Genomic DNA, 55,150 nt, shown 5'->3' with positions numbered 1-55,150 from the left:
GGGTGTGGAGCGGATTACCACAAAAAGAAACCCTGTGGGCGGGGGGGGTTTGCGCCGTTGGGGAGGCGAAGCGGCCCCAAAAAGCTTGCGGGCGCTGCGCACCCGAACGGGAGCAAGCTCCCTCGCCACAGAAGCATTCAAGACTTGAAGTTTTGAATGAGAAGAAGCCCCGAAACGTTTCAGCGTTTTCGGGGTTTTTTTGTTTTTGCCCATCGGGAACCAGACACCTCTTTTCCCTTCTAAGCTTCTGGCAGATACCCCAGCTGCTTTGTCTCTCCAGGAGCTTTTCCATGTCTTTACGCCGTCTCTCCCTGCTGGCTTTTTGCGTGCTGTTAGCCGCGTGCAGCAAGGTCAATCAAGAAAACTACGCGAAGCTGTCGGCTGGCATGGCCAAGGCCGAGGTGGAGTCGTTGCTGGGTAAGCCGACCGATTGTTCCGGTGCGCTGGGCATGTCCAGTTGCACGTGGGGCGATAAAAACAGCTTTATCAGCGTGCAGTACGCCGGTGACAAAGTTCTGATGTTTTCCGGGCAAGGCCTGAAGTAAACCGGGGCGCGAGCCTGCGGGAGAAGAAGAATGATGCGTTTTGTTTTGTTTCTTTGCGCCAGTCTGTTTTTGGCGGGCTGCGCCAGCCATTCTGGCGATGATCTGCAACCCAAGACCGCGAGCAACGTCAACCTCAAGCGTTACCAGGGCACCTGGTATGAGTTGGCCCGATTGCCGATGTACTTCCAGCGTAACTGCGCGCAGTCCGAGGCTCGCTACACCCTGCTGCCGGATGGCGATATGTCGGTGTTTAACCGCTGCCTGACCACAGAGTGGAAGTGGGAAGAAGCCAAGGGCACGGCCACGCCGCAAGTGCCGGGCAAGACCGACAAGCTCTGGGTGGAATTCAATAACTGGTTCACCGCGCTGCTGCCAGGCGTCGCCAAGGGCGATTATTGGGTGCTGTACGTGAGTGATGATTACAAGACCGCCATCGTCGGTAGCCCGAGCCGGCGTTATATGTGGATCTTGTCGCGCACACCGACGGTGAGCGCCGACACCCGCGAAGACCTGCTGAGCAGGGCGCGCCAGCAAGGGTATGACACGACGCGACTGATCTTCCGCACGTCGGACAAGCAGATGGCGAAGACCTCGCAGTAACCTGAGGTCACCCTCAATCTAATGTGGGAGCTGGCTTGAATTGGGAGCTGGCTTGTGTGGGAGCTGGCTTGCCTGCGATGCAGACACCTGGGTGTATCCGTTACACCCAGGTGATGCTATCGCAGGCAAGCCAGCTCCCACATTTGTTTTGTGTCGGCTGTTAGCCCAGCAAGTCTCTCAGAACGTGGGTGAACGCCCGGCTGCTTTCTTCTTCGCCAGCATGATGCCCATCGCGCACCACCCATTTGCCGTTGACCAGCACATCGCGCACTTGGCGATCACCACCGGCGAACAACCAACGGTTGAGAATGCCATCCTCGGTCGCCGTCGCCAGGTACGGGTCATTGCCATCCAGCACAATCCAATCTGCCCGCTTGCCGACTTCCAATCGACCAATCGGCTGCCCCAACGCTTGGGCGCCGCCGTCCAGCGCAGCATCGAACAATGTGCGGCCAACCATCGGTTGATCACTGCGATACAGGCGGTTGCGTCGCTGGTCCCGCAGGCGCTGGCCATATTCGAGCCAACGCAACTCCTCCACCACGCTCAGTGACACATGGCTGTCGGAACCGATACCCATACGCCCGCCTTGAGCGAGGAAATCCACCGCCGGGAAAATCCCGTCGCCCAGGTTGGCTTCGGTGGTCAGGCACAAGCCGGCGATTGCCCGGCTCTTGGCCATACGCGTGACTTCATCGGCGTCAGCATGGGTGGCGTGTACCAGGCACCAACGTTCATCCACTTCAACATTGTCATACAGCCATTGCAGCGGGCGTTTGCCGCTCCAGGCCAGGCAATCATCGACTTCTTTTTGCTGCTCGGCGATGTGGATGTGTACCGGGCATGCCTTGTCGCTGGCGGCCAGCACCTCATTGATCTGTTCGGGTGTGACGGCACGCAATGAGTGGAAACACAGGCCCAGTTGCTGCGCTGGCTGCGCCGCCAGAATGGGCTTCAGGCGTGCTTGCAGGTCCAGGTAATCTTCGGTGCTGTTGATAAAGCGCCGCTGGCCTTCATTCGGCGCCTGGCCACCAAAGCCGGAATGGGTGTAGAGCACTGGCAGCAATGTCAGGCCAATCCCACTGTTGGCGGCCGCCTGGCTGATCTGCCGCGACAGCTCCGTGCGATCGGCATACGCCTGGCCGCTGACGTCGTGGTGCACATAATGAAACTCGGCCACCGAGGTGTAACCGGCCTTGAGCATCTCGATATAAAGCTGGCGGGCGATGACCTGCAGTTGTTCCGGGGTGATCTTGCCGACCATGCGGTACATCAAGTCGCGCCAGGTCCAGAAGCTGTCATTCGGGTTGCCGGCCATTTCGGCCAACCCGGCCATGGCGCGCTGGAACGCATGGGAGTGCAGGTTGGGCATGCCCGCCAAAACCGGGCCTCTGAGCCGTTCGGCGTTGTCTGCGCTGGCATTGGGCTCAACCTGGGTCAGCACGCCATCGGCGCTGACTTCAAAGCGTACATCGTTGGCCCATCCATTAGGCAGCAGCGCGCGTTCGGCAAAGAAAGCGGACATGATCAAGGCACCCCGGTCGTGTGTTTATTTGTATATACATATACAGACGTTTGCCTGCTCGGTAAACTCCGGCAATCTATGCATCTTTTCCCCCTGCAAGGATTCCCTGTGCCGACTCCGCCCGCCAAGTCTTCGCTGGCTGCCCACATGGACGAAAGTCCGGCGCCCTTGTATGCCCGCGTCAAACAGATGATCAGCCAGCAGATTCTCAACGGCAACTGGCCGCCCCATTACCGCGTGCCGTCCGAGAGCGAACTGGTCAGCCAGTTAGGCTTCAGCCGCATGACCATCAACCGCGCCCTGCGTGAGCTCACCGCCGAAGGGTTGCTGGTGCGCATGCAGGGCGTTGGCACTTTCGTCGCCGAGCCCAAGAGCCAATCGGCGCTGTTTGAAGTGCACAACATTGCCGATGAGATCGCCTCCCGCGGTCATCGGCATACCTGCCAGGTTATTCACCTGGGCGAAGAGGCCGCCGGCTCCGAACGTGCTGTGGCCCTGGAAATGCGCGAAGGCGGCCGCGTGTTTCACTCGTTGATCGTGCACTTTGAAAACGACATTCCCGTACAAATCGAAGACCGCTTCGTCAACGCTCTGGTCGCGCCGGAATACTTGCAACAGGATTTCACCCAGCAAACGCCGTACGCCTACCTCAACCAGGTCGCACCACTGACCGAGGGCGAGCATGTGGTTGAAGCCATCCTCGCCGACGCTGCCGAGTGCAAGCTGTTGCAGATCGAGCCAAGCGAGCCTTGCCTGTTGATTCGCCGCCGCACCTGGTCCGGCCGCCAGCCGGTGACCGCCGCGCGTTTGATCCACCCCGGTTCCCGTCATAGCCTGGAAGGACGTTTCAGTAAATGAGTGAAGTGAAAGTCTGGCGCGCCGCCGACTACATCCGCATGCCATGGAAAAACGGCGGCGGCAGCACCGAAGAAATCACCCGTGACGCAGGCATTGGCCTGGATGGCTTTGGCTGGCGCTTGTCGATTGCCGATATAGCCGAATCGGGTGGGTTTTCTACCTTTGCCGGCTACCAGCGTGTGATCACCGTGATCAAAGGTGCGGGCATGGTTCTGACCGTGGATGGCGAGGAACAGCGCGGGCTGTTACCGCTGCAGCCGTTTGCGTTCAAGGGTGAAAGTGAAGTGTCCTGCCGCTTGATCACCGGGCCGATCCGCGATTTCAACCTGATTTATTCGCCCGAGCGTTACCACGCACGGTTGCAGTGGATGGATGGTGTGCAGCGGTTTTTCAGCACGGCGCACACGGTGTTGGTGTTCAGTGTGGCGGATGAAGTGAAGGTGCTGGGTGAAAAGCTCGGCCATCACGATTGCCTGCAAATCGACGGTAACAATGACCTGCTGGATATTTCTGTCACCGGCCGCTGCTGCGTAATCGAACTGACCGCACGCGGTTAAAAAACTGTGGGAGCAGGCAAGCCAGCTCCCACATTTGCTTTTCATTGCTCATAAGAGCTGTTTCCAGCCGCGCACCAATTTGTTACCGAACGCCCCAGCTTGGCGCGATGCCAGGCCGTCCTGAACAATGTCCTCGTCCGCAAACTCCCTCTGTAAGAAAATTCACCAAGCCTCAAAGCCTTAATTTCTGAGGCTTTCACGCACCTCCCAAAAAAATCTCACCCGCTCTCTCACCAAGTTGGCCGCTTGATTGCATATGCTTGTACATACAAGTAAAGATGTGTGCGTAAGACTCTCCTTCGCACCATCAATGTTCGCGCACCATGCCGAGGAGTCCAGCTGTGACCGATTTTTCGAAAGCTAAGCCTACAAAATACCGTGACGTCGAAATCCGTGCCGCCCGCGGTAACAAGCTCACCGCCAAAAGCTGGCTGACTGAAGCACCGCTGCGCATGCTGATGAACAACCTCGACCCGCAAGTGGCCGAGAACCCGAAAGAATTGGTGGTGTACGGCGGTATCGGCCGTGCGGCGCGCAACTGGGAGTGCTACGACCAGATCGTCGAGAGCCTCACCAACCTGAATGACGACGAGACCCTGCTGGTGCAATCCGGCAAGCCGGTCGGCGTGTTCAAGACCCACAGCAACGCCCCGCGCGTGCTGATCGCCAACTCCAACCTGGTGCCGCACTGGGCCAGTTGGGAACACTTCAACGAACTGGATGCCAAGGGCCTGGCCATGTACGGCCAGATGACCGCCGGCAGCTGGATCTACATCGGTAGCCAGGGCATCGTGCAGGGCACCTACGAAACCTTCGTAGAAGCCGGCCGCCAGCATTACAACAGCGACCTGACCGGCCGTTGGGTACTTACCGCCGGCCTCGGCGGCATGGGCGGCGCTCAGCCGTTGGCCGCGACGCTGGCTGGCGCCTGCTCGCTGAACATCGAGTGCCAGCAGGTCAGCATCGATTTCCGCCTGGCCAGCCGTTATGTCGACGAGCAAGCCACCGACCTCGACGATGCCCTGGCCCGCATCGCCAAATACACTAAGGAAGGCAAGGCCATCTCCATTGCCTTGCTGGGCAACGCGGCCGAAATCCTGCCGGAACTGATCAAGCGCGGCGTGCGCCCGGACATGGTCACCGACCAGACCAGCGCCCACGACCCACTCAATGGTTACCTGCCTGCCGGCTGGACCTGGGACGAATACCGCGCCCGCGCCAAAACCGAGCCGGCTGCCGTGATCAAGGCAGCCAAGCAGTCGATGGCCGTGCACGTCAAAGCCATGCTGGAACTCCAGAAACAAGGCATCCCGACTTTCGACTACGGCAACAATATCCGCCAGATGGCCCAGGAAGAAGGCGTAGAAAACGCCTTCGACTTCCCAGGCTTCGTACCGGCCTACATCCGCCCGCTGTTCTGCCGTGGCATCGGCCCGTTCCGCTGGGCTGCGCTGTCAGGTGACCCGCAAGACATCTACAAGACCGACGCCAAAGTCAAAGAGCTGATCCCGGACGACGCGCACCTGCACAACTGGCTGGACATGGCGCGCGAACGCATCAGCTTCCAGGGCCTGCCAGCACGTATCTGCTGGGTTGGCCTGGGCCAACGCGCCAAGCTCGGCCTGGCATTCAACGAAATGGTGCGCAGCGGTGAGCTGTCGGCACCCGTAGTGATCGGCCGTGACCACCTCGACTCCGGCTCGGTCGCAAGCCCGAACCGCGAAACCGAAGCCATGCAGGACGGCTCCGACGCCGTGTCCGACTGGCCACTGCTCAACGCCTTGCTCAACACCGCGAGCGGCGCGACCTGGGTTTCGCTGCACCACGGCGGCGGCGTGGGCATGGGCTTCTCCCAGCACTCGGGCATGGTGATCGTCTGCGACGGCACCGATGAAGCGGCTGAGCGGATCGCCCGCGTACTGCACAACGACCCGGCCACCGGGGTGATGCGTCACGCCGATGCCGGTTACCAGATCGCCATCGATTGCGCCAAGGAGCAGGGCCTGAACCTGCCGATGATCAAATAACGGCTGGCCTGGTTCCTGTGGGAGCTGGCTTGTGTGGGAGCTGGCTTGCCTGCGATGCGGGCGACTCGGTCTCTCGGCAGAACCGAGGGGATGCCATCGCAGGCAAGCCAGCTCCCACAGTAGAACCCGCAATCTGCACACCCAGAACAATCCATCAGAGGTTGACCAACATGGCTGCAAATGACACCACACCGTTGATCGAAAGGCGTTCGATCGACTACATCCCGGAAGCGGAAAGACACGGTCGTCTATTGAGCCAGTTCACCCTGTGGATGGGTGCCAACCTGCAAATCACCGCGATTGTCACCGGGGCCTTGGCCGTGGTGCTCGGCGGTGATGTGTTCTGGTCGTTGATCGGTCTGTTGATCGGCCAACTCATCGGCGGCGGCGTCATGGCGTTGCATGCGGCGCAAGGGCCAAAGCTTGGCCTGCCACAGATGATTTCCAGCCGTGTGCAGTTCGGCGTTTACGGTGCAGCCATCCCAATTGTGCTGGTCTGTCTGATGTACCTCGGTTTCACCGCGACCGGGACTGTGCTGTCGGGGCAGGCACTGGGCCAGTTGTTCGGGGTCAGCGACAGCGTCGGTATCCTGATTTTTGCCAGCGTCATCGTACTGGTCACCGTGCTGGGCTACCGGGTGATCCACTTTATTGGGCGGGTCGCCAGCGTCATTGGCGTGATTGCCTTTGTCTATCTGTTCAGTCGTTTGATGAGCCAGACCGACGTTGGCGCGCTTTTGCAGATCCGTCACTTCAGCTGGAGCAGCTTCCTGCTGGCGGTGTCGCTCGCGGCCTCCTGGCAGATCGCCTTCGGCCCTTACGTGGCGGACTATTCACGTTACCTGCCAAGCAAGACATCTTCGCTGAAAACCTTTTTCGCCGCCGGTGCAGGTTCGGTCATTGGCGCTCAGGTGGCGATGGTCCTTGGCGTGTTTGCCGCGGCCATGTCCAACGGGCAATTTGCCGGTCACGAAGTCGCCTACATCGTTGGGTTGAGTGGTACGGGCGCCACCGCTGCGCTGCTGTACTTCAGCATCGCGTTCGGCAAGGTCACCATCTCTACCCTGAACTCCTACGGCAGCTTCATGTGCATTGCGACCATCGTCAGCGGCTTCCGTGGTCGCCTTGAGGTCACCCGCCTGCAGCGTCTGGTGTTCGTGCTGGTGATTGTCGGCACTGCAACCCTGATCGCGTTGCTCGGCCAGCACTCGTTCCTCGGTGCGTTCAAGTCTTTCATCCTGTTTCTGCTGGCGTTCTTTACGCCGTGGAGTGCAATCAACCTGGTGGATTACTACTGCATCACCCGCGAGCGCTATGACGTCCCGGCTTTGGCCGACCCGAATGGCCGCTACGGTCGCTGGAACCTGCTCGGTATCAGCGTCTATGTGTTCGGCGTGCTGGTGCAGTTGCCGTTCATCTCTACCAAGTTCTACACCGGCCCCTTGGTTGCCGCGCTGGGTGATGTGGATATCTCCTGGATCATCGGCCTGGTACTGCCAGCGGCCTTGTATTACGTATGTGCGAAAAAATGGCACGGCACGGTGCCCGATCAACTGATCCTGCCAATAGAGCAGGGCGCTGCACCAACGACAAACGGGCTGGCTGCACAGGCCTGATGGGACGTGGACAGGGCAGGACGCCTACTGACTGCCGTAATCCATTTCAAGATTGGGAGCGTCACAACAATGAAGATGAATAAAACCTTGCTGGCCACCGTGTTATCTGCAGGCTTGCTGGCCTCTGCCGGCGCCCAGGCGGCGGGTTGGTGCGAGTCCGGCAAACCGGTGAAATTCGCCGGGCTGAACTGGGAAAGCGGCATGTTGCTCACCGACATCCTGCAAACCGTGCTGGAGAAAGGCTACGGCTGCAAAACCGATAGCTTGCCGGGCAACTCCATCACCATGGAAAACGCCCTGAGCAGCAACGACATCCAGGTTTTCGCCGAAGAGTGGGTAGGCCGCAGCGAGGTCTGGAACAAGGCCGAGAAGGCCGGCAAAGTTGTCGGTGTTGGTGCGCCGGTGGTCGGCGCCGTGGAAGGCTGGTATGTGCCGCGTTATGTGATCGAAGGCGACGCCAAGCGCAAGCTGGAACCCAAGGCACCAGACCTGAAAAATATCGCCGACCTGGCCAAATACGCCTCGGTGTTCAAGGACCAGGAAGAGCCCTCCAAGGGCCGCTTCTACAACTGCCCGGCCGGTTGGACCTGTGAGCTGGATAACAGCGAAATGCTGAAAAGCTATGGCCTGGAAAGCACCTACACCAACTTCCGCCCTGGCACCGGCCCGGCGCTGGATGCCGCCGTGCTGTCGAGCTACAAGCGTGGCGAGCCGATCCTGTTCTACTACTGGTCGCCAACCCCGCTGATGGGCCAGGTCGATCTGGTCAAGCTGCAGGAAAAGCCCGGTGTGGATAAAAGCGTGAGCATCAAGGTCGGCCTGTCCAAAACCTTCCACGAGCAAGCGCCTGAACTCGTGGCGGTGCTGGAGAAGGTCAACCTGCCCATCGACCTGCTTAACCAGAACCTCGGTCGCATGGCCAAAGAGCGGATTGAGTCGCCAAAACTGGCGAAAATTTTCCTCAAGGAACATCCTGAAGTCTGGCACGCATGGGTGAGCGACGACGCAGCCAAGAAAATCGACGCGGCCTTGTAGGTCAAGCGTGTCCGGCTACCCTCAAGGGCCAGCCGGGCACCCGGCCACAACCCACTGGATCGAGAGCACGCTATGTTTCCTGAGAGTTTTACGTTTTCCATCGCCGACTGGGTCAACGGTTGGGTGGACTCACTGGTCACCAACTACGGCGATGTGTTCCGGCACATCTCCGACACGCTGTTATGGGCCATCGTCAACCTGGAAGGCTTGCTGCGTGCAGCGCCCTGGTGGCTGATGCTCGCCATTGTCGGCGGCATCGCCTGGCATGCCACCCGCAAGGTGGTGACCACGGCGGTGATCGTCGGTCTGCTGTTCCTGGTGGGTGCGGTTGGCCTGTGGGACAAGCTCATGCAAACCCTGGCACTGATGATGGTCGCCACGGTGATCTCGGTGCTGATCGGCATTCCGTTGGGCATTTTGTCTGCACGCAGCAATCGCCTGCGGTCGGTATTGATGCCGCTGCTCGACATCATGCAAACCATGCCCAGCTTTGTGTACCTGATCCCGGTGCTGATGCTGTTTGGCCTGGGCAAGGTGCCGGCGATTTTCGCCACGGTGATCTACGCCGCGCCACCGTTGATTCGCCTCACCGACTTGGGCATTCGCCAGGTCGACGGCGAAGTCATGGAAGCCATCAACGCCTTCGGTGCCAACCGCTTGCAGCAACTGTTTGGCGTGCAACTGCCGCTGGCATTGCCGAGCATCATGGCCGGTATCAACCAGACCACCATGATGGCGTTGTCGATGGTGGTGATCGCCTCGATGATCGGCGCCCGAGGCCTGGGTGAAGACGTGCTCGTCGGCATCCAGACCCTCAACGTCGGCCGTGGCCTCGAAGCAGGGCTGGCGATTGTGATTCTTGCAGTGGTCATCGACCGCATTACCCAGGCCTATGGTCGTCCACGGCATGAGGCGAGCAAATGACTACTGTCAGCAAAATTGAAGTTAAAAACGTCTTCAAGATTTTCGGCAACCGCTCCAAGGAAGCCCTGGCGATGGTTGGTCAGGGCAAGACCAAGGACCAGGTACTGGCCGAGACCGGTTGCGTGGTCGGCGTGAACGACCTGTCACTGAGCATCGGCACGGGCGAGATCTTTGTGATCATGGGCCTTTCGGGTTCGGGCAAGTCCACGTTGGTGCGTCACTTCAACCGCCTGATCGATCCAACCAGCGGCGCGATCCTGGTGGACGGCGAAGACATCCTGCAACTGGACATGGAGGCCCTGCGCCAATTCCGTCGCCACAAGATCAGCATGGTGTTCCAGAGCTTCGGCCTGCTGCCCCACAAGAGTGTGCTCGACAACGTTGCCTACGGCCTCAAGGTGCGCGGCGAAACCAAGCAGGTGTGCGCCGAACGTGCGTTGCACTGGATCGAAACCGTGGGCCTCAAAGGCTACGAAAACAAATACCCGCACCAGCTTTCCGGTGGCATGCGCCAACGTGTAGGCCTGGCCCGCGCCTTGGCAGCCGATACCGACATCATCCTGATGGACGAAGCCTTCAGCGCCCTCGACCCGCTGATCCGCGCCGAGATGCAGGACCAGTTGCTGGAGCTGCAAAAGACCCTGCACAAGACCATCGTGTTCATCACCCACGACCTCGACGAGGCGGTGCGCATTGGCAACCGCATTGCGATTCTCAAGGACGGCAAGCTGATCCAGGTCGGCACGCCGCGCGAGATTCTGCATTCGCCGGCGGATGAGTATGTGGACCGGTTTGTTCAGCGCCGGGCGGCGGTGGTCTGATCCGGATCTTGTGGCGAACCGGCTGGCGCCATCGCAGGCAAGCCAGCTCCCACAGGGGAATGCATTTCAAATGTGGGAGCTGGCTTGCCTGCGATAGGGCCAGTGAAGCTGCACAAGCATTGAAGAAGGTATGAAGATGTCCCAGGCAACAAAAATCATCATCGCCGACGCTCCACTGCGTTGGCAGGACGTGGTCGCCGTCGCCCGCCACGGCGCCGTGCTCGAACTCTCGGGCCACGCCTGGGCGCGTATCGACAATGCCCAGGCCATCGTGCAACGCATCGTCACCAGCGGCGAACGCGCCTATGGTGTGAATACCGGCCTGGGCGCGCTGTGCAATGTGTCGCTCAAGGGTGAACAACTCAGCCAGTTGTCGCGCAACACACTGCTGAGCCACGCCTGTGGCGTCGGGCCGCTGCTGAGCGACGAACAGACCCGCGCGATCATCTGCGCAGCCATCATCAACTACAGCCACGGCAAATCCGGCCTGCACCCGCAGGTGGTGCATTCGTTGCTGGCGCTGCTCAACCATGGCATCACGCCGCAAGTGCCGTCCCAGGGCTCGGTGGGCTACCTGACTCACATGGCCCACATTGGCGTGGCCTTGCTCGGGGTTGGCGATGTGAGCTATCGCGGCCAGATCGTGACGGCGCAAGCCGCCTTAAAAGCCGAAGGTTTACAACCTGTGGTGCTCGGCGCCAAAGACGGCCTGTGCCTGGTCAATGGCACGCCGTGCATGACCGGCCTGAGCTGCCTGGCCCTGGCCGACGCGAATCACCTGCTGCAATGGGCCGACGTGATCGGCGCCATGAGTTTCGAAGCCCAGCGTGGTCAGATCGACGCCTTTGACGAAGCCATCATCGCCCTCAAGCCACACCCAGGCATGCAGCAAGTCGGCATCAACCTGCGTGCCTTGCTTGACGGCAGTGAAGTGATCGCCAGCAGCAAAGGCATCCGCACCCAGGACGCGCTGAGCATCCGCTCGATCCCGCAGATTCACGGTGCGGCGCGTGATCAGGTTGAACACGCCACGCGCCAGATCGAGACCGAACTCAACAGTGCCACCGACAACCCGCTGGTGCTCGGCACGCCGGACAACTACCGCGTGGTGTCCCAGGCCAACCCGCATGGGCAGTCTGTGGCGCTGGCGGCCGACATGCTCGCCATCGCCATGGCCGAAATCGGCTCGGTGGCCGAGCGTCGCCTGGACCGCCTGATCAACCCGCACGTCAGTGGTTTGCCGGCGTTCCTGGTCAGCAACCCTGGGGTCAACTCCGGGATGATGATCGTGCAGTACGTCGCCGCCTCGCTGTGCGGGCAAAACCGTCAGCTGGCGCAACCGGCGGTGCTCGACAATTTCGTTACCTCGGGCCTGCAGGAAGACCACCTGAGCATGGGCACCAATGCCGCGCTCAAGCTGCATCAGCTGTTGGCCAACGTCACGCAGATTCTCGCCATCGAGTACCTGCTGGCAGCCCAGGCGTTCGAGTTTTTGAAGGGCCAGCGTTTCGGCGCGGGTACTGACAGCGCCTGGCGTCTGCTACGCGAAAAGGTCGCACCTTACGAACAAGACCGTTGGTTGGCGCCAGATATTGCCGCCACCGCCGCGCTGCTCAAAGACACCGCTTTGCTGCGCTCAGCAATTCCCCATTTGCACTAAACACTTATTCAAAAGAACAATTCAAAGGAGCATGAATGTGACTGCGCTAAATTTGATTCCAGGCCAACTGAGCCTTGCCCAACTGCGAGCCATCTACCAGCAGCCGGTAACCCTCACTCTGGATGACAGCGCCACGGCGCAGATCGAAGCCAGTGTGGCCTGCGTGGAGCAGATTCTCGCCGAGAACCGCACCGCCTACGGCATCAACACCGGTTTTGGCCTGCTGGCCTCGACCCGCATTGCCAGTGAAGACCTGGAAAACCTCCAGCGTTCCCTGGTGCTGTCCCACGCCGCCGGCGTCGGTGAGCCGATCAGCGACGCGCTGGTGCGGCTGGTCATGGTGCTCAAGGTCAACAGCCTGAGCCGTGGGTTCTCCGGCATTCGTCGCCAGGTGATCGACGCGCTGATCGCACTGATCAACGCCGAGGTGTACCCGCACATTCCGCTCAAAGGTTCGGTCGGTGCTTCCGGCGACTTGGCGCCATTGGCGCATATGTCGCTGGTGCTGCTGGGCGAAGGCAAGGCGCGCTACAAGGGCGAATGGTTGGAAGCCACCGAAGCGCTGAAAGTTGCCGGCCTGACGCCGCTGACGCTGGCGGCCAAAGAAGGCCTGGCGCTGCTGAACGGCACCCAGGTATCCACCGCTTATGCCTTGCGCGGCCTGTTCGAAGGCGAAGACCTGTTCGCCGGTGCGCTGGCGTGCGGTGCCCTCACCGTGGAAGCGGTATTGGGCTCGCGCTCGCCGTTTGATGCACGTATCCATGCCGCCCGTGGCCAGCGTGGTCAGATCGACGCGGCCGCGGCTTATCGCGACCTGCTCGGCGAGAGCAGCCAGGTGTCCCAGTCGCACCAGAACTGCGACAAGGTGCAAGACCCGTATTCCCTGCGTTGCCAGCCGCAAGTCATGGGCGCCTGCCTGACCCAGTTCCGCCAGGCTGCCGACGTGCTGGTGGTAGAGGCCAACGCCGTGTCGGATAACCCGCTGGTATTTGCTGCCGAGGGCGACGTGATTTCCGGCGGTAACTTCCACGCCGAGCCGGTGGCCATGGCTGCCGACAACATGGCGCTGGCCATCGCCGAAATCGGCTCGCTGAGCGAGCGTCGTATCTCGTTGATGATGGACAAGCACATGTCGCAACTGCCGCCGTTTTTGGTCGGCAATGGCGGGGTGAACTCCGGTTTCATGATCGCCCAGGTCACCGCTGCGGCGCTCGCCAGTGAGAACAAGGCGCTGGCGCATCCTCATAGCGTGGACAGCCTGCCGACGTCGGCCAACCAGGAAGACCACGTGTCCATGGCTCCGGCTGCGGGCAAGCGTTTGTGGGAAATGGCTGAAAATACCCGTGGTGTACTCGCGGTTGAGTGGCTGGCGGCATGCCAGGGCCTGGACCTGCGCGATGGCTTGAAGACTTCGACCAAGCTGGAAAAAGCCCGCGGGATCCTGCGCGACAAAGTGGCGTTTTATGAGAAGGACCGCTTCTTTGCCCCGGACATCAATGCCGCCAGCGAACTGCTCGCCAGCCGCTGCCTGAATGAGCTGGTGCCGGCCAAGCTCCTGCCGAGCTTGTAACCGCAACGCAACCCAGTGTGGGAGCTGGCTTGCCTGCGATAGCTATCTGTCAGTTGAAACATGTGTGACTGACATACGATCGTTCCCACGCTCTGCGTGGGAATGTTGCCCTGGACGCTCCGCGTCCGCTTTAAGAGTCGTGACGCGGAGCGTCACAGGATGTGTTCCCACGCGGAGCGTGGGAACGATCTTCTCCTCATAAAAATAATAGGGACGAGAAATGCACCAGCAAGAAAAGGGTTTGAAACGCGGGTTGAGCGCCCGACATATTCGCTTCATGGCACTCGGTTCCGCGATCGGCACCGGGTTGTTCTATGGTTCCGCCTCTGCCATCCAAATGGCCGGCCCTGCCGTGCTGCTGGCCTACCTGATCGGCGGCGCTGCCGTGTTCATGGTGATGCGTGCTCTCGGTGAAATGGCCGTGCACAATCCGGTGTCAGGCTCCTTCGGCCAGTACGCCAGCACCTACCTGGGGCCTATGGCCGGGTTTGTGCTCGGCTGGACCTACGCATTTGAAATGATCATCGTCTGCCTCGCCGACGTCACCGCCTTTGGCATCTACATGGGCTTCTGGTTTCCCGAGGTCGCGCGTTGGGTCTGGGTGCTGGGTATCGTGTTTTTGATCGGCGGCCTGAACCTGTGCAACGTCAAAGTGTTTGGCGAAATGGAGTTCTGGCTGTCGCTGCTCAAGGTCGGCGCGATTGTGGCGATGATCCTCGGCGGCTTTGGCATCATGCTGTTTGGCATTCATTCTGCTGGCGAAACCCAGGCCAGCGGCTTGAGCAACCTGTGGGCCCACGGCGGCTTCATGCCTAACGGCATTGGCGGCCTGATCGCCTCGTTCGCGGTGGTGATGTTTGCGTTTGGCGGCATCGAAATCATCGGCATCACCGCCGGTGAAGCCAAAGACCCGCAGCGCGTGATCCCCAAGGCGATCAATGCGGTGCCGCTGCGCATCCTGCTGTTTTACGTGCTGACCCTGTTTGTGCTGATGGCCATCTACCCGTGGCCACAGATTGGCAGCCAGGGCAGTCCGTTCGTGCAGATCTTCAGCAACCTTGGCATCGGCTCGGCAGCGACCATCCTCAATATCGTGGTGATCTCGGCCGCCGTCTCGGCCATCAACAGCGACATTTTTGGCGCCGGCCGCATGATGTATGGCCTGGCCCAGCAAGGGCAGGCGCCCAAGGGTTTTGCGCAGCTGTCCAAGCAAGGCGTGCCGTGGATGACCGTACTGGTAATGGGCGCGTCGTTGCTCGGCGGCGTGGTGCTCAACTACCTGATCCCGGAAAACGTGTTCCTGTTGATCGCCTCGATTGCCACTTTCGCCACCGTGTGGGTGTGGCTGATGATCCTGTTTACCCAGGTTGCCATGCGCCGCTCGATGACCAGGGAACAGGTGGCCGAACTGAAATTCCCGGTGCCGTTCTGGCCGTATGCGCCAGCGGCGGCCATTGTGTTCATGCTGTTCGTGTTTGGCGTGCTGGGTTACTTCCCGGACACCCAGGCCGCTTTGCTGGTCGGCGCCGTCTGGATCGTGTTGCTGGTCCTCGCCTACCTGCTGTGGGTCAAGCCCGCTGCCGGGCAGGGGGCCAAGGTCCATTACGACCCGGCTTTGTCTCATCGATAACTTAGGGAGGCGTTGATGAAAACGCTTTGGCAACACTGCCACGTCGCAACTATGGCCCAGGGCAAATACTCGATCATCGAGGATGCCGCCATGGTCACCGCGGGTTCGCTGATCGAGTGGATCGGCCCCCGCAGCCAGGCGCCAGTGGCGGATTACGCCCAGGTGCATGACCTGCAAGGCGCGTGGGTCACCCCCGGGCTGATCGACTGCCACACCCACACGGTGTTCGGCGGCAATCGCAGCGGTGAATTCGAGCAGCGTCTTGAAGGCGTGAGCTACGCCGAAATCGCCGCCAAGGGCGGCGGTATTGCCAGCACCGTGCGCGCCACCCGTGCCGCCACGGAAGATGAATTGTTTGCCAGCGCTGAAAAGCGCCTGCGCAGTTTGCTGCGTGACGGCGTGACCACGGTGGAGATCAAGTCCGGCTACGGCCTGGACCTGGCCAACGAGCGCAAGATGCTGCGGGTTGCGCGGCGCCTTGGCCAGGTGCTGCCGGTGAGCGTGCGCGCCACGTGCCTGGCGGCTCACGCGCTGCCGCCGGAGTACAAGGATCGCGCTGACGACTACATCGACCACATCTGCACCGAGATGCTCCCGGCGCTCGCGGCCGAAGGGCTGGTGGATGCGGTAGACGCCTTCTGTGAGTACCTGGCGTTTTCCACCGAACAAGTGGAGCGTGTATTCAAGGTCGCCCAGCAGTTGGGCTTGCCGGTGAAACTGCACGCCGAGCAGTTGTCCTCTTTGCACGGCTCCAGCCTGGCGGCGCGTTACCACGCACTGTCGGCGGACCACCTGGAGTTCATGACCGAAGAAGACGCCATCGCCATGGCCGCGTCCGGCACTGTCGCGGTGTTGCTGCCGGGCGCGTTCTACTTCCTGCGTGAAACCCAGTTGCCGCCGATGGATGCGCTGCGCAAGCACGGCGTGAAAATCGCCATCGCCAGTGACCTCAACCCCGGCACCTCGCCGGCGCTGTCGGTACGCCTGATGCTGAACATGGCCTGCACCCTGTTCCGCATGACCCCGGAAGAAGCCTTGGCCGGCGCCACGCAACATGCGGCCACCGCGCTGGGCATGGGTGACACCCACGGTTCGCTGGAAGTGGGCAAGGTCGCGGATTTCGTCGCCTGGCAGATTGATCGCCCCGCCGACCTGGCTTACTGGCTGGGCGGCGAGCTGGATAAACGCGTCGTGCGCCATGGCGTCGACGTCACCGTCTGAGGAGTATTGTTGTGGATAAGGTTCTGAGTTTCAAACAAGGCCGTGTGCCGCTGCTGATCAGCATGCCCCACGCGGGGTTGCGCCTGACGCCTGCGGTCGAAGCCGGGCTGATCCCCGAGGCGCAAAGCCTGCCGGACACCGACTGGCACATCCCCACGCTGTATGACTTTGCCGAGGCATTGGGCGCCAGCACCTTGTCGGCCGAGTACTCGCGGTTTGTGATTGACCTGAACCGGCCGTCCGACGACAAACCGCTCTACGCCGGCGCCACCACCGGGCTGTACCCGGCGACCCTGTTCGATGGCGTGCCGTTGTTCCGTGAAGGGCAGGTGCCGTCCGAAGAAGAACGCGTAACCTACCTGCAAAAAATCTGGGGCCCGTACCACCGCACCCTGCAAGAAGAGCTGGCGCGCCTCAAGGCCGAGTTCGGCTACGCCTTGCTGTTTGATGCGCACTCGATCCGCTCGGTAATCCCGCACCTGTTCGACGGCAAGCTGCCGGACTTCAACCTCGGCACCTTCAACGGCGCGGCGTGTGACCCCGAGCTGGCCAGCCAGCTGGAAGGCATCTGCGCTCAGCATCCGCAGTTCACCCATGTGCTGAACGGGCGCTTCAAGGGCGGGCATATCACTCGCCACTATGGCGACCCGGCGCAGGATATTCATGCGGTGCAGTTGGAACTGTGCCAGAGCACGTATATGGAAGAGGTTGAGCCGTTCCGGTATCGCCCTGATTTGGCTGCGCCGACCCAGGTTGTGTTGAAGCAGTTGCTGGAAGGGTTGTTAGCCTGGGGGCAGAAGCGCTACGGCTGATATCGCTATCGCAGGCAAGCCAGCTCCCACATTTGGATGTATTCACAGATCAAAATGTGGGAGCTGGCTTGCCTGCGATGGGGCCTTCCGGGTCGCCCCAGTGCAACTGCCGGTCGCCACAGTTCGTGTCAGCACAGGTTCCGCTGGGTAAGGTTGTGGGTACGGCGCACCAGACGCCACTTCCCACAATAAAAGCTGCCCAGTGAGACCTCATCCATGAAAAGACTGTTGTTGATCCTCACCGGCGCGGCTTTGATCAGCGCCAACGCCATGGCCGCAGAACCTGCATCCTGTAAAACCATCCGCATGGGCGTGGTCAGCTGGACCGACGTCATCGCTACCTCAGGCATGGCCGACGTGCTGCTCAATGGCCTGGGCTACGACAGCAAGCAGACCAGCGCGGTGCAGCAGATCATTTTTGCCGGCATCCGCGACAAACGCCTGGATATCTTCCTCGGCTACTGGAAACCGGCGATGGATAACAACATCTCGCCGTTCCTGGCCGCCAAGCAGGTCAAGGTGTTCGACACGCCCAGCCTCGCCGACGCCCAAGCCACCCTGGCCGTGCCGCAATACGTGGCGGATGCCGGGCTGAAGACGTTTGCCGACATCGCCCGCTTCAAGGACAAGTTGGGCGGCAAGATCTACGGCATCGAGCCGGGCAGTGGCGCCAATACCGATATCCAAAAGATGATCGACACCAACCATTTCGGCCTGGGCGGCTTCAAACTGGTAGCTTCCGGTGAAGCGGGCATGCTCGCAGCGGTGCAGCGAGCGGTGAACCGCAAGGAGTTCGTGGTGTTCGTCGGCTGGACCCCGCACCCGATGAACATCAATATGAAAATGGCCTACCTCACCGGCAGTGAAGATGTGTTCGGCCCGAACGAAGGTCGCGCCACGGTTTCCACCGTCACCGCGCCGGACTTTGGCGAACGCTGCCCTAACGCCAACCGCCTGCTGGCAAACCTGACCTTCACCGCCGCCCAGGAAAGCCAGTTGATGGTGCCGATCATGGAGCGCCAGTCGCCGCAGGAGGTGGCCAGGCAATGGTTGCGTGACCACCCAGAGGATTTGCAGCGCTGGTTGGCCGGGGTCAAGGCGTTTGATGGCAGCGATGGCGTGGCGGCAGTGCAGGCCAGCCTCAAACCCTGAAAACACCGCCGGGCAAAAAATGCGGGAGCTGCGGTGCGACGATTCGACTGGCCTGCGATAGCGGTGTATCAGTGAATGAAGAGGTGACTGACACACTGCTATCGCAGGCAAGCCAGCTCCCACGTTTAGATCTCCATTCTCAGGGATATTGAGCATGTATCCGATTTCAGCGCAGCTTGCCGCCTTCATCGCCAAAACCGAATCCTTCACCAGTGACGACTCTTCGCTGGCGGGCTTGCGCCATAACTACGACCGTATGTGCCAGGCCTTCACGCCACCGAAGCCTGAAGGGCTGCAACTGTCGGACTTTTCCCTGGGCGGTGTAGGCGTGCGCAGTTACCTACCCACGGCGCCAGCGCCGACGGAGGGCTGGCCCTGTCTCCTTTATATGCACGGTGGCGGCTGGGTGGTCGGCGGGTTGGACTCCCACGACTTTATCTGTTTCGAACTGGCGAGCGCGTTGCAGGTCCTGGTGATCGCCATCGACTACCGTCTGGCGCCGGAGTACCCGTTCCCGGCGGCCTACCAAGACTGTCGCGCCGTATGGCAGGCAATCCAGGCCGCGCAGGGGCCGCACACCATCAACCTGCAACGCCTGGTGGTGATGGGCGACAGCGCGGGCGGCAATCTGGCGGCGGCGCTGTGCCTGGGGCTGCGCGACGACGGCCAGTCGCTGCCCGTGGCCCAGGTGCTGATTTACCCCGGCCTGGGCGGGCCTGCCGATTTGCCCTCGCGGCGTGACTGCATGGACGCGCCGCTGCTCAGTACTGCCGACACCGACTGCTACCTGGCAATGTACCTGCATGCTGCGCGCACGCCATCGGCCTATGCCATGCCTTTGTTGGCCGAGTATTTCGGCGGCTTGCCCAAGGCGTTGATCGCCGTGGCCCAGTTCGACCCGTTGCGCGATGACGGCATGCTCTATGCCGAACGGCTGCAACAGGCCGGTGTGCCCGCCGTGCTGTATCCCGGCAAAGGTCTGGTTCACGGTTGCTTGCGCGCACGCGGCCAGGCCCCGGAGGTGGATCAGCTTTATAACTATCTGCTGCATTACCTCAGGAGCGAAGGGCTGACACAGGTCTAAGTATTCAAGGACATGCTCATTGCACAATTCGGGTTTATGATGCCAGACGGCAAGAATAATAGACGTCCCCTCAGGGATGAACCCGACACCCTATGGAGCGCGCAATGCAGACTTGGTACCCGCAGATCAAACCCTACGCCCGGCACGATCTGGCAGTCGATGACACCCACACGCTGTACGTCGATGAAAGTGGCTCCCCCGAAGGTTTGCCTGTCGTCTTCATCCATGGCGGCCCCGGCTCCGGTTGCGATGCCCAGAGCCGCTGCTATTTCGACCCGAACCTGTACCGCATCGTTACCTTCGACCAGCGTGGCTGCGGGCGTTCCACGCCGCGCGCGAGTCTTGAAAACAACACCACCTGGGATCTGGTCGCCGACCTCGAGCGCATCCGCGAACACCTGGGCATCGACAAATGGGTGCTGTTTGGTGGTTCCTGGGGCTCGACCCTGTCGCTGGCCTATGCGCAAAGCCACCCTGAGCGTGTGCATGGTTTGATCCTGCGCGGCATCTTCCTGGCCCGCCCGCAGGATATTCACTGGTTCTACCAGGAAGGCGCGAGCCGCATGTTCCCGGATTACTGGCAGGACTACCTTGCCCCGATCCCGGCGGACGAGCGCCACGACATGGTTGCCGCCTACCACAAGCGCCTCACCGGCAACGACCAGATCGCCCAGATGCACGCAGCCAAAGCCTGGTCCGGCTGGGAAGGGCGCATGCTCGGCCTGTGCCCGAGCCCTCAGCACGTCGAGCGTTTTTCCGAGCCGCAGCGCGCCCTGTCGATTGCGCGTATCGAGTGCCACTACTTCACCAATAACTCTTTCCTGGAGCCCAACCAGCTGATTCGCGATATGCACAAGATCGCCCATCTGCCTGGCGTCATCATCCATGGCCGCTACGATATGATCTGCCCGCTGGACAACGCCTGGGAGCTGCATCAGGCCTGGCCCAACAGTGAGCTGCAGGTGATTCGCGAGGCTGGCCATGCGGCATCCGAGCCGGGCATCACCGATGCGTTGGTGCGTGCGACCGGCGAGATGGCACGGCGCCTGCTTGATCTGCCGCCAGAAGAAGCATGAAGGGCCTGTTGCAACGGGTGCGTGGCGCCCGGGTCGAGGTGGCGGGTGAAGTCGTAGGCTCGATAGACCAGGGATTACTGGTGCTGGTCGCCGTGGAACCTTCAGATACGCCCGAGAGTGCCGACAAACTGTTGCACAAGCTGCTTAACTATCGGGTGTTCAGCGACGATGAGGGCAAGATGAACCTGTCCTTGAAGGACATTGGCGGTGGTTTGCTGCTGGTATCGCAGTTCACCCTGGCGGCGGACACCAAAAGCGGGTTGCGGCCCAGCTTCTCCACAGCGGCCCCACCGGCCCTGGGAGCCGCGCTTTTTGAACACTTGTTGTTACAAGCGCAACAATTGCATGGCAAGGTGGCATCGGGGCGTTTTGGCTCTGATATGCAGGTGCATTTGGTCAATGATGGCCCTGTGACCTTCCTCTTACAGACATGAATGTATTAAAAACGACTTTAATGCCTAAAAACGCAGGGTTTCGCTACAAATACTTCGTTGTCCCTGATGCGTTGTTTCGCGGGCTACTAGATAATCGCGCGCTATGGGGATCAGCGTAAATTGGTCCATTTTTGACTTAGGTAGAGACTTGTCCGACGGCCTTTGGGGAATCATTTTGACCCAGAGGAGTCGGAACAATGCTCGCCAACCTGGCATATAGATAGCTGGCCGTTGGTTTTTTGATCTGTTTTCGGCGAGGGTTGCTCGTGATTGTTAGTCCCTGTAATGCACCAAAATTGTCTGCCAAACGGTTACGAAACGCACTGGTAACGGGCTCTGCCCTGTTTTGCCTGTTCGGGGCGGGTCAACTGTGGGCATTCAGTCTGGATGATGTGTCGGCCAAGGCAAAAGAGCTGGCCGGGCAGAAATACGAAGCTCCGCGCAGCAATCTGCCGAACGAATTTCGCGAAATGAAATTCGCGGACTATCAGAAGATTCGTTTCCGCAACGAAAAAGCCGAGTGGGCCGATCAGAACACGCCATTCAAGCTGTCCTTCTATCACCAGGGCATGCACTTTGACACGCCGGTGAAAATCAACGAAGTGACCGCCGACAGCGTCCAGGAAATCAAGTACGACCCAAATCGTTTCGATTTCGGCGACGTGAAATTTGATCCTAAAGCCACCGAACAGCTGGGTTATGCCGGTTTCCGTGTGCTGTACCCGATCAACAAGGCCGACAAGCAAGACGAAATCATGACCATGCTCGGCGCCAGCTACTTCCGCGTCGTCGGCAAAGGCCAGGCCTATGGCCTGTCGGCCCGTGGCATGGCGATCGACACTGCATTGCCGTCCGGTGAAGAATTCCCGCGTTTCACCGAGTTCTGGATTGAGCGCCCAAAACCGGGCGAGAAACAGCTGGTGATCTTCGCCCTGCTGGACTCGCCACGCGCAACCGGCGCCTATCGCCTGACCCTGCGCCCGGGCACCGACACCATTGTCGACGTCAAATCCCAGATGTTCCTGCGTGACAAGGTCAGCAAGCTGGGCATCGCCCCGCTGACCAGCATGTACTTGTTCGGCGCAAACCAGCCGTCCAAGGTGCTCAACTACCGTCGTGAATTGCACGATTCCAGCGGCCTGTCGATCCATGCCGGCAATGGCGAGTGGATCTGGCGCCCTCTGAACAACCCTAAACACCTGTCGGTCAGCAACTTCGCCGTTGAAAACCCGCGTGGTTTCGGCCTGCTGCAACGTGGCCGCGACTTCAGCCACTACGAAGACCTGGACGACAACTACGACAAGCGCCCAAGCGCCTGGATCGAACCTGAAGGCGACTGGGGCAAGGGTTCTGTCGACCTGGTAGAGATTCCGACCGCCGACGAAACCAACGACAACATCGTTGCGTTCTGGAGCCCGGCCGAGCTGCCGAAAGTCGGCGAGCCGCTGGACGTCAGCTACCGCCTGCACTGGACCATGGACGAGAAAGACCTGCACCCGGCCGACAGCGCCTGGGTCAAGCAGACCTTGCGCTCCACCGGTGACGTGAAGCAATCCAACCTGATCCGCCAGCCTGACGGCAGTGTGGCCTACCTGGTGGACTTCGAAGGCCCGTCCCTGAAGAACCTGCCACCGGATGCGCCAGTACGTAGCCAGGTGAGCGTGGGCGACAACGCCGAAATCGTTGAAAACAGCGTGCGCTACAACGAGCACACCAAAGGCTGGCGCCTGACCCTGCGCATGAAGATCAAGGACGCAGGCAAGCCCACCGAAATGCGTGCCGCGCTGGTTGAGGACATCGTGAAGCCTGAGCCTGAGAAGGTTTCGACCCAGGTGCTCAAGGCCGACAAGCTGCTGGCCAAGCAACACGAAAAACAGGCCAGGAAAGACGCCAAGGAAGCGAAAGACAAGGACGCCAAGCAGCCAGAGGCTGCCCCCGCCAATCCGGAGCCGGAAAAGACCGAACACGTCCTGACCGAAACCTGGAGCTATCAGTTGCCTGCCGATGAGTAATTCTCAAGCCACGCCAGAGACCCTGTCCGAGTACCTGGCGCACCTCCCGATGACCGCAGAGCAGCGCGCCGAACTGGCGGGCTGCACCTCCTTCAGCGAGCTGCACGAACGCTTGTCGTCAAAGACTTTCGACGCACCCACCGAGGCCGCCCAAGCCTCGGTCGGCCGCCGGTTGACGCTCAATACCGCCGAAGAGCTGCAAGACGCCGAGATGCTGGCGCTTGACGCCAACGGCCGGGTTTGCCTGAAGGCCACGCCGCCGATCCGTCGGACCAAAGTGGTGCCGGAGCCATGGCGTACCAATATCCTGGTGCGTGGTTGGCGCCGGATGACCGGTCGCACCAACCCTCCGGCCCCGCCGAAGGATGAGCGCGTACTGCCGGCAGCACGCTGGCGTACCGTGGGTTCGATCCGTCGCTATATCCTGCTGGTGCTGATGCTCGGCCAGACCATTGTGGCCGGCTGGTACATGAAAGGCATCATGCCGTACCAGGGCTGGTCGCTGGTCGACTTCGACGAAATCCGCAACCAGACCCTGCTGCAAACGGCCACCCAGGTGCTGCCTTACGCCTTGCAAACCAGCATCCTGATCATGTTCGGGATTCTGTTCTGCTGGGTCTCGGCCGGTTTCTGGACCGCGCTGATGGGCTTCCTGGAGCTGCTGACCGGCCACGATAAATACCGGATCTCCGGTAAAAGTGCTGGTGACGAGCCGATTCCAAAGGATGCCCGCACCGCGCTGGTGATGCCGATCTGCAACGAAGACGTGCCCCGGGTATTTGCCGGCCTGCGCGCTACTTTCGAATCGGTAGCCGCCACTGGCGACCTGGACCGTTTCGATTTCTTCGTGCTCAGCGACAGTAACGAAGCCGATATCTGCATCGCTGAACAGCAAGCCTGGCTTGATGTGTGCCGCGAAGCCGGTGGTTTCGGCAAGATCTTCTATCGCCGCCGTCGCCGTCGCGTAAAGCGCAAGAGCGGCAACCTCGACGACTTCTGCCGTCGCTGGGGCGGTGAATACAAGTACATGGTGGTGCTCGACGCCGACAGCGTGATGAGTGGTGAATGCCTCACCAGCCTGGTGCGCTTGATGGAAGCCACGCCGGATGCCGGGATCATCCAGACCGCGCCACGTGCGTCGGGCATGGACACCCTGTATGCGCGCATGCAGCAGTTCGCCACCCGTGTTTATGGCCCGCTGTTTACCGCTGGCCTGCACTTCTGGCAGTTGGGTGAATCCCACTACTGGGGTCACAACGCCATCATTCGTATGAAGCCGTTTATCGAGCACTGCGCCCTGGCGCCGTTGCCGGGTAAAGGCGCGTTTGCCGGTGCGATCCTCTCCCACGACTTCGTTGAAGCCGCGCTGATGCGCCGTGCCGGCTGGGGCGTGTGGATTGCTTATGACCTGCCGGGCAGCTACGAAGAACTGCCGCCGAACCTGCTGGATGAACTCAAGCGTGACCGTCGCTGGTGCCACGGCAACCTGATGAACTTCCGCCTGTTCCTGGTCAAAGGCATGCACCCGGTGCACCGTGCGGTGTTCCTGACCGGCGTGATGTCCTACCTGTCGGCGCCGTTGTGGTTCTTCTTCCTGGTGCTGTCGACGGCGTTGCTGGCGGTGAACACCTTGATGGAGCCGCAGTACTTCATGGCGCCACGCCAGCTGTACCCGCTGTGGCCACAATGGCACCCGGACAAGGCGGTGGCGCTGTTCTCCACCACCATCGTGCTGTTGTTCCTGCCTAAATTGCTCAGCATCATCCTGATCTGGGCCAAGGGCGCGAAAGAGTTCGGTGGCAAGTTCAAGGTGACCTTGTCGATGCTGCTGGAGATGCTGTTCTCCATGCTGCTGGCGCCGGTGCGCATGATCTTCCACACCCGTTTCGTGCTCGCCGCGTTCCTGGGCTGGGCTGCGACCTGGAACTCGCCGCAGCGTGACGACGACTCCACGCCATGGAGCGAGGCAGTCAAGCGCCACGGTCCACAGACCCTGCTGGGCTTTCTGTGGGCACTGTTGGTGGTGTGGTTGAACCCAAGCTTCCTGTGGTGGCTGATTCCGATCGTCGGCTCGCTGATGCTGTCGATTCCGGTGTCGGTGATCTCCAGCCGGGTCAAGCTGGGCCTCAAGTCTCGCGACGAGAGCCTGTTCCTGATCCCTGAGGAATACAACCCGCCGCAAGCTTTGCTGTCGACTGAGCAATACACCCACGAAAACCGTTGGCACGCCCTCAATGACGGGTTTGTGCGCTCGGTGGTCGACCCGCAGCAAAACGCCCTGGCCTGCGCCCTGGCGACCTCGCGTCACCGTGAGGCGGAGCCCATCGAGCACTTGCGTCAGGAACGTGTGCGCCACGCGCTGAAAGTCGGCCCCGCCGGCCTCAACAACGGCGAGCGCCTGGCATTGCTCAGCGACCCGGTAGCCTTGGCTCGCCTGCATCAGCAGGTGTGGACTGAAGGTCACGCCGAGTGGCTCGGTGCCTGGCGTGCTTCGGTCAAGGCTGATCCGCACGCGCCATTGCTGCCGCTGCAACCGCTGTCTTCCCAGGCCCAACCGGCCTGATTCCGACGCCCCCGAGGGCTCACCTCGGGGGCGTTAGATGCGCTGGTCCTACAGCGTTTAGAACATCTTCTTGGTAACGCTAACCCCTTGTTATTTCGAAACAAAAGACCTTTGTTCGAAGCGTATTGCCGTGCCTGTCGCTGGGGTAGCATCGCCCCCAAATTGACTAGGTCGCAGGGGGATTAATGATCAAAAGGTATTGTTTGGCGGTGCTGAGCGGCGTCATCGCATTGATTTACGCAGGCTGGTTGAGCGCTGGTGCCCTCGATGAGGCGGTTCGACGCGGTGTGCTTAAAGTCGGCACCACGCCCACCTATGTGCCCTTTGAAATGAAGGACAAGCAGGGCCGCATCGTCGGTTTCGAAATCGATTTGCTGCAGGCGATGAGCCGCGCGTTGGGCGTCGAGCTTGAACTGGTCGCGGTGCCGTATACCGAGTTGTTGCCGGGGCTGATGGCGAAGAAGTTCGACCTGATCGGCAGCGGCATGACGGTGACGCAGGAGCGCAACCTCAAGCTGAACTTCAGCGACTCCTTTATTGTGGTCGGCCAGACCGTGCTGCTGAACCCCAGCCTGGCCGGCAAGATTGCCAGCATCGAAGATCTCGACGAGGCGGGTTACCGCATCGCCGCGACTGAAGGCACGACCGGCGAAGCGGCTGCGCAGCGGTTTTTGGGCGCGGCGCGCCTGAGCACTTTTACCACGCCGGAAGAAGGCGTGCGCCAAGTGGTCGAGGGCAAGGCCGACGCCTTCGTCCATGACGCACCCTACAACCTGATTGCGCTGGCCAGGCCGGAAAACCACCGGCTCTTTGCCCTTGAGCAGCCGTTTACCTTTGAGCCTCTGGCGTTTGGCCTGAAAAAAGGCGACTACGACAGCCTCAACTGGATCAACCACTTCCTCAATCAAATTGCCCAGGATGGCACCTACGATCGGCTGCACGACAAGTGGTTCAAGGACACGGACTGGATGGCGGAGATCGACTAAGCGTCATAACTGCTTACACATCAATGAATTGCCGGCCTGTTGCGCTGATGTGTCTAGCCCCTGCGCAGTGATGCACCATTGTGGGGCTTTTGCGACATGCGCCGATAACATTTACCCGTGAAACCTTTGTGACGGGCAACGAGTGGGTTAGGATCGCACCCCGAATGGGTGCAGCCCTTTTGCGCGCCGGCCTTATAAGAATCTTTCAGGGGACTTGATGATGAAAAAGTATCTTTCGATGCTGATGCTCGGCGTCACCGCGCTGGTCGCGGCCACTGCGGCGCATGCGGGCGCCATCGACGATGCGGTCAAGCGCGGCACGCTGAAAGTCGGCATGGACCCGACCTACATGCCGTTCGAGATGACCGACAAGCGCGGTGAAATCATCGGCTTTGAAGTCGACATTCTCAAGGCCATGGCCAAGTCCATGGGCGTCAAGCTGGAGTTGGTGTCCACCGGCTATGACGGCATTATCCCAGCCTTCCTGACCGGCAAGTTCGACATGATCGGCAGCGGTATGACCCTGACTCAGGAACGCAACCTGCGCCTGAACTTCAGCGAACCCTTCATCGTGGTCGGCCAGACCCTGCTGATTCGCAAGGACCTGGAAGGCACGATCAAGTCCTACAAAGATTTGAACGACGAGAAATACCGCCTGACCTCCAAGCTCGGCACTACCGGCGAGATGGTTGCCAGGAAACTGATCTCCAAAGCCAAGTACCACGGCTATGACAACGAGCAGGAAGGCGTGCTGGACGTGGTCAACGGCAAGGCCGATGCCTTTGTGTATGACGCACCTTACAACGTGGTCGCCGAGAAGAAAGTCGGTAATGGCAAGCTGGTGTTCCTGGAAGAACCCTTCACCTTCGAGCCCCTGGCGTTCGGCCTGAAAAAAGGCGATTACGACAGCCTCAACTATATCAACAACTTTCTGCACCAGATCCGCAACGACGGCACCTACGATCGCATCCATGACAAGTGGTTCAAGAGCTCCGAGTGGCTCAAGGACATGGAATAAGGGCTGACACCGAGTCGACTTCATCGCAGGCAAGCCAGCTCCCACAGTTGAAATGCGTTCCCTTGTGGGAGCGGGCTTGCCCGCGATGACGGCATGCCAGGCGATACATCTTCGGAAAGTGAAATGAAACAGAAAAAAGCCCAATGGCCCTGGCACCTGCTGACCGTGGTCGTGCTGGTTGGCCTGGCCGGCGCGTTGTACTACGCCACCTCGTTGATGTCCTACGAGTGGCGCTGGAACCGCGTGCCGCAGTACTTCGCCTATCAGGCCGAAACCTCCCAGCGCGCCGCCGACATCTCCACTGTCATTGAGCTGGTGCGCAAAGGCGATGTGGCCGAAGTCACCTTGCGCAACGACGCAGGCGCCGAGCAAAAGCTGACCGTGGCCGACAACAGCCTGCAAGTGTCACGTGGCGATGACGTGGCCGAAGGCGATGTTATTGGCGTAACCCGGCATTGGGCGCTGGGCCCGCTGATGTGGGGCTTGTGGACGACCTTGTGGTTGTCGGTGGTCTCCGGAATCCTCGGCCTGGCGATTGGCCTGGCAACCGGCTTATGCCGTTTGTCGAGCAACCCGACCTTGCGCGATCTGTCGACGATCTACGTCGAACTGGTGCGCGGTACGCCGCTGTTGGTGCAAATCTTTATTTTCTACTTCTTCATCGGCACGGTGCTCAACCTGTCCCGCGAATTCGCCGGTATTGCCGCGTTGTCGCTGTTCACCGGCGCCTATGTGGCGGAAATCGTCCGCGCCGGCGTGCAGTCCATCACCCGTGGTCAGAACGAGGCCGCCCGTTCCCTGGGGTTGAGCGCCAGCCAGTCGATGCGTCATGTGGTGTTGCCGCAAGCGTTCAAACGCGTGCTGCCGCCATTGGCTGGGCAATTTATCAGCCTGGTGAAAGACACTTCGCTGGTTTCGGTGATCGCGATTACCGAGCTGCTTAAAAGTGGTCGTGAAGTGATCACCACCTCGTTCTCGCCCTTTGAAATCCTGTTCTGTGTGGCAGGCCTGTACCTGCTGATCAACCTGCCGCTGTCGAAAATGGCCAGCCGGCTTGAGCGGAGGCTCGCGCAAAGTGATTGAAGTCCGCGATCTGGTAAAAGTCTTCGACACCCGTGGCCAGGTGGTGCGCGCGGTAGACCACGTGACCACCCAAGTCGCCAAGGGCGAAGTGCTGGTGGTGATTGGCCCGTCAGGTTCAGGCAAGTCCACGTTCCTGCGCTGCCTTAACGGCCTGGAAGAGTTCGACTCGGGCTCGGTGAGCATCGATGGCCTGCAACTGGCCGACCCGAAAACCGACGTGAATGCCTACCGCCGTGAAGTCGGCATGGTGTTCCAGCACTTCAATTTGTTCCCGCACATGACCGTGCTGGAAAACCTGTGCCTGGCGCAAAAAGTCGTGCGCAAACGCGGCAAGCAAGAGCGTGAAGCCAAGGCTTTGGCACTGTTGGAAAAGGTCGGTATCGCGCAGAAGGCCAACGAGTTTCCATCACGCTTGTCCGGCGGCCAGCAACAACGGGTAGCCATTGCCCGTGCGTTGGCCATGGAACCCAAGGTAATGCTGTTTGATGAGCCCACCTCGGCGCTGGACCCGGAAATGGTCGGCGAAGTGTTGGACGTGATGAAGACCCTGGCCCTGGAAGGCATGACCATGGTCTGCGTCACCCACGAGATGGGCTTTGCCCGTGAAGTGGCAGACCGCGTGCTGTTCTTCGACCACGGCAAATTGCTCGAAGATGCGGCCCCGGCCGAGTTCTTCGATGCGCCCAAAGACCCGCGCGCCCAAGCGTTCCTGCGCCAGGTTCTGTAATTGAAGGCCGAGCTTCCTGTGGCGAGCGAGCTTGCTCGCGCTGGGGCGCGAAGCGGCCCCAACAAAATCACCGCGATTTATCCAGCAGAACGCGTTGGCAGGTTTTAGGGCTGCTTCGCAGCCCAGCGCGAGCAAGCTCGCTCGCCACAAGGGCCGTGAGTATCAAAGCCTGAATTTGCCCACGAGCGTCTGCAAATCCAGGCTCAATCGGGTCAACTGAACACTCGCAGCGGCCGTTTCCTCACTGGCCGCAGCGGTTTGTTCGGTGACATCGCGCACCTTCAGCACACTGCGATTGATCTCTTCCGCTACCGCACTTTGCTGCTCGGCGGCGGCGGCAATCTGCGGGTTCATTTCCTGGATGATCGACACGGTACGCGTAATCGCTGCCAAGGCATCGCCGGCATCGCGGGTCAGGCCGACGCTGTTGTCGGTCAGGCTGCGGCTGTTGTCCATGATGTCCGCGACCTGCTGGGTGCCGGTATTCAGGCCGAGAATCAAACCTTCAATTTCTTCGGCGGATTCCTGGGTGCGCTGGGCCAGGCTGCGCACTTCGTCGGCCACTACCGCAAAACCCTGGCCGGCACTGCCCGCACGCGCCGCTTCGATGGCAGCGTTCAGGGCCAGCAGGTTGGTTTGCTGGGACACTGATTTGATCACGTCGAGCACGCTGCCGATTTTCTGGCTTTCATGTTGCAGCGCAATCATCGCCTGGCTCGAACGCGCCATCTCATGGGCCAGGTGCCCGATTTGCTCGACGGCCTGGGTCACCACTTTTTCGCCGGCGCTGGCCTCCTGGTCGGCTTCATTGGCCGCGACGGAAGCCTGCTCGGCATGCCGGGCGACCTCCTGGGCGGTGGCGAGCATTTCATTCATCGCCGTGGCCACTTGATCGGTTTCCTCCTTCTGGTCATTGACCCCGGCGCGGGTCTGCTCGGTGACGGCTGATAGCTGCGTTGCGGCACTGGCGATCTGCCGGGCGCTGTCGCCGATACCGCTGATCAGGTTGCGCAGGTTGCGGGTCATTTGCCCGATGCTCTGCTGCAACTGGCCCAGTTCATCGCGGCGGTCCTCTTGAATGTCTCGACTCAGGTCGCCGTCAGCAATGCGGTGGGCGGCGGTGAGGATCGCGCGTAAAGGCACGACTATTTGCCGCGCGATCCACCAGGCGGCCAGTACACCGAGTAGCAAGGCCGCCACGGTGACGCTCAGCAGTCGTGTGTGGGTCTGCTCGGCTTCGCTGTCACGCTTGCTGTTCTGGCCGTCACTCAGTTGATGGCTTTGCTCGCGTAAATCATTGAGTTGCTGTTCAAAGCGGTTTTGCAGGGTTTCGGTGTTGAGCTGTGCGTCCTTGAGCTTGGTCAATTGTTCGCGATAGTTGGCCAGGTCGGCTTTGAGCAGGGCCGCGTCCACGGGCAGTGCGGTCACCGCTGCTTGTGCCACGTTCAGGGCTTCGAGCGCCTGGGTGAGTGCGTCGGTGTAGGCTTGCAGCGACTCGGCCGCCCAGGCGGGGCTTTGGGCGCGATCTTCGGCCTGCTCCATGGCCTGGCGCAGGTTTTCGATAGCATCCAAAGCCTTTTCGTCTTCCTGGTTCGGTAAGTCGCTGGCGAACTGGGCGAGAGTATCGCTGGCTTGCAACGCGGTTTTCTTGAGGGTCGGGCGGATGCTTTCGCGTTGCTCGATCAAAGCGGGCAAGGCCGCCAGCGCTGTCTTGAAGCTCGCCACCAAGCGTGTTGCTTCCTGCAGTCGCTGCAAGTCGGCCGGGTGTTTGAGGCGGCTTGAAAGGTCGGCCAGATGCTGGTCGATCTTTTCGGTCTGCGTGTTCATTTTGGCCAGGCTGCTGGCGTCCGTCAGGGTCCGGTACACGATCCTGTCGGCGCGCATGGACTCGGCGTCCAGGGCCAATTGCCCCAGGATCGCCAGGCTGTGTGAGCGATAAAGCACGTCGTTCAAGGCCTGCCAGCCGGTCGCGGCAATCAGGATGCTTAACATCAACACTTGGCCGAAACCCAGTGCGAGTTTGAGACGGACGCTGGCGTTGACCAGCAAGCGGGTCAGCCGAGGAAACATGGTGAACCTCCAAATCTGAGGAAGCATTTCGCAACAGCTGAAACGCTAAATCGATTCGAGGTTGTGGCGGGCTGATAACCGCGTAGGAAATTTCACAAGTTACGGCGGCCTTGCTCTGGCCGCCGTGTGGGGGCGGGTCAGATGCGGAAGCGCCCGACCAGAGACTGCAAATAGATCCCCAAGCGTGCCAGTTCGGCACTCGATGCGGCAGTTTCCTCACTGGCCGAGGAGGTCTGCTCAGACACGTCGCGCACATTCAACACGCTGCGGTTGATCTCTTCGGCCACAGCGCTTTGTTGCTCGGCGGCAGTGGCGATCTGCGAGTTCATCGCCTGAATGGTTGAGACCGTGCGCGTGATATTGCTCAGCGCGTTGCCGGCACGTCGGGTCAGCTCGACGCTGCTGTCGGTGAGCCCCCGGCTGTTGTCCATGATGGTCGCCACCTGCTGAGTGCCGTTTTGCAGGCCGACGATCAGCTCTTCGATCTCCTCGGTGGACTTCTGTGTGCGCTGGGCCAGGCTGCGCACCTCGTCGGCCACCACCGCGAAGCCGCGACCGGCTTCACCGGCACGCGCCGCTTCAATCGCCGCGTTCAGCGCCAGCAGGTTGGTTTGCTGGGCGACAGACTTGATCACATCGAGCACGCTGCCGATCTTGTCGCTTTCGCGCTTGAGATCGCCCATGGCCACCGTGGAATTACCGACCTCGGTAGCCAGGCGCTCAATCTGCGCGATGGCCTCACCGACTACCTTGTCGCCTTCACGGGCCTGTTGGTCCGCTGCAACGGCAGCTTCGGAGGCTTCTTCGGCGTTGCGCGCCACTTCCTGCACGGTGGCGGCCATTTCGTTCATGGCGGTGGCCACTTGGTCGGTCTCAACCTTTTGGCTGTTAACCCCGGCGCTGGTCTGTTCGGTCACGGCCGACAGTTGTTCGGCAGCGCTGGCAATCTGGGTGACACCGTCGCTGATACCGCCGATCAACTCGCGCAGGCCCAGGGTCATGCTCTGCATGGCGCGTTGCAGTTGGCCCAGCTCGTCCTGGCGGGCGGAGTTGAGGTTATGGCTCAGATCGCCCGAGGCCACACGCTCGGCGACTGTGAGGGTCTGGTTAAGCGGGATCACGATCTGGCGGGTGATAGCCCAGGCGGCGAGAATGCCGAAGATCAGCGCCAGCACGGTGGCCAGCAGCAACAGCTGTTTAGCCTGCGCGGCATCGGCATCGCGCACGGCGGTCTGGGAGGTGGTGAGTTTTTCGCTGTGCCCCAGCAGGATATCGCCTTGGGCGGTCATGATTTTCAGCGCGGCGGCGCTGGCCACTTGGGAGTCACGGTACTGGCTGACCGCGGCGCGGTAGGCTTGCAGTGACACGCCGGCCTCTTGCAGGTTGGCCTGGTATTGCTCAGGCAGCTTGCCTTGCAGGTCAGTGATTTTCTTCAGGGCATTGTCGATGGCATCCAGGGCTGGTTGCTCGGCCTCGGTCTTGCCGCTGTAGGTATAACCGCGCACCTGGAAGCGCGACTGTTGGATCAACTTGCTCAGCTCGACCACGCTGTTGAACTGCGTGACGCTGTCGCCTTGCAGCAGGCTCGCTTCGATTTCATTGATCTTGGCCACGGCGTTGTCGGCGGTGTCGCCGAGTTTGCTGCGTGCACCCTCACGCTTGAGGCCGGCCAGGACCATTGTGCCAAAGGCTTTTTTGTATTGGCCCAAGGCTTCCAGCTGTTGCTCTACCAGGGCTTTGTCGCCGGGTTGTTCAATCAGCGTTTGGGCGGTTTTGAGGCCATCGTCCAGTTGCTTCAGCAGACCGTTGACGGCATCGGTGCCTTGTTCGCCCCGGCGCATTTCAAAGTCCAGGCGCGCCAGGCGCAGGTCTTTGGTCAGGCCGTTGAGGCTGGAGATAAAGCCCAGTTTGTCGCCGCGACTGATCACGTCGCCCAAGCCGGTCCAGCCGGTGAAGGTGATCAACAGCGTCAGGATCAACACCAAGCCAAAGCCTATGCTCAGCTTGCGATTGACGCTCACATTCCCCAGTTTTTCGGCTAACCAACGATACATGCTGCGATCTCCTTTGGAACAAGGCTTGGACTTATTCAGAGGCTATCGGCAGCGTAGGAAATTTCTGTAGGTGCTCAGGACCAATGTGGGAGCTGGCTTGCCTGCGATGCAGGCACCTCGGTACATCAGGCATACCCAGGTGATGCAATCGCAGGCAAGCCAGCTCCCACATGTTTTCGGGGCGGGTCGGGGTTCAGAACAACCGGGCGAGTAGGGCGGTCACGGCGGTTTCTACGCGCAGGATGCGCGCACCCAGTTGCACCGGTTGCAAGCCGGCCTTGGCCAACAGCTCCACTTCGTAGGGGATCCAGCCGCCTTCCGGGCCGATGGCCAGGGTCACCGGTTCGTCCAGTCCACGTGGGCAGGCCGGGTAATCGCCGGGATGGCCGATAAGGCCCAGAGTCCCTGCGGTCATGGCTGGCAGGCGGTCTTCGACGAACGGCTTGAAGCGCTTTTCGATGCTGATCTCGGGCAGCACCGTGTCCCGTGCCTGCTCCAGGCCGAGGATCAGTTGCTCGCGAACGGCCTCCGGTTCCAGGAACGGGGTTTGCCAGAAGCTTTTTTCGACCCGGTAACTGTTGACCAGCACCACCTTCGGCACGCCCATCGCCGCCACGGTTTGCAGCACCCGGCGCAGCATCTTTGGACGCGGCAGGGCCAGCAGCAGGGTCAGCGGAAGTTTGGTCGGTGGCGGCTGGTCGAAGCTCACGTGCAGCTCGGCTTCACCGGCTTCCAGGCGCAGTAATTGCGCGTTGCCCATTAACCCGCCGATTCGCCCGACCCGCAGGTTGTCGCCCACCACCGCGCGGTGGACTTCCTGCATATGCACCAGGCGCCGATCACGCAGGATCACCCGGTCGGCCGCGATAAAGTCGGCCCCCTCAAGCAACAGCAGGTTCACGGGTGCGTCGCTGGCGGCTGGTCGTCGTCGACGGGTTGGTCATCCGGGTGGTCGCCACGCTTGCTGATCAGGCTGCCAAACAGGATGCCGATCTCGAACAGCATCCACATCGGCACGGCCAGCAGGGTCTGCGAGAAAATGTCCGGCGGCGTGAGGATCATGCCGACCACGAAGCAGCCGATGATCACGTAGGGGCGCACTTTCTTCAGGTATTTGACGTCGACCACGCCGATCCACACCAGCAGCACCACGGCAACCGGGATTTCGAAGGCCACGCCAAAGGCGAAGAACAGCGTCATCACGAAATCGAGGTAGCTGGTGATGTCGGTCATCATTTCGACGCCGGCCGGAGTGGCGGCGGCGAAGAATTTGAAGATCAGCGGAAACACCAGGAAATACGCGAAGGCCATGCCGGTGTAGAACAGCAGGATGCTCGACACCAGCAACGGCACCGCAATGCGCTTTTCATGCTTGTACAGGCCCGGCGCAATAAAGCCCCAGATCTGGTGCAGGATCACCGGGATCGCCAGGAACAGCGAGACCATCATGGTCAGCTTCAACGGCGTCAGGAACGGTGACGACACGTCGGTGGCGATCATCGTCGCGCCGGCCGGCAGGTACTGGCGCAAGGGCGTGGAGACGAAGGTGTAGATCTGCTGGGTAAAGGCGAACAGCCCGGCAAAGATGATGAAAATGGCCGCTACGCAACGCAGCAGGCGGGTCCGCAGCTCGGTGAGGTGCGAGACCAGCGGCATATGCTGGTCGTTTTCCGGTTTATCAGCGCTCATGGGGCTCGCGGCGGCAATGTAGGGTCATGGGGAGCGGGCGACGCCACGGGCGTCGGCGCTGGCTCAGTCGGGGCGGGCGCGGTTGGCGATGCTTCGGCGGCCGGAGCAATGCTGTTTTCGGGCACAGGTTCCACCGGTTTGGCGGGCTCCTGAACCGGCGACAGAATCTTGCGCGCCTCCTGCTCCAACGACAGGATATGTTCGTTGTGCAGCTGGCGGCGGATCTCGTCGGCGCCGATTTCCCGTTCAACTTCCTGTTTGATGGCGTTGAAACTGCGTTTCAGGCGCCCGATCCACAGGCCGGCCGTGCGTGCGGCACCGGGCAGGCGTTCCGGCCCCAGTACCAGCAAGGCCACGAGGCCGACGAGCAGCAGTTCAGAGAAGCTGATACCAAACATTAGTCAGTGCTCACGAGTCTTTGCGGGTCGGCTCTTGGACTTTTTCAGCCTGCACGTCGAAGGTACGACGCTCGGTGATCGGCTGGGTGGCCTGTGGGTGTACAGGCTGCGCCGGTGGTACCGGATTGGCCATCGGGTCGGCCGGTTTTTCATCGTCGTTCATGGCTTTACGAAAGCCCTTGATCGACTCGCCCACGTCAGTGCCCAGGTTCTTGAGTTTCTTGGTGCCGAACACCAGTACCACGACCACCAGAATGACGATCCAGTGTTTCCAGTCAAAAATGCCCATGCTGCAATTCCTCTGTAAAAGTTATTCAGGCGGACGGGCGCGAGGCCTTTTCTGCATGCCCGGACAAGCCGAAGCGACGGTCCAGTTCATCCAACACGGCCTGTGGGTGCTGCCCCAGTTGGGCGAGCATGACCAGGCTATGGAACCACAAGTCTGCGGTCTCGTAGATTACATCGCTGTAATCACCGCTGATTTGCGCATCTTTGGCGGCAATAATCGTCTCGATCGACTCTTCGCCAAGTTTTTCCAGAATCTTGTTCAAGCCCTTGTGGTAAAGGCTTGCGACGTAGGAGCTGTCGGCGTCCGCGCCTTTGCGGTCTTCCAGCACCTGGGCCACACGGTTCAGGGTATCGCTCATGTTCAGTGTCCTGCGGAATAAATGGCGTGCGGATCTTTGAGCACCGGTTCCACAACCTTCCACTCGCCGTTTTCGAACACGCGATAGAAGCAGCTGTGACGGCCGGTATGGCAGGCGATATCGCCGATCTGCTCGACCTTCAGGATCACCACGTCGGCGTCACAGTCGATGCGCATCTCGTGCAGGGTCTGCACGTGCCCGGACTCTTCGCCCTTGCGCCACAGTTTGCCACGCGAACGTGACCAGTAAATGGCGCGCTGCTCAGTGGCGGTGAGGCTCAAGGCCTCGCGGTTCATCCAGGCCATCATTAATACGCGCCCGGTCTTGTAGTCCTGGGCAATGGCCGGCACCAGGCCGTCACTGTCCCACTTGATCTCGTCCAGCCAGTCTTTCATGTTCGGCTCCGGCAATTTGCGACAGTGTATAACCGGATCGGCTATCGGCGCACGATCAGATAAACACCCACGGCGACCATGATGCCAGCCGGCCAATGGCCCAGTTGGTTCAGCGGCCCGCCAATCGCCAGCATCACGCCGCCGACCAAATGGGCGGCGCCCAACAGGCGCAGGAACCAGTCGTCCTTGCGCCTGTGCCACGGCGGTGCAGGGTCTTTGGCGTGGGGCTGGGACATGCGCTCCAGCAGGTCGCGGGTCATGTTGGCCAGGTGCGGCAGTTGTTCGAACTGGCTGTGCAGGTTGCCCAGCAGGGTTTTCGGGCTGACGCGCTCGCGCATCCAGCGTTCCAGGAACGGCTGCGCGGTGTTCCACAAGTCCAGGTCCGGGTACAGCTGGCGGCCCAGGCCTTCAATGTTGAGCAAGGTTTTTTGCAGCAGTACCAGCTGCGGCTGCACTTCCATATTGAAGCGCCGCGCGGTCTGGAACAGACGCATCAGCACCTGGCCGAAGGAAATATCTTTTAACGGTTTTTCAAAGATCGGCTCGCACACCGTGCGGATCGCGGCTTCGAATTCGTTGAGCTTGGTTTCGGCTGGCACCCAGCCCGAATCGATGTGCAGCTGCGCCACGCGGCGGTAATCGCGCTTGAAAAAGGCGAACAGGTTGCGTGCCAGGTAATCCTGGTCTTCCGGGGTCAGGCTGCCGACGATGCCGCAGTCGATCGCAATGTATTGCGGGCTCCATGGGTTGACGGTGCTGACGAAAATGTTGCCCGGGTGCATGTCGGCGTGGAAGAAGCTGTCGCGAAACACCTGGGTGAAGAAGATTTCCACGCCGCGCTCGGCAAGCATCTTCATGTCGGTGCGCTGGTCGGCAAGAGTGGCGAGGTCGGTGACCTGCACGCCGTAGATGCGCTCCATCACCAGCACTTTGGGACGGCACCAGTCCCAATACACCTGCGGCACGTACAGCAGCGCTGAACCTTCGAAGTTGCGTTTGAGCTGGCTGGCGTTGGCCGCTTCGCGCAGTAGGTCGAGTTCGTCGTAGATGGTTTTTTCGTAGTCGGCAACCACGTCCACCGGATGCAGCAGGCGCGCATCGGCGGAGAAACGTTCGGCGGCGCGGGCGAGGATAAACAGCCACGCCAGGTCCTGGCCGATGATCGGCTTGAGGCCGGGGCGAATCACCTTCACCACCACTTCTTCGCCGGTCTTCAATTGTGCGGCATGCACCTGCGCCACCGAGGCCGAGGCCAGTGGCTCGACGTCGAAACGGCTGAACACCTCGCTGATCTTCTTGCCCAGTTGTTCTTCGATCAGCTTCATCGACTGCTGGGAATCAAACGGCGGCACGCGGTCCTGCAACAGCATCAGCTCGTCGGCAATGTCTTCGGGCAGCAAATCGCGGCGTGTCGAGAGGATCTGCCCGAACTTGATAAAGATCGGCCCCAGGTCCTGCAACGCCAGGCGCAGGCGCGCGCCACGGCTCAGTTCCAGCGGTTTGCGCGGGAACCAGCGCCACGGCAACACATAGCGCACGGCCAGCAAAAACCACGGCAACGGCAGGGCGAACAGCAGGTCATCGAGGCGGTAGCGGATTACGACGCGCTGGATACGAAACAAACGGCGGACGGCGAGCAGCTTCATGCGTTATCGCTTGGATCAAGGGAACGGCTCAGGCGCTCGAAGCGTGCCTCAAGGCGTTCCAGGTCGATTTTGGCCTTGTCGAGTTCGCGAAAGCGCGCTTGCGCTTCCCGTTCTCCGACCAGGGTGCGCGATTCTTCGCTCAGGTATTCGGCGAGGTTCTGGTTGAGGCTGGCGAACCCTTGCTGGTACCAGCGCGAGCGGCTGCGCAGGTGCCCGCTGATCAGTTGGGTGGCCACCGGACCAATCCAGCGTGACAGCTCGTATTCCCAATCCAGTTCCAGGTCTTGCAGCACGGCGGCCAGGTCCATCAGCACGGCGCTGTCGCCTTCCAGCTCCACGTCGGGGCTGTGCAGGATCGCGGTCTTGTTGCGGCTCAGCGCCAGGTGCAACAGGCTCGAGGCGGGTGCGCGCAGGGTGCAGTCGGCCTCGGCGGCCCAATCGCCGGCGAGCAGCAGGCCTTCATCGCTGGGCAGGATAAACAGCTGCAGGGCGGGGCTGGTGCAATCGACGGCAATGACCTTGCCGTTCAAGTGCGCAAGCCGCGCCAGGGCGGTGCTGTCCAGGCGCAGGACACGGTTGATGCCGTGTTCGACGCTGGCGAGGAGGCCTGCGAACAGCATCAGGGCTTGATGCCGCGGTGCAGGGCGACGATGCCTGAGGTCATGTTGTGGTAGGTCACGCGGTCGAAACCGGCTTCTACCATCATCGACTTCAGGGTTTCCTGGTCGGGGTGCATGCGGATCGATTCGGCCAGGTAGCGGTAGCTCTCGGCGTCATTGGTGATCAGCTTGCCCATCAGCGGCATGAAGGCGAACGAGTAGGTGTCGTAGACCTTGGACATCAGCGCGTTGGTCGGCTTGGAGAACTCCAGCACCAACAGGCGGCCGCCCGGCTTGAGTACGCGCAGCATCGAGCGGATGGCGTCCTCTTTATGGGTCACGTTGCGCAGGCCGAACGCGATGGTCACGCAGTCGAAATGGTTGTCCGGGAACGGCAGCTTTTCCGCATCGGCCTGGACGAACTCGATATTGCCGGCCACACCTTTATCCAGCAGGCGATCACGGCCGACCTTGAGCATCGAACCGTTGATGTCCGCCAGCACGACCTGGCCGGTCGGGCCAACCAGCTTGGAGAACTTGGCCGCCAGATCGCCCGTGCCGCCGGCGATGTCGAGCACGCGGTTGCCGGTGCGTACACCCGACAACTCGATGGTGAAGCGCTTCCACAGGCGGTGCATGCCGCCCGAGAGTACGTCGTTCATCAGGTCGTACTTGGCCGCAACGGAGTGGAACACCTCAGCGACTTTTTCCGCTTTCTGGCTTTCCGGAACGTTCTTGAAGCCGAAGTGAGTGGTGGGTTCGGCATCGCTGCCTTTGCGCTGATCAGTCATATCGCTGTCACCAAAAGAGAATGCGGGACATGATAATCCCCACCGCCTGCTTTGTCTTGGCAAGGCTGAAGGTAAGATAGGTGTTCATCGAGACCTTTTGCCGCATGGCAGGTGTTCTGAGTCGATATAAAGAGGAGTCATTGCAATGGCCCGTATTACCGTTGAGCGTGCACATTCCCTGGGTAAAGAAGGCGCGCGCGCGAAGGCCGAGAAGTTGGCGCACAAACTCAAGGAGCAATATGGCCTGGAGTCATCGTGGTCGGGCGATAGCCTGAACCTCAAGCGTTCGGGGGTTAAAGGCACGGTGTTAGTCGCCGATGAATCGCTGCGCATTGATGTTGAATTGGGCCTGTTGATGTCGGCCATGAGCGGCACCATCAAGTCTGAAATCGAGAAAGCCCTGGATAAGGCGCTGGCCTGATCAATGTGTTCTTAGGGTGCCGATTCTAATTTTCCAGCCTACTTTGTGCCCAAGCCCTCAACTCCTGCGGGCCGTTCCTCGACCCTAATCTGCGTGAGGTGCACCATGGCCAAAGTTATTTTGAAGAAAAAAATCGACCTTCAGTCCACTGCCCTGAGTGACGTTAAAAGCTACGCCCGCAAGATCTGGCTGGCAGGACTTGGCGCCTATGCCAAGGTCGGCAGCGAAGGCGGCGAGTACTTCAAAGAGCTGGTCAAGACCGGTCAACATGTTGAAAGTAAAGGCAAAAAAGTTGTGGTTGAACAACTTGATGCTGCCAACAGTCAGATTGACCAAGTAAAGAGTAATGTCTCCAGCGTCAAAGGTTTGGTTGAAGTTCAACTGGATAAAGTTGAAAAAGCTTTTGACACGCGTGTTGCAAGTGCCTTGAATCGAATCGGCATTGCGTCTAAACATGACGTGGAGACACTCTCTGCTAAGCTCGAAGAGCTGACGACATTGCTAGAACGTGTCGCGCGTAAACACTAAGGAGACATCGGGATGGCTGTTAAAAAGACTACTCAGAAAGAAGGCAGCTCGTGGATCGGGGAGGTTGAAAAATATTCCCGTAAGATCTGGCTTGCTGGTTTAGGCGTGTACTCGAAGGTTAGCAGTGACGGCGGCAAATACTTCGAGACATTGGTCAAGGACGGCGAAAAGGCCGAGAAGTTGACCAAGACCACGGTTGGTAAAAAAGTTGAAGCGGCCAAGGCCACTGCCGGCTCTGCCAAGTCGAGCATTTCTGACACTTGGGGCAAGTTGGAAGAAACCTTCGACAAGCGTCTCAACAGTGCCATTTCGCGACTGGGCGTGCCCAGCAAAGCGGAACTGAAGACGCTGCACAGCAAGGTCGATACCCTGACCAAGCAAATCGAAAAACTCACCGGCGCTAAAGTGGCTCCAGCCAAAACCGCCGCCGCTAAACCGGCTGCCAAGCCTGCGGCTAAAACTGCGGCTGCTAAACCGGCTGCCAAAACCGCCGCCAAGCCTCTGGTTAAAGCGGCCGCCAAGCCAGCTGCCAAACCTGCGGCCAAGGCCCCGGCTAAAGCTGCGGCAAAACCCGCTGCAAAAACCGCAGTTGCCAAACCGGCTGCCAAGCCTGCAGCAAAACCCGTGGCCGCTAAAGCCGCTGCCAAGCCTGCGGCTAAGCCGGCTGCCAAAGCAGCAGCAAAACCAGCGGCCAAGCCTGCGGCTAAAACCGCCGCTGCCAAACCTGCTGCCAAGCCGGCCGCTGCGAAACCTGCAGCCAAACCAGCCGCCGCTAAAGCCGCTGCCAAACCTGCTGCAGCAAAACCTGTGGCTGCCAAGCCTGCGGCAAAACCTGCCGCCGCGAAGAAGCCAGCAGTAGCCAAGAAGCCAGCAGCGTCCAAACCTGCTGTTGCGGCCAAGCCTGCAACTCCAGCGCCAACCGCTTCTACAGCCAATTCGGTGTCCGCACCGACACATGCTCCTGCCGCCCCGACTGCAACGCCGGTAACCCCGACGCCATCCAGTCAGTCCTGATTTTTTCAGGGCACAAAAAACGCCCGGCCTGTGAAGGTCGGGCGTTTTTTTATGGAAGTCTCATATACACCGCATTTCCAGTGTGGGAGCGGGCTTGCCCGCGATGGCGGAGTGTCAGCCACCCAGGTATTGGCTGATAAATTGCTATCGCGGGCAAGCCCGCTCCCACATTTTTAATCGATATCATCCAGGTATTTGAGCGCAAACCGCTCAGTTGCCTGCCGCGCCGGCAATAGCAGATGCGGCGCCACCAGCATCATGACCTGGTACACCACCACCCGCACCTCGCCCTCGCGGTCGAGAATCCGCTGGTAGTCCAGGGAAAACAGCAGGGTCATGGTGATCTGTTCCACCAATTGCCCCAGTGCCTGGGTATCACTGACCAGTTGCCCCGCCGCCTTCAAGCGCGCAAGCAGTGAAGCCAGGGTGCGCTTGAGCGCCGTGAGCAAGTTGCGAATGCCCTTGGCCAGCTTTGGCAGGCGCCCGGCCAGGTTCGACAGGTCCTGGAACAGGAACCGGTAGTGGGCCATGCGCTCGATGATCAGGTGCAGGAACAGCCAGTAATCTTCGGGTTTGAGTTGCGCATCTGCCGGCGGGTCGAGCAGCGGCGCCAGTTCATTCTGGAAACGCTCGAACAACCCGAGCACCAAGGGCTCCTTGCCATGGAAATGGTAATAAAGGTTGCCGGGGCTGATCCCCATTTCATTGGCCACCTCCATGGTCGACACGTTCGGTTCGCCCTTGTGGTTGAACAACTGCAGGGCACATTCAAGGATACGGTCGCGGGTCTTCATCCAGTCTTCTTAATGTGATCGTTGAGTTCAGCGCACCCGCACGTAAGTGCCTGGCGCCGCTTCCATCGGTGGGTAATTCTGGTTGCCCAGGGCGGTGAGTGTTTCGCGTTGCACGCCCGAACGTTGCTGGATCCACGCAAGCCACTGTGGCCACCAGCTGCCTTCGACGTGACTGGCGTCGTAGTACCAGGCACGCGGGTCGCTGCTCAGCTTGGGGTTCTCGACGTAGTTGGCCTTGGGGTTGCCCGGCGGGTTGAGGATGCTCTGGATATGCCCGCTGTTGGACAGCACAAAGCGCCGCTCGCCGCCCAGCAGTTGCGTGGAGCGATACACCGCGTCCCACGGCGTGATGTGGTCGTTGATCCCGGCCACGCTGAAGCTGTCCACGGTGACTTTTTGCAGGTCGATGGGCGTGCCGCACACCTCAAGGCCACCCGGATGGCTGAGCGGGTTGTGCTTGAAGAAGTCCAGCAGGTCGCCATGCAACGCGGCGGGCAGGCGCGTGTTGTCGTTGTTCCAGTAGAGGATGTCGAACGCCGGCGGTTCTTTGCCCAGCAGGTAATTATTGATCCAGTAGTTCCAGATCAGGTCGTTGGGGCGCATCCAGGCGAAGACCTTGGCCATGTCGCGACCCTCCAGCACGCCTTGCTGGTAGGAGCGGCGCTTGGCGGCCTCCAGGGTCTGTTCGTCGGCAAACAAGGTGGCGGGGCTGTCGATCTGGCTGTCCAGCAGGCTCACCAGGTAACTGGCGCTGGAGATGCGCCGCAGCTGGCGCTTGGCTTGCAGGTGGCCTTGCAGCGCGGCGATGGTCAAGCCACCGGCGCAGGCGCCCATCAGGTTGACCTCACGGGCGCCGGTGATTGCCCGGCACACGTTCAGCGCTTCCTCCAGCGCCGCCACATAGGTGGACAGGCCCCACTCGCGGTGACGCACATCCGGGTTGCGCCAGCTGACCATAAACGTCTGCAGGCCGTTTTTCAGGGCGTACTGCACAAAGCTGTTGGCGGGGCTGAGATCGAAGATGTAGTACTTGTTGATTTGCGGCGGCACGATCAGCAACGGCTTGGCGTACTGCTTTTCGCTCATGGGCTTGTACTGGATCAGTTCCAGCAGCTCGTTGCGAAACACCACGGAGCCCGCGGTCGTTGCCACCGTTTTGCCCACTTCAAAAGCGTGTTTGCTGACCTGGCTGGGCAGGCCGTTGTTGTGCAACAAATCGTTAAACAAATTACTCACGCCGCGCACCACACTGTTGCCGCCGGAGTTGAGCAGCTCCTTGATGGCCAGCGGGTTGAGCAAGGTGTTGGAGGGCGAGACGGCATCGTTGATCAGCGAGAAGGCAAAGTGCGCGCGGGCGCGGTCATCGGCGCTCATCGAGCTGTCGTCGATCCAGTGACGCGTTTGTTTCTGCCAGCTCAAATAGGCTTGCAGGCTGCGCCGGTACAGCGGATTAAGCGTCCAGGTGGGGTCGGCGAAGCGGCTGTCAGCGGGGTTGGGGGCCTGTACGGTTTCACCCAGCAGCACGCGACCGAGTTGGCCGCCCAAGGCCAGGGCGTGCCGAGCGGTGTACAGCGGGTTGCGCAAGCCATGGTTGGCGACACTGCGCAGGGTCGCCAGCAAATCGCGGCCCCGCAGGCCACTGATCGCATTTTGCGCGTTGATGAACGCGGCCGGGGTGGGCGCCGGGTTCGTCACGGGTCTTTCTCGCATGAGCCAACACTCCTTCGTCAAGCCATCAACAGGCACGCCAATTCAGAACCATAGTCGGTTCCTGGCAAGTTGCGCGGCGGCGTAGTCCTTACACCGCTGGTCGAGGGTGAATCACCGCACGCAGGCGCTCCTCTTCAAGAAACTTCATGATGATCGGCGCCACGGCTTCGGCGCGGGTGATCAGGAACAAGTGGCCATCATCGATGATGTGCAACTGTGCGTTGGGAATGCGCCAGGCGAGCATGCGCATATTGATCAGCGGGATCAGCGGGTCGTCGTCGCCGGCCAGCACCAGGGTCGGCTGGCGGATCTTGTGCAGCCAGTGAATGCTGGTCCAGCCAAGGCCCGCAAACAGCTGCCAGTAGTAACCGAGCTTGCCCGCCGAGCGCACCTTGCTGGCGTGTTCGGCGGCCAGTTTGGAGTCGCGGCGGAACGAGCCGCCATAAATCATCGGTGCAATGCGCACCACGTGGGACGGTTGGATATAGCGCCTGGGGCTTGCCATCAGCCACAGCACCTTGGGTTTGCCCGGCACCATAAAGGCCCCGGCTGCCGTCGCCGCCAGGATCAGTTTTTTGCAGCGCTCGGGGTAGTCATAGGCAAACTGCTGCGCCAACGCGCCGCCCCAGGACACACCCACCGCATTCACCTGGCCATAGTCCAGGTAATCGAGCATGCGTGCGGTGAGCTTGGCCAAGCCGGGAAAACGATAGGGCACGCTGGGTGTGGAAGACCCCCCCACACCTGGCACATCGAAGGCGATCACTTCCAGGTCCGGGTCCAGCGCCTGGACGAACGGAAACACCAGCTCAAGGTTGGCGCCGATGCCGTTGAAGATCAGCAACGGCGTCAAGTGAGGCTTGCCCGGGCGTACCGCCGTACGGATGGTCTGGCCATCCAGGTCGATGGTACGGAAGATGAACGGTTGCGGCATGCTCAAGCCCTGTGAAGTGGCGCTATTTGTCTGGAAAAACTAGGTTCCTGTGGGAGCTGGCTTGCCTGCGATAGCAATCTTTCAGTTAGCTCATCATCTAGCAGGCCCACCGCTATCGCAGGCAAGCTAGCTCCCACATTGATCGCATTTCTACCGCAAAATCTGCTTATCGTTCGTGCACATAAGTACCCGGTGCCGCCTCAGCTGCGGCATAGGCTTTGTTACCCAGGCTTGTAGGTGCTTTCTTCAGTTTTCCCGCCCGCTCGGCCTGCCACGCCTGCCAATGCAGCCACCATGAGTCAGTATGCTTGGTGGCATTCTCCTGCCACTCCAGCGGCTTGCCCGCCAAACCATCGCTGGTCTGGTAACGCGCCTTGGGGTTGCCTGGCGGGTTGAGGATGCTCTGGATATGCCCGCTGCTGGACAACACAAACTCCACTTTGCCACCAAACAGCTGCGCCGATTTGTAGCACGACTGCCACGGCGTGATGTGGTCGTTGGTGCCGGCCAGGGAATAGATATCGGCGGTCACCTGCTTGAGGTCGATCGGCGTGCCGCACACCTCCAGGGCATTGGCGCGTACCAGCGGGTTGTTCTTGAACAGCTCAATCAAATCGCCATGGAAGGCGGCCGGCAAACGTGTGGTGTCGTTGTTCCAGAACAGGATGTCGAACACCGGCGGCTCGTTGCCGAGCAGGTAGTTATTGACCCAGTAGTTCCAGATCAGGTCGTTGGGGCGCATCCAGGCGAATACCTTGGCCATGTCGCGGCCCTCCAGCACACCGGCCTGGTAGGAGTGGCGCTTGGCGGCTTCCAGGGTCTGTTCGTCGACAAACAGCGCCACCTGGGTGTCCAGGGTGGTGTCCAGTACACTCACCAGCAGGGTCAGGGCGTTGACCTTCTTCTCGCCCAGCGCCGCGTAGTGGCCCAGCAGGGCGGTGCAGGTGATGCCGCCCGAGCAGGCGCCGAGCATGTTCACGTCTTTGCTGCCGGTAATCGCCGTGACCACATCGACCGCTTCCTTGAGCGCCTCGATATAGGTCGACAGGCCCCACTCGCGCTGCGCCTTGGTCGGGTTGCGCCAGCTGACGATAAACGTCTGCTGGCCATTGCGCAGGCAGAAGCGCGCCAGGCTCTTCTCCGGGCTCAGGTCGAATACATAGAATTTGTTGATCTGCGGCGGCACCACCAGCAGTGGGCGTTCGTGCACCTGCTCGGTGATGGGCTTGTACTGGATCAGCTCCAGCACGTCATTGCGAAACACCACGGCGCCTTCAGTGGTGCCCAGGGTCTTGCCGACTTCAAAGGCGCCCATGTTGACCTGGCTGGGCATGCCGCCGTTGTGCACCATGTCTTTGGCCAAGTGGGACAGGCCATCAAGCAGGCTTTTGCCGCCGGTTTCAAAGAAGCGTTTGACCGCCGCCGGGTTGGCCGCGCTGTTGGTGGGGGCCATGGCTTCGGTCATCAGGTTGATCACGAAGTGGCCGCGGCTGATGTCCTGTTCCGACAGGTTACTGTCGCCGATCCAGTCGTGCAGTTCCTTGCGCCACGCCAGGTAAGTTTGCAGGTAACGCTTATAGAGCGGGTTCTGGCTCCACGCCGGGTCGTTGAAGCGACGGTCGTCGCCTTCGGGGGCCAGTGCGGATTTGCCGAACATCACGTTCTTCAATTCCACGCCAAAATGCGCGACGTGTTTGACGCTGTGCAACGGTTGCTTGATGGCTTGGGTCAGTACCATCTTCGCTGAGGCCAATAAATCCTTTTTGCGTAACGCGATGATCGGGTTCAGCCCCAGGGTGTTTTCCGAGGCCTGGCGTTTCAAGTCATCGTTATTCTTGTTACTCATCTACGACGCTCCATTGTCCGAAAGACGAGTACCGGCGATTGCTGCGCACCCAATTTCGATACACGACACCAGCCTGGTACTGCGACTCGGGTGACCGTTGATACCGCATCGTCAAATGCAGGGAACTTGCCAGTTCCATTGGTTACCCGAGTTTAATTTTTTTCGCAAGCGGGCCAATCGTTGACCACGCGACAGGGCATTCAAGCAGATGAAATTAGAAAATGCCCTCTAAAGAGCGAGACGCCTGAGTTAGAGCATCAGCCGCACGACCGATTCGCTCGGGTCGCGGGTTTTGCCGGCGGCTTTAAGCTCAGCCAGATAATCGGCCCACAACGCATCCTGGCGCACGGCCAACTGGTAGAGGTAGTCCCAGGTGAACAGTCCGCTGTCATGGCCGTCGTCGAAGGTCAATTTCAGTGCATATTGACCGGCTGGTTCTATCTTGATCAGCCGCACGTTGAGCTTGCCGAACTGCAGGATGGGTTTGCCGTGGCCCTGGACCTCGGCGGAAGGCGAGTGGGTGCGTAGCAGCTCAGCGGGGAGCTGGTAGACCTCGCTCGGCCCATAGGTAAGGCCGAGGGTGTTGGAGGTTTTGTGCAGGTTTACAGCGGTGGGGAATTTGGTCATTGGAGAACCGCCCAGAGATAGTCCTTAGAACCGGCTTAAAACTGTAGGAGCTGGCTTGTGTGGGAGCCGGGCTTGCCCGCGATGCAGACACCTCGGTGTTTCAGAAACACTGAGGTGATGCTATCGCAGGCAAGCCAGCTCCCACACAAGTCCGGCTCCGACACAAGCCGTTTTCTGTGAGGCTTACAGGATATAACGAGACAGATCTTCGTTCTGCGCCAATTCGCCCAGGTGGCTATTCACGTACTCAGCGTCAATCTTGATCGCTTCGCCATTCTGCGAACCGGCCATGTCGCCAGCACTGAAGGACACTTCCTCCAGCAGACGCTCAAGCAGGGTGTGCAGGCGACGGGCACCGATGTTTTCGGTCTTCTCGTTGACCTGCCAGGCAATCTCCGCCAGGCGCTTGATGCCGTCCGGCTGGAATTCGATGCCCAAACCTTCGGTTTTCAGCAGTTCGCGGTATTGCTCGGTGAGCGAAGCATGCGGCTCGCTGAGGATACGTTCGAAGTCGCCGGGGGTCAGCGCCTTGAGTTCCACGCGAATCGGCAGACGGCCTTGCAGCTCCGGCACCAGGTCGCTGGGCTTGCTCAAGTGGAACGCGCCGGAGGCGATAAACAGGATGTGGTCGGTCTTGACCATGCCCAGCTTGGTGTTCACTGTGCAGCCTTCGATCAGCGGCAGCAGGTCGCGCTGTACGCCTTCGCGGGACACATCGACGCCGCCGGAGTTGCCGCGCTTGGCCACCTTGTCGATCTCGTCGATAAACACGATACCGTGCTGCTCCACCGCTTCCAGGGCTTTGGCCTTGAGCTCTTCCTCATTCACCAGGCGCCCGGCTTCTTCGTCGCGCACCAGCTTCAGCGCGTCCTTCACCTTGAGCTTGCGGCTTTTCTTCTTGCCCTTGCCCATGTTGGCGAACAGGTTCTGCAACTGGCTGGTCATTTCTTCCATGCCGGGCGGTGCGGAGATGTCGACGCCGGACACTTCGGCCACTTCGATCTCGATTTCCTTGTCGTCCAGCTGGCCTTCACGCAGGCGCTTGCGGAACAGCTGACGGGTGTTGGAATCCGAGCTTGGCGCGGCGTCTTCGTTGAAGCCCATGCGTGCCGGTGGCAGCAGGGCATCCAGGATGCGTTCTTCGGCGGCGTCTTCGGCGCGATGGCTGACCTTGGTCACTTCCTGCTCGCGGAGCATTTTCAGGGCGGCATCGGCCAGGTCACGGATGATCGACTCGACGTCACGGCCTACGTAGCCCACTTCGGTGAACTTGGTGGCTTCGACCTTGATGAACGGAGCATTGGCCAGTTTGGCCAGGCGTCGGGCGATTTCGGTTTTACCCACGCCTGTCGGCCCGATCATCAGGATGTTCTTGGGCGTTACTTCAACGCGCAGTTCTTCGGGCAGTTGCATCCGGCGCCAGCGGTTACGCAGCGCAATGGCAACGGCGCGCTTGGCATCGTCCTGGCCGATGATATGGCGATTAAGTTCATGGACGATTTCGCGGGGAGTCATGGACATAGTGTTTGGCGGCCTCAAGCGGAATAAGCCTACGGCTTACTCGGCGAGGTCCTGCTCCTCAATGGTGAAGTTGTGGTTGGTGAACACGCAGATATCGCCGGCGATACCCAGGGCGGTCTCGACGATTTCGCGGGCCGACAGGTCGGTTTTCTTCAGCAGGGCGCTGGCTGCCGCCTGGGCGTAGCCGCCGCCGGAACCCATGGCGATCAGGCCGTGCTCGGGTTCAACCACATCGCCGTTACCGGTGATGATCAAGGATGCGTCTTTGTTGGCGACCGCCAACATGGCTTCCAGGCGGCTGAGGGAACGGTCGGTGCGCCATTCTTTGGCGAGTTCGACAGCGGCGCGAACCAGGTGGCCCTGGTGTTTTTCCAGCTGGCCTTCGAAGCGTTCGAAGAGGGTGAAAGCGTCGGCAGTGGCGCCAGCGAAACCGGCGAGAACCTGGCCGTGGTACAGGCGACGCACTTTCTTGGCGTTGCCTTTCATCACGGTGTTGCCCAGGGAAACCTGGCCGTCGCCGCCCATGACGACTTTGCCGTGGCGACGTACTGAAACGATGGTGGTCAAGGGGAGAGTCTCCACGCAGCGGGGCGAAAATGCCCTGATGGAATCTCATATGGGGGTGGCGGGGGGGATTTCAACCGTAGGACGTGTGTGCGGACGAGTGGTGTTTATGGGGCTGACACCTTCCAGAGAACACCACAAAACCAACTGTGGGAGCTGGCTTGCCTGCGATAGCGGTGTGTCAGTCACTGAAAATATGGACTGTTACATCGCTATCGCAGGCAAGCCAGCTCCCACATTTTGATCGGCGTTGAGCCGGAATCAACGGCTCTGGCGTTGTTGTAACAACAGATTGCTAAAGCCTGCACCCGCCAGTTGCTTCTGCGCCACGGTCAGCTGTTCACGGTTGCTGAACGGCCCGACCAATACGCGATACCAGGTCGCATCCTTCACGGTGCCGGACTCCACTGTTACCGACTGGCCCAGCAGGATGATCTGCGCACGCACACGATCCGCATCCGCCTGTTTCGGGAACGACCCCGCTTGCAGGAAGAACTTGGTCACCGGCGCCGCCTTGGTGGTCGCCACCGGTGGCGGTGGCGGCGGAGTGATCCCGGCCAACGCGGCTTGAGCGCGTGCGGTGTCGATTTTCGCGGCTTCCGCTGGTGTCACCGGCGTGGTCGGCACTTGTGGCGTCGGCAGGGTTTTCTCCGGCACGGCGTCAGGCGGCACGATCACTTCCGACTCCGGCAGCAGCGTGTAGAAGTCGTACTTGGGCTTTACCGGCGCGGTCGGGCTCGGCGCGGTCTTGTTGGCCTCGGCGATTTTCGTGGCCTTCTGCTGTTCTTGCTTGACCCGTTTGACGTCATCACCCTTGCCGGGCTCCAGCTTCATCAGGATCACCACAAACGCGCCGACCGCCAGGCCGATAGCCATCCACAGCCAGCCCGGGATTGGCTTCTTCGCCGGTGCCTGATAGCGGCTGGCGCCGCGCTTGGGTGCAGGTTTTTTCTTGGCAGCCAACTTACATACGCTCCAGGGTTTCCAGGCCTAACAGTTCCAGGCCTTGCTTGAGGGTCCGTCCAGCCAGTGCGGCGAGGCGCAGGCGACTTTGCTTTTGGGCTTCGTCGTCTGCCGTAAGGATCGGGCAGTTCTCATAGAAACTGGAGAACAGACCGGCGACTTCGTACAAATACGTGCAGAGGATATGCGGCGTGCCTTTTTCACCGACGCTGTTGAGCACTTCGCCGAACTGCGCCAGCTTGGCCGCCAGGTCCTGTTCATGCGGGGCATCCAGCACGATTTGGCCTTCAACCTCGCTGAAATCCTTGCCCAGCTTGCGGAACACGCCGGCCACACGGGTGTAAGCGTACAGCAGGTACGGCGCGGTGTTGCCTTCGAAGTTGAGCATCAGTTCGAAGTTGAAGCTGTAGTCGCTGGTGCGGTGCTTGGACAGGTCGGCGTACTTCACCGCACCAATACCTACCACGCGGGCGATATTGCGCAGGTCGGCTTCGGCCAACTCCGGGTTCTTTTCCTTCACCAGGTTGTAGGCACGGTCCTGGGCTTCGTTGAGCAGGTCGATCAGCTTCACGGTGCCGCCGTCGCGGGTCTTGAACGGGCGGCCATCGGCGCCGTTCATGGTGCCAAAACCCATGTGTTCCATGTGCATCGGGTGGGTGACGAAGCCTGCGCGGCGCGCCACTTCGAACACTTGCTGGAAGTGCAGGGCCTGGCGCTGGTCGACAAAATACAGCGCGCGGTCGGCCTTGAGCACGCCGCTGCGGTAGCGCACGGCTGCCAGGTCAGTGGTGGCGTACAGGTAACCGCCGTCGGCCTTGACGATGATCACCGGCAGCGGTTCGCCGTCGGCGGTCTTGAATTCTTCGAGGAACACGCACTGCGCGCCGTTGCTCTCAACCAACAGGCCGGCAGCCTTGAGGTCGTTGACCACGTTGATCAGGTCGTCGTTGTAGGCGCTTTCGCCCATCACGTCGACCATGGTCAGCTTCACGTTGAGCAGCTCGTAGATTTCCTGGCAGTGCGACAGCGAAATCTCACGGAAACGGCCCCACAGCGCCAGGCAATCTTCATCGCCGGCTTGCAGCTTGACCACCAGGCCACGGGCGCGGTCGGCGAACTCTTCGGATTCGTCGAAGCGCTTTTTGGCGGCGCGGTAGAAGTTTTCCAGGTCGGCCAGCTCGTTGCTGGTGATCGGGTTTTCCTGCAGGTAGGCCATCAGCATGCCGAACTGGGTGCCCCAGTCGCCCACGTGGTTCTGACGGATCACGTCGTCACCCAGGAACTCCAGCACCCGTGCCACGCCGTCGCCAATGATGGTCGAGCGCAGGTGGCCCACGTGCATCTCTTTGGCCAGGTTGGGTGCCGACAGGTCAATCACCACACGCTCCACGGGGCCGGCCTTGCGCACGCCAATGTTGGCGTCGGCCAGGGCCGCGTCCAGGCGCGAAGCCAGGGCCTGGGTGTTCTGGAAGAAGTTGATAAAGCCTGGGCCGGCGATTTCGGCCTTGGTCACACTCTCGTCGGTTGGCAGCGCGGCGATGATTTTCTCCGCCAGGTCACGCGGTTTCATGCCGGCAGGCTTGGACAGCATCATCGCAATGTTGCTGGCAAAGTCGCCATGGGTCTTGTCGCGAGTGTTTTCCACCTGGATCGCCGGCGACAGGCCTTCAGGCAACACACCTTCGTTGACGAGTTGGGTGAGGGCTTGTTGGATCAGCTGGCGAATGGTGTCTTTCATGGTGTTCTCTTTCGACCGCAAGCGGCGGTGCGCGATGCGCAGGTGGAAAAACTCGGCATTATCCGTGGCGAGGGCGGGCTTGCCAACCGTTCAGACAGGTTGATGGACCTGCGGACCTCATCGCGGGCAAGCCCGCTCCCACATTTAAGGGGGTTCATATTTCAAAATGTGGGAGCTGGCTTGCCTGCGATAGCGATTTCGCAATCAATACAGGTCTACCGGATCCACATCCAACGACCATCGCACTTGGCGGGCGCTGGGCATTTGCTCCAGGGCAAGCATCCAGCTATTTAATAGTCGATGCAGCGGTGCACGGGACGTTGCCTGCAAGAGTAGCTGAGCGCGATACCGCCCGGCGCGCCGCTCCATCGGCGCGGGGACTGGGCCGAGCAATTCGATGCCGGCCAGACTCAACTCACCGAGCAAACGTTCGGCGGCGCTGCATGCCTCGTCGAGAAAATTTTCGGCCTGCCCTGGCTTGTGCGCTTCGGCGCGCAACAGTGCCAGGTGTGCAAACGGCGGCAGGCCGGCGGAGCGGCGTTCGCTCAGGGCCTGTTCGGCGAAAGCGAAGTAGCCCTGTTCTGTCAGTTGAATCAGCAAGGGGTGGTCAGCCAGATGCGTCTGGATAATCACCTTGCCCGGCTCTTCGGCGCGCCCGGCACGGCCTGCCACCTGCACGATCAGTTGCGCCATGCGTTCGCTGGCGCGGAAGTCGCCGGAGAACAAACCACCGTCGGCGTCCAGGATCGACACCAGCGTTACCCGTGGGAAGTGGTGCCCTTTGGCGAGCATCTGCGTGCCGATCAGGATGCACGGCTGGCCTTTCTGAATGGTCGCGAACAGCTGGTTCATCGCGTCTTTGCGCGAGGTGCTGTCGCGGTCGACGCGCAGCACCGGGTAATCCGGAAACAGAATGCCCAGGCGCTCCTCGGCACGCTCGGTGCCCGCACCCACGGGGCGCAAATCCACTTTGCCGCATTGTGGGCAGTGGCGCGGCACGCGCTCCACATGGCCGCAGTGGTGGCAGCGCAGCTCGCCGTGGCGCTGGTGTACGGTCATGCGCGCATCGCAGCGTTCGCACTCGGACATCCAGCCGCAGTCGTGGCACAGCAGCGTCGGCGCAAAGCCCCTACGGTTAAGAAACACCAGGACTTGCTGGCCGGCGGCGAGGGTTTGGCCGATGGCTTGCTGCATCGGCCCGGAAATGCCGCTGTCCAGTGGGCGGCTTTTTACATCCAGGCGCAGGAAGCGTGGTTGCTTGGCGCCGCCTGCGCGCTCGTTGAGGCGCAGCAGGCCATAACGGCCGGTGTAGGCGTTGTGCAGGCTTTCCAGGGACGGTGTAGCCGAGCCGAGCACAATCGGGATGTCTTCCTGGCGCGCGCGTACCAGCGCCAGGTCGCGGGCGTGGTAGCGCAGGCCTTCCTGCTGTTTATAGGAGCCGTCGTGCTCCTCGTCGATGATGATCAGCCCGGGGTTTTTCATCGGCGTGAACAGGGCCGAGCGGGTGCCGATAATAATGTCGGCCTCGCCGTCCCGCGCAGCCAGCCAGGCTTCCAGGCGCTCGCGGTCGTTGACCGCCGAATGCACCAGCGCGATGCGCGCGTTAAAACGTTGCTCGAAACGCGCCAGGGTTTGCGGGCCGAGGTTGATCTCCGGGATCAACACCAGTGCCTGCTTGCCGGCTTGCAGGGTTTCGCGGATCAGTTGCAAATACACTTCGGTCTTGCCGCTGCCGGTGACGCCGGCGAGCAGGAAGGCATGGAAGCTGTCGAAACCGGCGCGAATGGCTTCATAGGCGGCGCGTTGCTCGGGGTTCAGCGGCAACTCCGGTTGAGCCAGCCAGTGGTCATGGCGCGGGTCCGGCGCGTGCTTGCGGATTTCCACCTGCACCAAGCCCTTTGCCAGCAGCAAGTCGAGGCTGTCTTTGCTCAGCATCAGCTTGCTTAACAACTGGTGGGCTACGCCATGGGGGTGTTGGGCCAGGGTCGCGAGGGCTTCGCGTTGGCGTGGCGCGCGGGCGATGCGTGGGTCATCCAGGCGCGCGCCGGGCACCATCGACCAGAAACGCTCCTGGCGTGCTTCAGCCAGTTCGCCCTGGCGCAGCAGCACCGGCAGTGCCCAGCTCAGGGTATCGCCGAGGCTGTGCTGGTAATACTGTGCGGTCCACAGGCATAACTTGAACAGCGCGGGCGGCAGCGGCGGTGTAGCGTCGAGGATGGCCAGGGCCGGCTTGAGCTTTTCGGCGGGGACTTCGCTGTGGTCGGCCACCTCGATCAGGATGCCGATCATCTCGCGACGGCCAAACGGCACGCGCACGCGCATGCCCGGCTGCAACTGCGCCCGCAACACGCCGGCCGGGGCTCGGTAGTCGAACAGGCGGCGCAGGGGCGAGGGCAGGGCTAGGCGCAAAATGGCGTCGGGCACGCGGGGAGTCTCATATAAAGGCAGGCAGTGGCGCAGGGGCGGGAGCCTAGCAGACCTGCGGTGGGGGTGTCCTGTCTTGCGGCACTTCTGTGGGCGCCGGGCTTGTTGTGGCGAGCAGGCTTGCCCCGCGTTGGGGAAGCCCCGTCTCTTTTTCACATCCGTGGCCTGCCGCGGAACGCCCCACAGGCGAGTCTTCGTTGGACCTCGGCTCGTGATCTGAGTTCGCGCTACGGGAGTGGTT

49 protein-coding genes and 2 pseudogenes are annotated in these 55,150 nt (G+C 60.8%); 27 read left to right on the top strand and 24 right to left on the bottom strand.

Annotated elements, in window-relative coordinates:
* On the bottom strand, positions 1-292 hold a 292-nt coding region (locus tag GIW48_RS24755; protein WP_236490681.1), incomplete at its 3' end, for a hypothetical protein.
* Here GIW48_RS24755 and GIW48_RS24750 point away from each other — a divergent pair.
* A complete protein-coding gene (locus tag GIW48_RS24750; protein WP_017138621.1) occupies positions 291-545 on the top strand; it encodes a hypothetical protein in 255 nt (84 codons plus the stop codon). The genes GIW48_RS24755 and GIW48_RS24750 overlap by 2 nt on opposite strands.
* Before the next feature lie 30 nt (positions 546-575).
* Positions 576-1,145, top strand: coding sequence for a lipocalin family protein (locus GIW48_RS24745; RefSeq protein ID WP_017138620.1), 570 nt, complete (start codon positions 576-578; stop codon positions 1,143-1,145).
* 160 nt (positions 1,146-1,305) lie between these two features.
* Here the strand turns inward: GIW48_RS24745 and GIW48_RS24740 are convergent, their stop codons facing one another.
* Positions 1,306-2,670, bottom strand: coding sequence for a formimidoylglutamate deiminase (locus GIW48_RS24740; protein ID WP_236461258.1), 1,365 nt, complete (start codon positions 2,668-2,670; stop codon positions 1,306-1,308).
* 147 nt (positions 2,671-2,817) lie between these two features.
* Here GIW48_RS24740 and hutC point away from each other — a divergent pair, with 147 nt between their 5' ends.
* From hutC to GIW48_RS24630, 22 genes and pseudogenes are all read left to right on the top strand, one after another.
* Positions 2,818-3,528, top strand: a complete 711-nt coding sequence (hutC, locus tag GIW48_RS24735) for a histidine utilization repressor (protein ID WP_017738808.1) — start codon at positions 2,818-2,820, stop codon at positions 3,526-3,528.
* On the top strand, positions 3,525-4,085 hold the full coding sequence (locus tag GIW48_RS24730; protein ID WP_170039041.1) for a HutD/Ves family protein: 561 nt from the start codon (positions 3,525-3,527) through the stop codon (positions 4,083-4,085). Before hutC ends, GIW48_RS24730 begins: the two co-directional genes overlap by 4 nt.
* Positions 4,086-4,426: 341 nt before the next feature.
* Complete coding sequence (gene hutU / locus GIW48_RS24725) at positions 4,427-6,112, top strand: urocanate hydratase (RefSeq protein WP_236461256.1); 1,686 nt, start codon at positions 4,427-4,429, stop codon at positions 6,110-6,112.
* Between the two features lie 170 nt (positions 6,113-6,282).
* Positions 6,283-7,728, top strand: coding sequence for a purine-cytosine permease family protein (locus tag GIW48_RS24720; RefSeq protein WP_017138615.1), 1,446 nt, complete (start codon positions 6,283-6,285; stop codon positions 7,726-7,728).
* A 69-nt stretch (positions 7,729-7,797) separates the two neighbouring features.
* Complete coding sequence (locus tag GIW48_RS24715; protein WP_017138614.1) at positions 7,798-8,763, top strand: ABC transporter substrate-binding protein; 966 nt, start codon at positions 7,798-7,800, stop codon at positions 8,761-8,763.
* A 72-nt stretch (positions 8,764-8,835) separates the two neighbouring features.
* Positions 8,836-9,687, top strand: a complete 852-nt coding sequence (locus GIW48_RS24710) for an ABC transporter permease (RefSeq protein ID WP_236461254.1) — start codon at positions 8,836-8,838, stop codon at positions 9,685-9,687.
* On the top strand, positions 9,684-10,508 hold the full coding sequence (locus tag GIW48_RS24705) for a quaternary amine ABC transporter ATP-binding protein (RefSeq protein ID WP_017138612.1): 825 nt from the start codon (positions 9,684-9,686) through the stop codon (positions 10,506-10,508). Before GIW48_RS24710 ends, GIW48_RS24705 begins: the two co-directional genes overlap by 4 nt.
* 136 nt (positions 10,509-10,644) lie before the next feature.
* Positions 10,645-12,168 carry an HAL/PAL/TAL family ammonia-lyase gene (locus GIW48_RS24700; protein WP_236461252.1) on the top strand — a complete coding sequence of 508 codons (1,524 nt, stop codon included), beginning with the start codon at positions 10,645-10,647 and terminating at the stop codon, positions 12,166-12,168.
* A 31-nt stretch (positions 12,169-12,199) separates the two neighbouring features.
* Positions 12,200-13,738 (top strand): histidine ammonia-lyase, encoded by a 1,539-nt coding sequence (gene hutH, locus GIW48_RS24695; protein ID WP_017138610.1) that lies wholly within the window; start codon positions 12,200-12,202, stop codon positions 13,736-13,738.
* Between the two features lie 220 nt (positions 13,739-13,958).
* Positions 13,959-15,368 carry an amino acid permease gene (locus tag GIW48_RS24690; RefSeq protein ID WP_017138609.1) on the top strand — a complete coding sequence of 470 codons (1,410 nt, stop codon included), beginning with the start codon at positions 13,959-13,961 and terminating at the stop codon, positions 15,366-15,368.
* A gap of 15 nt (positions 15,369-15,383) precedes the next feature.
* A complete protein-coding gene (hutI, locus tag GIW48_RS24685; RefSeq protein WP_017138608.1) occupies positions 15,384-16,589 on the top strand; it encodes an imidazolonepropionase in 1,206 nt (401 codons plus the stop codon).
* Between the two features lie 11 nt (positions 16,590-16,600).
* Entirely contained in the window at positions 16,601-17,401 is an 801-nt protein-coding gene (hutG, locus tag GIW48_RS24680) for an N-formylglutamate deformylase (RefSeq protein ID WP_017138607.1), read from the top strand.
* A gap of 216 nt (positions 17,402-17,617) precedes the next feature.
* On the top strand, positions 17,618-18,553 hold the full coding sequence (locus GIW48_RS24675; protein ID WP_170039045.1) for a choline ABC transporter substrate-binding protein: 936 nt from the start codon (positions 17,618-17,620) through the stop codon (positions 18,551-18,553).
* A 154-nt stretch (positions 18,554-18,707) separates the two neighbouring features.
* Positions 18,708-19,637 carry an alpha/beta hydrolase gene (locus tag GIW48_RS24670; RefSeq protein WP_236461250.1) on the top strand — a complete coding sequence of 310 codons (930 nt, stop codon included), beginning with the start codon at positions 18,708-18,710 and terminating at the stop codon, positions 19,635-19,637.
* 104 nt (positions 19,638-19,741) lie between these two features.
* Complete coding sequence (pip, locus tag GIW48_RS24665) at positions 19,742-20,713, top strand: prolyl aminopeptidase (protein ID WP_017138604.1); 972 nt, start codon at positions 19,742-19,744, stop codon at positions 20,711-20,713.
* Positions 20,710-21,147 carry a D-aminoacyl-tRNA deacylase gene (gene dtd / locus GIW48_RS24660; RefSeq protein WP_236461247.1) on the top strand — a complete coding sequence of 146 codons (438 nt, stop codon included), beginning with the start codon at positions 20,710-20,712 and terminating at the stop codon, positions 21,145-21,147. Before pip ends, dtd begins: the two co-directional genes overlap by 4 nt.
* Positions 21,148-21,470: 323 nt before the next feature.
* Positions 21,471-23,159, top strand: a complete 1,689-nt coding sequence (locus GIW48_RS24655; protein WP_170039139.1) for a glucan biosynthesis protein G — start codon at positions 21,471-21,473, stop codon at positions 23,157-23,159.
* A pseudogene (gene mdoH, locus GIW48_RS24650) lies at positions 23,152-25,727 on the top strand (glucans biosynthesis glucosyltransferase MdoH); the annotation flags it as partial. The gene GIW48_RS24655 and the pseudogene mdoH, both read left to right, overlap by 8 nt.
* Positions 25,728-25,907: 180 nt before the next feature.
* Entirely contained in the window at positions 25,908-26,708 is an 801-nt protein-coding gene (locus GIW48_RS24645) for a transporter substrate-binding domain-containing protein (RefSeq protein WP_138452866.1), read from the top strand.
* A 220-nt stretch (positions 26,709-26,928) separates the two neighbouring features.
* Positions 26,929-27,726 (top strand): transporter substrate-binding domain-containing protein, encoded by a 798-nt coding sequence (locus GIW48_RS24640; RefSeq protein WP_056860639.1) that lies wholly within the window; start codon positions 26,929-26,931, stop codon positions 27,724-27,726.
* Between the two features lie 123 nt (positions 27,727-27,849).
* Positions 27,850-28,809, top strand: coding sequence for an amino acid ABC transporter permease (locus GIW48_RS24635; protein ID WP_017138598.1), 960 nt, complete (start codon positions 27,850-27,852; stop codon positions 28,807-28,809).
* Positions 28,802-29,536, top strand: coding sequence for an amino acid ABC transporter ATP-binding protein (locus tag GIW48_RS24630; protein WP_017138597.1), 735 nt, complete (start codon positions 28,802-28,804; stop codon positions 29,534-29,536). Before GIW48_RS24635 ends, GIW48_RS24630 begins: the two co-directional genes overlap by 8 nt.
* A 162-nt stretch (positions 29,537-29,698) precedes the next feature.
* Here the strand turns inward: GIW48_RS24630 and GIW48_RS24625 are convergent, their stop codons facing one another.
* The 12 genes and pseudogenes from GIW48_RS24625 to ubiE all read right to left on the bottom strand — a co-directional run bounded on the left by GIW48_RS24625 (position 29,699) and on the right by ubiE (position 39,825).
* Positions 29,699-31,606, bottom strand: a complete 1,908-nt coding sequence (locus tag GIW48_RS24625; protein WP_099549482.1) for a methyl-accepting chemotaxis protein — start codon at positions 31,604-31,606, stop codon at positions 29,699-29,701.
* A 137-nt stretch (positions 31,607-31,743) separates the two neighbouring features.
* On the bottom strand, positions 31,744-32,457 hold the full coding sequence (locus tag GIW48_RS30010; protein WP_407073964.1) for a methyl-accepting chemotaxis protein: 714 nt from the start codon (positions 32,455-32,457) through the stop codon (positions 31,744-31,746).
* Positions 32,458-32,601: 144 nt separating this feature from the next.
* Positions 32,602-33,660, bottom strand: a pseudogene (locus tag GIW48_RS30005) (methyl-accepting chemotaxis protein); the annotation flags it as partial.
* Positions 33,661-33,853: 193 nt separating this feature from the next.
* Positions 33,854-34,561, bottom strand: a complete 708-nt coding sequence (locus GIW48_RS24615) for a 16S rRNA (uracil(1498)-N(3))-methyltransferase (protein WP_058422360.1) — start codon at positions 34,559-34,561, stop codon at positions 33,854-33,856.
* Positions 34,558-35,349 carry a twin-arginine translocase subunit TatC gene (tatC, locus tag GIW48_RS24610; RefSeq protein ID WP_017138593.1) on the bottom strand — a complete coding sequence of 264 codons (792 nt, stop codon included), beginning with the start codon at positions 35,347-35,349 and terminating at the stop codon, positions 34,558-34,560. Before tatC ends, GIW48_RS24615 begins: the two co-directional genes overlap by 4 nt.
* Entirely contained in the window at positions 35,346-35,747 is a 402-nt protein-coding gene (tatB, locus tag GIW48_RS24605) for a Sec-independent protein translocase protein TatB (protein ID WP_017138592.1), read from the bottom strand. Before tatB ends, tatC begins: the two co-directional genes overlap by 4 nt.
* 10 nt (positions 35,748-35,757) lie before the next feature.
* Positions 35,758-36,036 (bottom strand): twin-arginine translocase TatA/TatE family subunit, encoded by a 279-nt coding sequence (locus GIW48_RS24600; protein WP_056860633.1) that lies wholly within the window; start codon positions 36,034-36,036, stop codon positions 35,758-35,760.
* Positions 36,037-36,061: 25 nt separating this feature from the next.
* Entirely contained in the window at positions 36,062-36,394 is a 333-nt protein-coding gene (locus tag GIW48_RS24595; protein ID WP_017138590.1) for a phosphoribosyl-ATP diphosphatase, read from the bottom strand.
* Positions 36,395-36,396: 2 nt separating this feature from the next.
* Entirely contained in the window at positions 36,397-36,789 is a 393-nt protein-coding gene (gene hisI, locus GIW48_RS24590; protein ID WP_012721796.1) for a phosphoribosyl-AMP cyclohydrolase, read from the bottom strand.
* Between the two features lie 41 nt (positions 36,790-36,830).
* Complete coding sequence (gene ubiB, locus GIW48_RS24585) at positions 36,831-38,435, bottom strand: ubiquinone biosynthesis regulatory protein kinase UbiB (protein ID WP_017138588.1); 1,605 nt, start codon at positions 38,433-38,435, stop codon at positions 36,831-36,833.
* Positions 38,432-39,055, bottom strand: a complete 624-nt coding sequence (locus GIW48_RS24580) for a ubiquinone biosynthesis accessory factor UbiJ (protein ID WP_017138587.1) — start codon at positions 39,053-39,055, stop codon at positions 38,432-38,434. Before GIW48_RS24580 ends, ubiB begins: the two co-directional genes overlap by 4 nt.
* A complete protein-coding gene (gene ubiE, locus GIW48_RS24575) occupies positions 39,055-39,825 on the bottom strand; it encodes a bifunctional demethylmenaquinone methyltransferase/2-methoxy-6-polyprenyl-1,4-benzoquinol methylase UbiE (protein ID WP_003171186.1) in 771 nt (256 codons plus the stop codon). The genes GIW48_RS24580 and ubiE overlap by 1 nt, the downstream gene beginning before the upstream one ends.
* 145 nt (positions 39,826-39,970) lie before the next feature.
* Here ubiE and GIW48_RS24570 point away from each other — a divergent pair, with 145 nt between their 5' ends.
* From GIW48_RS24570 to GIW48_RS24560, 3 genes are all read left to right on the top strand, one after another.
* A complete protein-coding gene (locus GIW48_RS24570) occupies positions 39,971-40,246 on the top strand; it encodes a polyhydroxyalkanoic acid system family protein (RefSeq protein WP_017138585.1) in 276 nt (91 codons plus the stop codon).
* A gap of 105 nt (positions 40,247-40,351) precedes the next feature.
* The gene (locus GIW48_RS24565) at positions 40,352-40,774 is read left to right on the top strand and encodes a phasin family protein (protein ID WP_017138584.1); all 423 of its coding nucleotides are present in this window, start codon (positions 40,352-40,354) and stop codon (positions 40,772-40,774) included.
* 12 nt (positions 40,775-40,786) lie between these two features.
* Positions 40,787-41,788 (top strand): phasin family protein, encoded by a 1,002-nt coding sequence (locus tag GIW48_RS24560; protein ID WP_236472921.1) that lies wholly within the window; start codon positions 40,787-40,789, stop codon positions 41,786-41,788.
* Positions 41,789-41,961: 173 nt separating this feature from the next.
* Here the strand turns inward: GIW48_RS24560 and GIW48_RS24555 are convergent, their stop codons facing one another.
* The 10 genes from GIW48_RS24555 to GIW48_RS24510 form a co-directional block, all read right to left on the bottom strand.
* Positions 41,962-42,582, bottom strand: coding sequence for a TetR/AcrR family transcriptional regulator (locus GIW48_RS24555; RefSeq protein ID WP_017138582.1), 621 nt, complete (start codon positions 42,580-42,582; stop codon positions 41,962-41,964).
* Positions 42,583-42,609: 27 nt separating this feature from the next.
* On the bottom strand, positions 42,610-44,292 hold the full coding sequence (gene phaC / locus GIW48_RS24550) for a class II poly(R)-hydroxyalkanoic acid synthase (protein WP_017138581.1): 1,683 nt from the start codon (positions 44,290-44,292) through the stop codon (positions 42,610-42,612).
* An 88-nt stretch (positions 44,293-44,380) separates the two neighbouring features.
* Positions 44,381-45,226 carry a poly(3-hydroxyalkanoate) depolymerase gene (gene phaZ, locus GIW48_RS24545; protein ID WP_017138580.1) on the bottom strand — a complete coding sequence of 282 codons (846 nt, stop codon included), beginning with the start codon at positions 45,224-45,226 and terminating at the stop codon, positions 44,381-44,383.
* Positions 45,227-45,392: 166 nt separating this feature from the next.
* Complete coding sequence (gene phaC / locus GIW48_RS24540) at positions 45,393-47,072, bottom strand: class II poly(R)-hydroxyalkanoic acid synthase (protein WP_099549478.1); 1,680 nt, start codon at positions 47,070-47,072, stop codon at positions 45,393-45,395.
* A gap of 249 nt (positions 47,073-47,321) precedes the next feature.
* A complete protein-coding gene (locus GIW48_RS24535; protein WP_017138579.1) occupies positions 47,322-47,699 on the bottom strand; it encodes a gamma-butyrobetaine hydroxylase-like domain-containing protein in 378 nt (125 codons plus the stop codon).
* A gap of 183 nt (positions 47,700-47,882) precedes the next feature.
* Entirely contained in the window at positions 47,883-49,220 is a 1,338-nt protein-coding gene (gene hslU, locus GIW48_RS24530) for an ATP-dependent protease ATPase subunit HslU (protein WP_017138578.1), read from the bottom strand.
* A gap of 36 nt (positions 49,221-49,256) precedes the next feature.
* Positions 49,257-49,787, bottom strand: coding sequence for an ATP-dependent protease subunit HslV (gene hslV / locus GIW48_RS24525; RefSeq protein ID WP_010563201.1), 531 nt, complete (start codon positions 49,785-49,787; stop codon positions 49,257-49,259).
* 258 nt (positions 49,788-50,045) lie between these two features.
* Positions 50,046-50,747, bottom strand: coding sequence for an SPOR domain-containing protein (locus GIW48_RS24520; protein WP_017138577.1), 702 nt, complete (start codon positions 50,745-50,747; stop codon positions 50,046-50,048).
* Position 50,748: 1 nt separating this feature from the next.
* Positions 50,749-52,485, bottom strand: a complete 1,737-nt coding sequence (gene argS / locus GIW48_RS24515; RefSeq protein WP_236462708.1) for an arginine--tRNA ligase — start codon at positions 52,483-52,485, stop codon at positions 50,749-50,751.
* A gap of 204 nt (positions 52,486-52,689) precedes the next feature.
* Positions 52,690-54,909 (bottom strand): primosomal protein N', encoded by a 2,220-nt coding sequence (locus GIW48_RS24510; protein ID WP_138452622.1) that lies wholly within the window; start codon positions 54,907-54,909, stop codon positions 52,690-52,692.
* Positions 54,910-55,150: the final 241 nt, after the last annotated feature.

It is taken from the genome of Pseudomonas sp. PA-6-3C, assembly GCF_021605825.1.
Taxonomy (GTDB): domain Bacteria; phylum Pseudomonadota; class Gammaproteobacteria; order Pseudomonadales; family Pseudomonadaceae; genus Aquipseudomonas; species Aquipseudomonas edaphica.
This window is presented reverse-complemented; position numbering and strand designations above follow the sequence as displayed.

What these genes read in the sequence shown, in the direction of transcription:
- GIW48_RS24750 (WP_017138621.1), top strand. Translation starts at nt 291, where the DNA reads ATGTCTTTACGCCGTCTCTCCCTGCTGGCTTTTTGCGTGCTGTTAGCC.
- GIW48_RS24745 (WP_017138620.1), top strand. Translation starts at nt 576, where the DNA reads ATGATGCGTTTTGTTTTGTTTCTTTGCGCCAGTCTGTTTTTGGCGGGC.
- GIW48_RS24740 (WP_236461258.1), bottom strand. Translation starts at nt 2,670, where the DNA reads ATGTCCGCTTTCTTTGCCGAACGCGCGCTGCTGCCTAATGGATGGGCC.
- hutC (WP_017738808.1), top strand. Translation starts at nt 2,818, where the DNA reads ATGGACGAAAGTCCGGCGCCCTTGTATGCCCGCGTCAAACAGATGATC.
- GIW48_RS24730 (WP_170039041.1), top strand. Translation starts at nt 3,525, where the DNA reads ATGAGTGAAGTGAAAGTCTGGCGCGCCGCCGACTACATCCGCATGCCA.
- GIW48_RS24720 (WP_017138615.1), top strand. Translation starts at nt 6,283, where the DNA reads ATGGCTGCAAATGACACCACACCGTTGATCGAAAGGCGTTCGATCGAC.
- GIW48_RS24715 (WP_017138614.1), top strand. Translation starts at nt 7,798, where the DNA reads ATGAAGATGAATAAAACCTTGCTGGCCACCGTGTTATCTGCAGGCTTG.
- GIW48_RS24710 (WP_236461254.1), top strand. Translation starts at nt 8,836, where the DNA reads ATGTTTCCTGAGAGTTTTACGTTTTCCATCGCCGACTGGGTCAACGGT.
- GIW48_RS24705 (WP_017138612.1), top strand. Translation starts at nt 9,684, where the DNA reads ATGACTACTGTCAGCAAAATTGAAGTTAAAAACGTCTTCAAGATTTTC.
- GIW48_RS24700 (WP_236461252.1), top strand. Translation starts at nt 10,645, where the DNA reads ATGTCCCAGGCAACAAAAATCATCATCGCCGACGCTCCACTGCGTTGG.
- hutH (WP_017138610.1), top strand. Translation starts at nt 12,200, where the DNA reads ATGAATGTGACTGCGCTAAATTTGATTCCAGGCCAACTGAGCCTTGCC.
- GIW48_RS24690 (WP_017138609.1), top strand. Translation starts at nt 13,959, where the DNA reads ATGCACCAGCAAGAAAAGGGTTTGAAACGCGGGTTGAGCGCCCGACAT.
- hutI (WP_017138608.1), top strand. Translation starts at nt 15,384, where the DNA reads ATGAAAACGCTTTGGCAACACTGCCACGTCGCAACTATGGCCCAGGGC.
- GIW48_RS24675 (WP_170039045.1), top strand. Translation starts at nt 17,618, where the DNA reads ATGAAAAGACTGTTGTTGATCCTCACCGGCGCGGCTTTGATCAGCGCC.
- GIW48_RS24670 (WP_236461250.1), top strand. Translation starts at nt 18,708, where the DNA reads ATGTATCCGATTTCAGCGCAGCTTGCCGCCTTCATCGCCAAAACCGAA.
- pip (WP_017138604.1), top strand. Translation starts at nt 19,742, where the DNA reads ATGCAGACTTGGTACCCGCAGATCAAACCCTACGCCCGGCACGATCTG.
- dtd (WP_236461247.1), top strand. Translation starts at nt 20,710, where the DNA reads ATGAAGGGCCTGTTGCAACGGGTGCGTGGCGCCCGGGTCGAGGTGGCG.
- GIW48_RS24645 (WP_138452866.1), top strand. Translation starts at nt 25,908, where the DNA reads ATGATCAAAAGGTATTGTTTGGCGGTGCTGAGCGGCGTCATCGCATTG.
- GIW48_RS24640 (WP_056860639.1), top strand. Translation starts at nt 26,929, where the DNA reads ATGAAAAAGTATCTTTCGATGCTGATGCTCGGCGTCACCGCGCTGGTC.
- GIW48_RS24635 (WP_017138598.1), top strand. Translation starts at nt 27,850, where the DNA reads ATGAAACAGAAAAAAGCCCAATGGCCCTGGCACCTGCTGACCGTGGTC.
- GIW48_RS24625 (WP_099549482.1), bottom strand. Translation starts at nt 31,606, where the DNA reads ATGTTTCCTCGGCTGACCCGCTTGCTGGTCAACGCCAGCGTCCGTCTC.
- GIW48_RS30010 (WP_407073964.1), bottom strand. Translation starts at nt 32,457, where the DNA reads ATGAACGAAATGGCCGCCACCGTGCAGGAAGTGGCGCGCAACGCCGAA.
- tatC (WP_017138593.1), bottom strand. Translation starts at nt 35,349, where the DNA reads ATGAGCGCTGATAAACCGGAAAACGACCAGCATATGCCGCTGGTCTCG.
- tatB (WP_017138592.1), bottom strand. Translation starts at nt 35,747, where the DNA reads ATGTTTGGTATCAGCTTCTCTGAACTGCTGCTCGTCGGCCTCGTGGCC.
- GIW48_RS24600 (WP_056860633.1), bottom strand. Translation starts at nt 36,036, where the DNA reads ATGGGCATTTTTGACTGGAAACACTGGATCGTCATTCTGGTGGTCGTG.
- GIW48_RS24595 (WP_017138590.1), bottom strand. Translation starts at nt 36,394, where the DNA reads ATGAGCGATACCCTGAACCGTGTGGCCCAGGTGCTGGAAGACCGCAAA.
- hisI (WP_012721796.1), bottom strand. Translation starts at nt 36,789, where the DNA reads ATGAAAGACTGGCTGGACGAGATCAAGTGGGACAGTGACGGCCTGGTG.
- ubiB (WP_017138588.1), bottom strand. Translation starts at nt 38,435, where the DNA reads ATGAAGCTGCTCGCCGTCCGCCGTTTGTTTCGTATCCAGCGCGTCGTA.
- GIW48_RS24580 (WP_017138587.1), bottom strand. Translation starts at nt 39,055, where the DNA reads ATGCTGTTCGCAGGCCTCCTCGCCAGCGTCGAACACGGCATCAACCGT.
- ubiE (WP_003171186.1), bottom strand. Translation starts at nt 39,825, where the DNA reads ATGACTGATCAGCGCAAAGGCAGCGATGCCGAACCCACCACTCACTTC.
- GIW48_RS24570 (WP_017138585.1), top strand. Translation starts at nt 39,971, where the DNA reads ATGGCCCGTATTACCGTTGAGCGTGCACATTCCCTGGGTAAAGAAGGC.
- GIW48_RS24565 (WP_017138584.1), top strand. Translation starts at nt 40,352, where the DNA reads ATGGCCAAAGTTATTTTGAAGAAAAAAATCGACCTTCAGTCCACTGCC.
- GIW48_RS24560 (WP_236472921.1), top strand. Translation starts at nt 40,787, where the DNA reads ATGGCTGTTAAAAAGACTACTCAGAAAGAAGGCAGCTCGTGGATCGGG.
- GIW48_RS24555 (WP_017138582.1), bottom strand. Translation starts at nt 42,582, where the DNA reads ATGAAGACCCGCGACCGTATCCTTGAATGTGCCCTGCAGTTGTTCAAC.
- phaC (WP_017138581.1), bottom strand. Translation starts at nt 44,292, where the DNA reads ATGCGAGAAAGACCCGTGACGAACCCGGCGCCCACCCCGGCCGCGTTC.
- phaZ (WP_017138580.1), bottom strand. Translation starts at nt 45,226, where the DNA reads ATGCCGCAACCGTTCATCTTCCGTACCATCGACCTGGATGGCCAGACC.
- phaC (WP_099549478.1), bottom strand. Translation starts at nt 47,072, where the DNA reads ATGAGTAACAAGAATAACGATGACTTGAAACGCCAGGCCTCGGAAAAC.
- GIW48_RS24535 (WP_017138579.1), bottom strand. Translation starts at nt 47,699, where the DNA reads ATGACCAAATTCCCCACCGCTGTAAACCTGCACAAAACCTCCAACACC.
- hslU (WP_017138578.1), bottom strand. Translation starts at nt 49,220, where the DNA reads ATGTCCATGACTCCCCGCGAAATCGTCCATGAACTTAATCGCCATATC.
- argS (WP_236462708.1), bottom strand. Translation starts at nt 52,485, where the DNA reads ATGAAAGACACCATTCGCCAGCTGATCCAACAAGCCCTCACCCAACTC.